Source organism: Candidatus Pyrohabitans sp., from assembly GCF_054014795.1.
In genome coordinates this window covers 1-45,766 of sequence record NZ_JBPMGE010000015.1, presented here as the reverse complement: position 1 = coordinate 45,766, position 45,766 = coordinate 1, and the positions used below count along the sequence as shown (strand labels likewise).

General features: G+C 51.6%; 65 protein-coding genes and 2 tRNA genes. 29 read left to right on the top strand and 38 right to left on the bottom strand.

Annotated features, from left to right (window positions below; translation table 11 throughout):
* The 6 genes from ACXJJW_RS01665 to ACXJJW_RS01640 form a co-directional block, all read left to right on the top strand.
* The coding region (locus tag ACXJJW_RS01665; RefSeq protein ID WP_456473978.1) for a universal stress protein at nt 1–396 on the top strand (396 nt) is incomplete at its 5' end.
* A gap of 257 nt (nt 397–653) precedes the next feature.
* Entirely contained in the window at nt 654–1,220 is a 567-nt protein-coding gene (locus ACXJJW_RS01660) for a hypothetical protein (RefSeq protein ID WP_456473977.1), read from the top strand.
* Nucleotides 1,192–1,515: a hypothetical protein gene (locus tag ACXJJW_RS01655; protein WP_456473976.1), complete on the top strand. Its 324-nt coding sequence runs from the start codon at nt 1,192–1,194 to the stop codon at nt 1,513–1,515. Before ACXJJW_RS01660 ends, ACXJJW_RS01655 begins: the two co-directional genes overlap by 29 nt.
* Entirely contained in the window at nt 1,512–1,940 is a 429-nt protein-coding gene (locus ACXJJW_RS01650; protein WP_456473975.1) for a hypothetical protein, read from the top strand. Before ACXJJW_RS01655 ends, ACXJJW_RS01650 begins: the two co-directional genes overlap by 4 nt.
* Before the next feature lie 58 nt (nt 1,941–1,998).
* Nucleotides 1,999–2,514, top strand: coding sequence for a hypothetical protein (locus ACXJJW_RS01645; RefSeq protein WP_456473974.1), 516 nt, complete (start codon nt 1,999–2,001; stop codon nt 2,512–2,514).
* Nucleotides 2,514–3,263 (top strand): hypothetical protein, encoded by a 750-nt coding sequence (locus tag ACXJJW_RS01640; protein ID WP_456473973.1) that lies wholly within the window; start codon nt 2,514–2,516, stop codon nt 3,261–3,263. Before ACXJJW_RS01645 ends, ACXJJW_RS01640 begins: the two co-directional genes overlap by 1 nt.
* Before the next feature lie 2 nt (nt 3,264–3,265).
* Here ACXJJW_RS01640 and minD read toward each other — a convergent pair whose 3' ends face one another.
* The 3 genes from minD to ACXJJW_RS01625 all read right to left on the bottom strand — a co-directional run bounded on the left by minD (nt 3,266) and on the right by ACXJJW_RS01625 (nt 5,583).
* On the bottom strand, nt 3,266–4,045 hold the full coding sequence (gene minD, locus ACXJJW_RS01635) for a cell division ATPase MinD (RefSeq protein WP_456473972.1): 780 nt from the start codon (nt 4,043–4,045) through the stop codon (nt 3,266–3,268).
* A gap of 130 nt (nt 4,046–4,175) precedes the next feature.
* Entirely contained in the window at nt 4,176–4,430 is a 255-nt protein-coding gene (locus tag ACXJJW_RS01630) for a hypothetical protein (protein ID WP_456473971.1), read from the bottom strand.
* Nucleotides 4,405–5,583 carry an AAA family ATPase gene (locus ACXJJW_RS01625; RefSeq protein ID WP_456473970.1) on the bottom strand — a complete coding sequence of 393 codons (1,179 nt, stop codon included), beginning with the start codon at nt 5,581–5,583 and terminating at the stop codon, nt 4,405–4,407. Before ACXJJW_RS01625 ends, ACXJJW_RS01630 begins: the two co-directional genes overlap by 26 nt.
* 165 nt (nt 5,584–5,748) lie before the next feature.
* Between ACXJJW_RS01625 and ACXJJW_RS01620 the strand changes: the two genes are divergently transcribed.
* Nucleotides 5,749–6,408, top strand: coding sequence for a helix-turn-helix transcriptional regulator (locus ACXJJW_RS01620; protein WP_456473969.1), 660 nt, complete (start codon nt 5,749–5,751; stop codon nt 6,406–6,408).
* 12 nt (nt 6,409–6,420) lie between these two features.
* Here ACXJJW_RS01620 and ACXJJW_RS01615 read toward each other — a convergent pair whose 3' ends face one another.
* A complete protein-coding gene (locus ACXJJW_RS01615) occupies nt 6,421–7,191 on the bottom strand; it encodes an HD domain-containing protein (protein WP_456473968.1) in 771 nt (256 codons plus the stop codon).
* Nucleotides 7,192–7,308: 117 nt separating this feature from the next.
* Here ACXJJW_RS01615 and ACXJJW_RS01610 point away from each other — a divergent pair, with 117 nt between their 5' ends.
* From ACXJJW_RS01610 to hisC, 3 genes are read left to right on the top strand one after another with little or no spacing between them, the layout of a single operon-like run.
* Nucleotides 7,309–8,178 carry a hypothetical protein gene (locus tag ACXJJW_RS01610; RefSeq protein WP_456473967.1) on the top strand — a complete coding sequence of 290 codons (870 nt, stop codon included), beginning with the start codon at nt 7,309–7,311 and terminating at the stop codon, nt 8,176–8,178.
* 40 nt (nt 8,179–8,218) lie between these two features.
* Nucleotides 8,219–9,400: an acetylornithine transaminase gene (locus ACXJJW_RS01605; protein ID WP_456473966.1), complete on the top strand. Its 1,182-nt coding sequence runs from the start codon at nt 8,219–8,221 to the stop codon at nt 9,398–9,400.
* Complete coding sequence (gene hisC, locus ACXJJW_RS01600; protein ID WP_456473965.1) at nt 9,348–10,475, top strand: histidinol-phosphate transaminase; 1,128 nt, start codon at nt 9,348–9,350, stop codon at nt 10,473–10,475. The genes ACXJJW_RS01605 and hisC overlap by 53 nt, the downstream gene beginning before the upstream one ends.
* Here the strand turns inward: hisC and ACXJJW_RS01595 are convergent, their stop codons facing one another.
* The 15 genes from ACXJJW_RS01595 to ACXJJW_RS01525 form a co-directional block, all read right to left on the bottom strand.
* On the bottom strand, nt 10,476–10,610 hold the full coding sequence (locus ACXJJW_RS01595; RefSeq protein WP_456473964.1) for a hypothetical protein: 135 nt from the start codon (nt 10,608–10,610) through the stop codon (nt 10,476–10,478).
* A gap of 76 nt (nt 10,611–10,686) precedes the next feature.
* Entirely contained in the window at nt 10,687–11,517 is an 831-nt protein-coding gene (locus tag ACXJJW_RS01590) for an MEMO1 family protein (protein WP_456473963.1), read from the bottom strand.
* A gap of 87 nt (nt 11,518–11,604) precedes the next feature.
* Complete coding sequence (rpsB, locus tag ACXJJW_RS01585) at nt 11,605–12,186, bottom strand: 30S ribosomal protein S2 (protein WP_456473962.1); 582 nt, start codon at nt 12,184–12,186, stop codon at nt 11,605–11,607.
* Nucleotides 12,187–12,199: 13 nt separating this feature from the next.
* Nucleotides 12,200–13,453, bottom strand: coding sequence for a phosphopyruvate hydratase (gene eno / locus ACXJJW_RS01580; RefSeq protein ID WP_456473980.1), 1,254 nt, complete (start codon nt 13,451–13,453; stop codon nt 12,200–12,202).
* Nucleotides 13,453–13,656 carry a DNA-directed RNA polymerase subunit K gene (locus ACXJJW_RS01575; RefSeq protein WP_456473961.1) on the bottom strand — a complete coding sequence of 68 codons (204 nt, stop codon included), beginning with the start codon at nt 13,654–13,656 and terminating at the stop codon, nt 13,453–13,455. The genes eno and ACXJJW_RS01575 overlap by 1 nt, the downstream gene beginning before the upstream one ends.
* A 31-nt stretch (nt 13,657–13,687) precedes the next feature.
* Nucleotides 13,688–13,762 (bottom strand) — tRNA-Pro (locus tag ACXJJW_RS01570).
* On the bottom strand, nt 13,753–13,956 hold the full coding sequence (locus ACXJJW_RS01565) for a DNA-directed RNA polymerase subunit N (protein WP_456473960.1): 204 nt from the start codon (nt 13,954–13,956) through the stop codon (nt 13,753–13,755). The genes ACXJJW_RS01570 and ACXJJW_RS01565 overlap by 10 nt, the downstream gene beginning before the upstream one ends.
* A 4-nt stretch (nt 13,957–13,960) precedes the next feature.
* A complete protein-coding gene (locus ACXJJW_RS01560) occupies nt 13,961–14,362 on the bottom strand; it encodes a 30S ribosomal protein S9 (RefSeq protein WP_456473959.1) in 402 nt (133 codons plus the stop codon).
* 6 nt (nt 14,363–14,368) lie between these two features.
* Nucleotides 14,369–14,800: a 50S ribosomal protein L13 gene (locus tag ACXJJW_RS01555; protein WP_456473958.1), complete on the bottom strand. Its 432-nt coding sequence runs from the start codon at nt 14,798–14,800 to the stop codon at nt 14,369–14,371.
* 4 nt (nt 14,801–14,804) lie between these two features.
* A complete protein-coding gene (locus tag ACXJJW_RS01550; RefSeq protein ID WP_456473957.1) occupies nt 14,805–15,167 on the bottom strand; it encodes a 50S ribosomal protein L18e in 363 nt (120 codons plus the stop codon).
* Nucleotides 15,168–15,211: 44 nt separating this feature from the next.
* Nucleotides 15,212–15,296 (bottom strand) — tRNA-Leu (locus ACXJJW_RS01545).
* Nucleotides 15,297–15,312: 16 nt separating this feature from the next.
* Complete coding sequence (locus ACXJJW_RS01540; protein WP_456473979.1) at nt 15,313–16,080, bottom strand: DNA-directed RNA polymerase subunit D; 768 nt, start codon at nt 16,078–16,080, stop codon at nt 15,313–15,315.
* A gap of 8 nt (nt 16,081–16,088) precedes the next feature.
* The gene (locus ACXJJW_RS01535) at nt 16,089–16,487 is read right to left on the bottom strand and encodes a 30S ribosomal protein S11 (protein WP_456473956.1); all 399 of its coding nucleotides are present in this window, start codon (nt 16,485–16,487) and stop codon (nt 16,089–16,091) included.
* Between the two features lies 1 nt (nt 16,488).
* The gene (locus tag ACXJJW_RS01530) at nt 16,489–17,019 is read right to left on the bottom strand and encodes a 30S ribosomal protein S4 (RefSeq protein ID WP_456473955.1); all 531 of its coding nucleotides are present in this window, start codon (nt 17,017–17,019) and stop codon (nt 16,489–16,491) included.
* 9 nt (nt 17,020–17,028) lie between these two features.
* Complete coding sequence (locus ACXJJW_RS01525; protein WP_456473954.1) at nt 17,029–17,505, bottom strand: 30S ribosomal protein S13; 477 nt, start codon at nt 17,503–17,505, stop codon at nt 17,029–17,031.
* A 113-nt stretch (nt 17,506–17,618) separates the two neighbouring features.
* Between ACXJJW_RS01525 and ACXJJW_RS01520 the strand changes: the two genes are divergently transcribed.
* The 4 genes from ACXJJW_RS01520 to ACXJJW_RS01505 all read left to right on the top strand — a co-directional run bounded on the left by ACXJJW_RS01520 (nt 17,619) and on the right by ACXJJW_RS01505 (nt 22,113).
* Nucleotides 17,619–18,548: a homoserine kinase gene (locus tag ACXJJW_RS01520; RefSeq protein WP_456473953.1), complete on the top strand. Its 930-nt coding sequence runs from the start codon at nt 17,619–17,621 to the stop codon at nt 18,546–18,548.
* Between the two features lie 549 nt (nt 18,549–19,097).
* Nucleotides 19,098–20,096 (top strand): DHHA1 domain-containing protein, encoded by a 999-nt coding sequence (locus tag ACXJJW_RS01515; protein ID WP_456473952.1) that lies wholly within the window; start codon nt 19,098–19,100, stop codon nt 20,094–20,096.
* Between the two features lie 84 nt (nt 20,097–20,180).
* Nucleotides 20,181–20,594, top strand: a complete 414-nt coding sequence (locus ACXJJW_RS01510; RefSeq protein ID WP_456473951.1) for a nucleoside 2-deoxyribosyltransferase — start codon at nt 20,181–20,183, stop codon at nt 20,592–20,594.
* Nucleotides 20,578–22,113: an AMP phosphorylase gene (locus ACXJJW_RS01505; protein ID WP_456473950.1), complete on the top strand. Its 1,536-nt coding sequence runs from the start codon at nt 20,578–20,580 to the stop codon at nt 22,111–22,113. Before ACXJJW_RS01510 ends, ACXJJW_RS01505 begins: the two co-directional genes overlap by 17 nt.
* A 198-nt stretch (nt 22,114–22,311) precedes the next feature.
* Here the strand turns inward: ACXJJW_RS01505 and ACXJJW_RS01500 are convergent, their stop codons facing one another.
* Both ACXJJW_RS01500 and ACXJJW_RS01495 read right to left on the bottom strand, forming a co-directional pair.
* Nucleotides 22,312–23,568, bottom strand: coding sequence for a hypothetical protein (locus tag ACXJJW_RS01500; RefSeq protein ID WP_456473949.1), 1,257 nt, complete (start codon nt 23,566–23,568; stop codon nt 22,312–22,314).
* An 84-nt stretch (nt 23,569–23,652) separates the two neighbouring features.
* Nucleotides 23,653–24,858, bottom strand: a complete 1,206-nt coding sequence (locus ACXJJW_RS01495; protein WP_456473948.1) for a phospholipase D-like domain-containing protein — start codon at nt 24,856–24,858, stop codon at nt 23,653–23,655.
* Nucleotides 24,859–24,958: 100 nt separating this feature from the next.
* On the opposite strand from ACXJJW_RS01495, the gene ACXJJW_RS01490 reads away from it, so the two are divergent.
* On the top strand, nt 24,959–26,158 hold the full coding sequence (locus ACXJJW_RS01490; protein WP_456473947.1) for a PAS domain S-box protein: 1,200 nt from the start codon (nt 24,959–24,961) through the stop codon (nt 26,156–26,158).
* Nucleotides 26,158–27,672, top strand: a complete 1,515-nt coding sequence (locus tag ACXJJW_RS01485; RefSeq protein ID WP_456473946.1) for a sensor histidine kinase — start codon at nt 26,158–26,160, stop codon at nt 27,670–27,672. The genes ACXJJW_RS01490 and ACXJJW_RS01485 overlap by 1 nt, the downstream gene beginning before the upstream one ends.
* Here ACXJJW_RS01485 and ACXJJW_RS01480 read toward each other — a convergent pair.
* The 7 genes from ACXJJW_RS01480 to ACXJJW_RS01450 all read right to left on the bottom strand — a co-directional run bounded on the left by ACXJJW_RS01480 (nt 27,626) and on the right by ACXJJW_RS01450 (nt 31,261).
* Nucleotides 27,626–27,790, bottom strand: coding sequence for a hypothetical protein (locus ACXJJW_RS01480; protein WP_456473945.1), 165 nt, complete (start codon nt 27,788–27,790; stop codon nt 27,626–27,628). The genes ACXJJW_RS01485 and ACXJJW_RS01480 overlap by 47 nt on opposite strands.
* Nucleotides 27,787–28,203: a cytochrome b family protein gene (locus tag ACXJJW_RS01475; RefSeq protein ID WP_456473944.1), complete on the bottom strand. Its 417-nt coding sequence runs from the start codon at nt 28,201–28,203 to the stop codon at nt 27,787–27,789. The genes ACXJJW_RS01480 and ACXJJW_RS01475 overlap by 4 nt, the downstream gene beginning before the upstream one ends.
* 9 nt (nt 28,204–28,212) lie before the next feature.
* Nucleotides 28,213–28,872 carry a cytochrome b gene (locus tag ACXJJW_RS01470; RefSeq protein WP_456473943.1) on the bottom strand — a complete coding sequence of 220 codons (660 nt, stop codon included), beginning with the start codon at nt 28,870–28,872 and terminating at the stop codon, nt 28,213–28,215.
* Nucleotides 28,869–29,186, bottom strand: coding sequence for a hypothetical protein (locus ACXJJW_RS01465; RefSeq protein ID WP_456473942.1), 318 nt, complete (start codon nt 29,184–29,186; stop codon nt 28,869–28,871). Before ACXJJW_RS01465 ends, ACXJJW_RS01470 begins: the two co-directional genes overlap by 4 nt.
* A gap of 1 nt (nt 29,187) precedes the next feature.
* Nucleotides 29,188–29,358 (bottom strand): hypothetical protein, encoded by a 171-nt coding sequence (locus tag ACXJJW_RS01460; protein ID WP_456473941.1) that lies wholly within the window; start codon nt 29,356–29,358, stop codon nt 29,188–29,190.
* 36 nt (nt 29,359–29,394) lie between these two features.
* The gene (gene cimA, locus ACXJJW_RS01455) at nt 29,395–30,957 is read right to left on the bottom strand and encodes a citramalate synthase (protein WP_456473940.1); all 1,563 of its coding nucleotides are present in this window, start codon (nt 30,955–30,957) and stop codon (nt 29,395–29,397) included.
* Between the two features lie 91 nt (nt 30,958–31,048).
* A complete protein-coding gene (locus tag ACXJJW_RS01450; protein WP_456473939.1) occupies nt 31,049–31,261 on the bottom strand; it encodes a hypothetical protein in 213 nt (70 codons plus the stop codon).
* A gap of 51 nt (nt 31,262–31,312) precedes the next feature.
* Between ACXJJW_RS01450 and ACXJJW_RS01445 the strand changes: the two genes are divergently transcribed.
* The 4 genes from ACXJJW_RS01445 to ACXJJW_RS01430 are packed head-to-tail and all read left to right on the top strand — an operon-like array spanning nt 31,313 to nt 34,104.
* Nucleotides 31,313–31,597, top strand: a complete 285-nt coding sequence (locus ACXJJW_RS01445) for a UPF0175 family protein (RefSeq protein ID WP_456473938.1) — start codon at nt 31,313–31,315, stop codon at nt 31,595–31,597.
* A gap of 17 nt (nt 31,598–31,614) precedes the next feature.
* Nucleotides 31,615–32,061 (top strand): PIN domain-containing protein, encoded by a 447-nt coding sequence (locus tag ACXJJW_RS01440; RefSeq protein ID WP_456473937.1) that lies wholly within the window; start codon nt 31,615–31,617, stop codon nt 32,059–32,061.
* A gap of 31 nt (nt 32,062–32,092) precedes the next feature.
* Entirely contained in the window at nt 32,093–33,103 is a 1,011-nt protein-coding gene (locus ACXJJW_RS01435; RefSeq protein ID WP_456473936.1) for a flippase-like domain-containing protein, read from the top strand.
* A gap of 29 nt (nt 33,104–33,132) precedes the next feature.
* Complete coding sequence (locus tag ACXJJW_RS01430; RefSeq protein ID WP_456473935.1) at nt 33,133–34,104, top strand: nucleotidyltransferase domain-containing protein; 972 nt, start codon at nt 33,133–33,135, stop codon at nt 34,102–34,104.
* 14 nt (nt 34,105–34,118) lie between these two features.
* On the opposite strand, the gene ACXJJW_RS01425 is transcribed toward ACXJJW_RS01430, so the two are convergent.
* Together ACXJJW_RS01425 and ACXJJW_RS01420 are read right to left on the bottom strand one after the other, a co-directional pair.
* Complete coding sequence (locus ACXJJW_RS01425) at nt 34,119–34,427, bottom strand: PadR family transcriptional regulator (protein WP_456473934.1); 309 nt, start codon at nt 34,425–34,427, stop codon at nt 34,119–34,121.
* 20 nt (nt 34,428–34,447) lie between these two features.
* Nucleotides 34,448–35,902: a sensor histidine kinase gene (locus ACXJJW_RS01420; RefSeq protein ID WP_456473933.1), complete on the bottom strand. Its 1,455-nt coding sequence runs from the start codon at nt 35,900–35,902 to the stop codon at nt 34,448–34,450.
* A 94-nt stretch (nt 35,903–35,996) separates the two neighbouring features.
* Here ACXJJW_RS01420 and ACXJJW_RS01415 point away from each other — a divergent pair, with 94 nt between their 5' ends.
* Nucleotides 35,997–37,067, top strand: coding sequence for an inositol-3-phosphate synthase (locus tag ACXJJW_RS01415; RefSeq protein WP_456473932.1), 1,071 nt, complete (start codon nt 35,997–35,999; stop codon nt 37,065–37,067).
* On the opposite strand, the gene ACXJJW_RS01410 is transcribed toward ACXJJW_RS01415, so the two are convergent.
* From ACXJJW_RS01410 to ACXJJW_RS01400, 3 genes are read right to left on the bottom strand one after another with little or no spacing between them, the layout of a single operon-like run.
* Nucleotides 37,068–37,400, bottom strand: coding sequence for an AN1-type zinc finger domain-containing protein (locus tag ACXJJW_RS01410; protein WP_456473931.1), 333 nt, complete (start codon nt 37,398–37,400; stop codon nt 37,068–37,070).
* A complete protein-coding gene (locus ACXJJW_RS01405; protein ID WP_456473930.1) occupies nt 37,400–37,684 on the bottom strand; it encodes a phosphoribosyl-ATP diphosphatase in 285 nt (94 codons plus the stop codon). The genes ACXJJW_RS01410 and ACXJJW_RS01405 overlap by 1 nt, the downstream gene beginning before the upstream one ends.
* The gene (locus ACXJJW_RS01400) at nt 37,681–38,466 is read right to left on the bottom strand and encodes a CBS domain-containing ParB/RepB/Spo0J family partition protein (protein ID WP_456473929.1); all 786 of its coding nucleotides are present in this window, start codon (nt 38,464–38,466) and stop codon (nt 37,681–37,683) included. The genes ACXJJW_RS01405 and ACXJJW_RS01400 overlap by 4 nt, the downstream gene beginning before the upstream one ends.
* Nucleotides 38,467–38,504: 38 nt before the next feature.
* Here ACXJJW_RS01400 and ACXJJW_RS01395 point away from each other — a divergent pair, with 38 nt between their 5' ends.
* The 8 genes from ACXJJW_RS01395 to ACXJJW_RS01360 all read left to right on the top strand — a co-directional run bounded on the left by ACXJJW_RS01395 (nt 38,505) and on the right by ACXJJW_RS01360 (nt 42,500).
* Nucleotides 38,505–38,747 (top strand): DUF504 domain-containing protein, encoded by a 243-nt coding sequence (locus tag ACXJJW_RS01395; protein WP_456473928.1) that lies wholly within the window; start codon nt 38,505–38,507, stop codon nt 38,745–38,747.
* Between the two features lie 370 nt (nt 38,748–39,117).
* Nucleotides 39,118–39,330 carry a hypothetical protein gene (locus ACXJJW_RS01390; RefSeq protein WP_456473927.1) on the top strand — a complete coding sequence of 71 codons (213 nt, stop codon included), beginning with the start codon at nt 39,118–39,120 and terminating at the stop codon, nt 39,328–39,330.
* Nucleotides 39,318–39,803, top strand: a complete 486-nt coding sequence (locus tag ACXJJW_RS01385; RefSeq protein WP_456473926.1) for a type II toxin-antitoxin system VapC family toxin — start codon at nt 39,318–39,320, stop codon at nt 39,801–39,803. Before ACXJJW_RS01390 ends, ACXJJW_RS01385 begins: the two co-directional genes overlap by 13 nt.
* 139 nt (nt 39,804–39,942) lie before the next feature.
* Nucleotides 39,943–40,740, top strand: coding sequence for a class I SAM-dependent methyltransferase (locus tag ACXJJW_RS01380; RefSeq protein WP_456473925.1), 798 nt, complete (start codon nt 39,943–39,945; stop codon nt 40,738–40,740).
* Nucleotides 40,741–40,846: 106 nt separating this feature from the next.
* Nucleotides 40,847–41,119: a DUF3303 family protein gene (locus tag ACXJJW_RS01375; RefSeq protein ID WP_456473924.1), complete on the top strand. Its 273-nt coding sequence runs from the start codon at nt 40,847–40,849 to the stop codon at nt 41,117–41,119.
* A 14-nt stretch (nt 41,120–41,133) separates the two neighbouring features.
* Nucleotides 41,134–41,733: a DJ-1/PfpI family protein gene (locus tag ACXJJW_RS01370; RefSeq protein ID WP_456473923.1), complete on the top strand. Its 600-nt coding sequence runs from the start codon at nt 41,134–41,136 to the stop codon at nt 41,731–41,733.
* A gap of 84 nt (nt 41,734–41,817) precedes the next feature.
* Nucleotides 41,818–42,270, top strand: a complete 453-nt coding sequence (locus tag ACXJJW_RS01365) for a hypothetical protein (RefSeq protein WP_456473922.1) — start codon at nt 41,818–41,820, stop codon at nt 42,268–42,270.
* Complete coding sequence (locus tag ACXJJW_RS01360) at nt 42,267–42,500, top strand: hypothetical protein (protein ID WP_456473921.1); 234 nt, start codon at nt 42,267–42,269, stop codon at nt 42,498–42,500. The genes ACXJJW_RS01365 and ACXJJW_RS01360 overlap by 4 nt, the downstream gene beginning before the upstream one ends.
* Nucleotides 42,501–42,567: 67 nt before the next feature.
* Here the strand turns inward: ACXJJW_RS01360 and ACXJJW_RS01355 are convergent, their stop codons facing one another.
* The 5 genes from ACXJJW_RS01355 to radC all read right to left on the bottom strand — a co-directional run bounded on the left by ACXJJW_RS01355 (nt 42,568) and on the right by radC (nt 45,725).
* On the bottom strand, nt 42,568–43,590 hold the full coding sequence (locus tag ACXJJW_RS01355; protein ID WP_456473920.1) for a polyprenyl synthetase family protein: 1,023 nt from the start codon (nt 43,588–43,590) through the stop codon (nt 42,568–42,570).
* Nucleotides 43,591–43,595: 5 nt separating this feature from the next.
* Entirely contained in the window at nt 43,596–43,937 is a 342-nt protein-coding gene (locus ACXJJW_RS01350; RefSeq protein WP_456473919.1) for a Holliday junction resolvase-like protein, read from the bottom strand.
* A gap of 46 nt (nt 43,938–43,983) precedes the next feature.
* Entirely contained in the window at nt 43,984–44,511 is a 528-nt protein-coding gene (locus ACXJJW_RS01345) for a hypothetical protein (RefSeq protein WP_456473918.1), read from the bottom strand.
* Nucleotides 44,512–44,631: 120 nt separating this feature from the next.
* A complete protein-coding gene (locus tag ACXJJW_RS01340; RefSeq protein WP_456473917.1) occupies nt 44,632–44,955 on the bottom strand; it encodes a HesB/IscA family protein in 324 nt (107 codons plus the stop codon).
* Between the two features lie 83 nt (nt 44,956–45,038).
* The gene (radC, locus tag ACXJJW_RS01335) at nt 45,039–45,725 is read right to left on the bottom strand and encodes a RadC family protein (RefSeq protein WP_456473916.1); all 687 of its coding nucleotides are present in this window, start codon (nt 45,723–45,725) and stop codon (nt 45,039–45,041) included.
* Nucleotides 45,726–45,766 lie beyond the last annotated feature (41 nt).

Sequence of the window (45,766 nt, the reverse complement as noted above, 5' to 3'; positions counted from 1 at the left end):
GGGGCAGAACTTCAGTTTGTATATGTTGCCCCCATGAGTGATGTGTATCACTATAACCTGCTGGGAGATGCACAGTTTAAAGAGACTCTGGAGTCCCTCAAGGAGGAGGGTAAGGACTTCAGAGATTTAATAAACGATAGGGGTAAAAGAGCCCTGGAGATGGCAAATACCTGCCTCAGGGATAGTGGTGTGAAGGCAAAGGAGATTATTAAGATAGGACAAACAGCGGAGGAGGTGGTCAATACTGCCAGAGAGGAAGGCGCAGATATGATTGTGGTTGGAGTGAACTTGCCTAATCCTTCGCTCGCCGGCAGCGTTGCACAGGAGATTGTTGAGAATTCACCGTGCAGTGTTCTCGCTGTGGCTCCAAGTTGGGCAACACTTGTGGCAAAATAGCTTCCGATGTGCTCTCTGAAACACGGAATTAAAGCAGGTTGAACAACATCCTGTTACGTCAGGGAAATTTTGGAAAAAATTTTATTTAATAAATTTAACTTAGTCATTGTGGAGGATTCCAGACATAATTTGTATAAACCAAAAAGTTAACTTTATATATAATAATGTTTCTAACTATATCTGTATTTCACTATCAATTGTAGAAGATTGGTGAACACAATCGCAAAACGTGGGTTTGGGACACCCGGGATGGGAATATGAAGCCCATAAAGGTATATAAGGATACCGTTGATATGGAAGACCTGCTCAGGCTTTCCAAGAACTACCTGATAAAGGCCACCGACGGCAAATCAATGGTGGTAATACAATCTGGAAAAATTATTCTGGCAAAGGGAGACCCTCCAAAGGATAAAAGGGAGGTGGTTATTGCACTGTATGAGGCCCAGAAGAAGATGAGTTTGAAGAATGCCGAATATTTCGTGTGCAAAATAGACACCATGATAAGTAGAAATGTAAAAGCTGACCTCGAAAGAATCATAAGGGATTATGAGCACATAGTGGTGGAAACGTTCTCAAAGAAGGCAAAAAGGGTCACCCTGGTGTACAAAAACAGAAACCTGGTGTGTTTTGAGGGTGACTACAATAAGCTTCTGACAGAAAACAAGGCAATTTTTGATATTTACGAGGTACTGAGAGAGGAATTGAGGGTTTCAAGGAGAGACGTGCTTGAGAGGTTCAAGCTGAGGGACCCCTCTGAAGAGGAAATACAGCGGATAATACAACACGCCTTTGGTGATGGAATTGGAGGATATTATCGCCCATAAGCTTGCAAGCGATATTGCATCGCTTGAGAATGTTATATCGTGCTATGTTATAAAGGACGGGGAGATTATCGGGGGAGAGGAGAAGAGGGACCTGAAGGAGATGGCTATTATACCTGCTGCTCTGATAGGTGAACTGTGCGAGGAGTACACATCAGCTAAGGTGAAATTCTCTGACTTCAATACGATAATCCTCAGACAGGAAGATGTTGACCTGGTGGTGTTTTTCGACAAGAATATTCCCGAGGCTACGGTGTTGTCTGATGTCACCGACATAATCTCGGGGGTATCCATATGAGAGAAGATATTGAGAAGCTGAAAAAGAGCTTCAAATATATTAAGAGCTGCATGTTTTTAGATAGGAATGGAGAGGTTGTAACTATCGACGTAGATAATCAGGAAGAAATGGCATTTAAGCTTTCCATCCTATTTGATTTGAATGGACTTGAAGAGATACTCATTGAAAAGAGCAGTGGGGCAAGTTATGTAAAGGTCTATGATGATAAGCTGATATGCCTTGATTTTACAAAGAAGCCAAATATTCCACTGCTCAACATGTATCTGCGGAAGATATTTCCTGAGAAACCTGTGGCAAGGCCAGAAAAGATAAAGGTGGAACCGAAAGAAGATGAAAGGATAGAGGAGGTAAAGCCAGAGGCTACGCCGGAAGAGGAGTCTGAGGAAAACTGGGACGATGTCGAAAAGATTTTCAGTATGAGGTGATGCACCGGATTAATTAACGGTGTTTGGGAAATATCTTTTATTAAAAGTTGCAGGTAATATGAAGCCTATAAAAATATATCGGGATACCGCAGGTTTAAGTGAACTGATAAAGATTTCGAAGAAGTACCTGGTAAAGGCCACCGACGGCAAGTCAATGGTGGTGGTGCAGGCAGGGAAGGTACTTATTGAGAAGGGAAAGCCTTTAAAAGGGAAGAGAGAGCTGGTAATTGCATTGTACATGCCTCACAGGAAAATAAAGGCTAAAAATGACGAATACCTGGTCTACAAAGTGGATACGAGAATTAGCAGAAATATAATAGAGGATATCAGAGAAATCAGAAAGGCCCGTGGAAATGTCATCATAGAGGCTTTTTCCAAGGTGGCAAAAAAGGTTATACTGGTGTATAGAGGCGGGAATCTTACATATATAAATGGAAATTATAAAAGGCTTCTAAATGAAAGCAAAGCAATTCTCGATGTTTATGAAATTATTGACGAAGATATCTCTGAAATGGAGATTGAACTCCCGGGAGAATCCAAGAAGGTCGTACAAAATACCGTAGGTGGTGAGTGATGGGAGATGATATTAATTTGAAGGAGAACATCGAGAAGCTGAAAAAGAGCTTCAGGTACATAAAGGGCTGTGTTCTCATAAACAGGGATGGAGAGGTGACCGCATATGATGTTGATGACTACGAAGAACTCACGTTTAAACTATCAATACTCTTCGATTTAGACGGATTGGAAGAGATACTTATTGAAAGAGGCGATGGAGCGCACTATATAAAGGTTTTTGGAGATACTATGATATATCTGGATTTTACCAGGAAGCCCAATGTCCCTCTGCTCAACATGTATCTGAAAAAGATAATAGGAGGCGTCGTATCAGAAAAAAGGCCAGAAAAGAAAAGTCTGGTCAAGCAGTCTGTACAGGTGCCAGGGGAAGAGACCCATAAAAAGACCTACGATGATGTCCTGAGCCTTGTAATCTCTGATTACTTCTTTCATGGGCAGAGCGCTGTGGATATTGCAAGGGAATTCAGAAAAATTATGGAGAAACAGATGGCCCAAAACTCAAAAATTAAAAGAGGGCGGGTTATGGTTACCTCCAGCAGAAATGGAGAGGCACTGGAGTTATTTGTGAATATTCTTGCGCAGTACTCCGGAGGACTGATTGGAACGAGAGATAGAGCCCTGGAGGATAAGATCAGAAAGGAGCTGGAGGAAATTTCCGGGATGGCCGCAGAAGAAGTGGGGCAGAAATTTGGCATAACTACAAGGGCGAAGTGCTTCGTGGACTTTAAGGTCAAAGGGGTTGTATGACCTCAAATTCTCCCGAAGAGGCCGTCTATAAGACGTCTTACAAAGCTCTTCTCTTTTTGTGATGGAAGTACGTACTCCTCCCCAATTAAATCTGCCGCAAGGCTCTTTATCGCGAGGGATGCAGGTGAGTCCGGTTTTCGAAGAATCACCGGTTCACCGTAGGTGGTACTCCTCCTCACCTCAGGGTCCTCGGGAATAATCCCCAACACACGGGTCTCGAGTATTAACTCCACATCCTGAATGGCCATGTTGTCCCCAATAAAGCCCATGCGGTTGAGTACAGCACCGAGGACATTGGAACCCAGTCTGGCGGCAACTACCCTGGTCTTAAGGGCATCGCTTATGGAGGAAATCTCGGGATTCATCACGAGCAGGAGGTTCTCTCCTGCGGCGAGGGCTGTGACCACCGACCTGCCGAGTCCCGCGGGAGCATCTATAATGAGAATTTCTGTTTCCCTCAGAAGTTTATCAAGCACAGCCTCAAGACTCTCCGGCCTTGCCTCCCGCAGTCCATCCAGACTTATACCAGCGGGCACAACCTTAACACCCCCCGGCCCTGGGTAGATTGCATGGGATATCTCTGCCTTTCCTGCAAGCACGTCGTGCAGTGTGACCCCCATCCCCTCCATTCCGAGGTGAAGCTCAAGATTGGCCATGTCTATATCGGCGTCCAGTATTGTCACATTTCTGCCAAACTGGGCGAGGGCAATACCAAGGTTGCTGGTGAGCATTGTTTTGCCAACGCCACCCTTCCCAGAGGCGATTGTGATTGAGACTCCCATAATGCCAGGCCCCTCTTCAATACTATCATTTTTTGTATATATTTAAAACTTTTCATAGTAGCCCAGGCAGGGCGGCTTTTGTACAAACCAACGTGCTGAGAAAAAAGAAAAAAGGGATGGGCCAGGCCCATCACAGACTCAATTCCAGAGAATCTCCCTGCTCCATCTCATCTAGGAACTCTTCCAGTTCCTGCACCTCCTGGAAGAGGGTGTCAATTTCTGCATCCTCTACTTCGCTTGTCAGGGGTTCGTAGACCTCTTCCTCCACCGGAGGCGGGTTAACACCCACCCTCTCCTCAGGCTTTGATGTGCATCCCGGAAGGAGAATACCGAGCAGGAGGATGCCCAGAACAGCCAGTCTAATCCTCACTCTGCCCGCCTCCATAGGTCACCTCTCCGCTCCAGTTAGCCTGCTTCTTAGCTGCTTTATATGTGCCCTCTCCTGAGAGGGTTGCTGTACCTTTGCCTCTCGCCCTGATCTTGAGGTTTTCGCCGGTTACGCTTACATAGATGTCCTGACCTGCAACCAGAGCCTTGCCAAAGCCATAATAGGTCACGCTCCCGTCGCTGTTCTCCTGTTTCTCTCCCTCTCCTGCAACGCGAACTGTGCCATTGACCACCCTGACGGTAAGCTCCCCATCACCTTTAACAAAGACGCTGCCGGTGCCCTGTATAACGACGGTACCATTCCCATTGGCCGCCAGGAAACCGATACCTCCAACCCTGACCTCTTTCTTCTTTATCTCCCTTATAATCTGCCTCAGGTCCTTGAACATCTTCCTTATGTGCCTGTTTGCCTCTTTAACAAACCCCTTGCCTTCCCTGAAGAGGGTACGCGCATCCTCGACTGAAGATATCTGTTCAAACTTCTCCTTGGCTCTGTCTCTGTTCTCCCTGGCGAGATTCATGTGCTCTCTGTAGTCCGCCAGAAGGGATTCGAGCTCCCCGGTCTCGTAGCCCTCCTCCTTCATTGCCTCGATTTTTGCTTCAAGCCTGTCTCCTATCTCCTCTCCTTTCTCAAGCACCGAATCTATCCTCGAGATGATGATTTCACCGGCTATCTTCTTCATCTCCACCCGTACTTCGGCCCACTTCTTTCTTACTTCCTTCGCTATCTCCACAAGTTCTTTCCGGTTCTCTGCCCCCTCTACCTTCTGCTTCCTCTCCTCCAGCCAGTTTATGTAGCTGTCCAGATCCTCTGTAATCGCAGCCTTCCTCTCCTCGTCCAGCCCGGGGGTAATATCCACCCGTGCTTTTACCATTTCGAGGCGGGCGACCATCGCCTCTATACTGCGCAGGAGGAAGTTCTTTGCCTTCTCAAGGGTTACCCCATTGAAGCCTTTCCCTCTCACCTCTTTCATCCGGAGGTAGTCCTGTCTGGCATTCTTGTATGCTTCCATTGCATTTATGTAGTCCGCCTTTGCCACCTTGTAGCGCTCAGGTACCTTTCCCCCTGGAGGCTGTGCATAGCTCAGTGGCATCAGGCTGAGCACAAGCATCGCCGCCAGGGCAATTGATAGAATCTTTTTCGCCTTCATTTCTATCACCTCTATCACCACTCCCACCTCTGTTAATATAAGGATACTTTCGGTGGGATGGGATTTAAAGCTTTATAATACTTTATTTTGATTTATTGACAATTTCTACCCTTTATTTCACTTCATAGAAAAATATTTAATAGGCAGAGCGATTATTACTCTCATATGAGAGCATTGCTATTCTTACTCCTCTGCCTGCCCACCGTCCATTCAGCTCAGATCTATGGAAATATCTACCACTGGGAAACCTTTGAGCCACTCAGTGGCGTAGTTGTTGAGGTGAACACCACCCCCGAGCAGGTCATGGTTTCAAAGGAGGGGGACTACTCATTTTCTGTGCCAGAAGGAATTTATGCCCTCAGGGCGAGGTACTATGAGAACAACCTCCTCAAGCTTGAGGCCGAGGAGGTGCTTCAGGTGCCCCAGAATGGGAGCTACAGAGTAGACCTGATACTCTTCCCAACCCTTGAAGAGGAGTTTTTCTTTGATGACATAGATGTGAGCATCCTCGAAGAGGGAAAGCAGAGCAACAGAAGCGCCTGGATGGCTATAGCTGTTTTAATAATTTCAGCAATTTTTCTTGGGTATTATATAAAGAGAAGAAGAAGGGAGGAAGAGCCCGAACCTCTACCCGAGGACCTCGCCCGGGTGCTTGAGATTATCAGAGGTGAGGGTGGAAGGATGAAGCAGAGCGAGCTGAGGAAAAGGCTCGCATGCTCTGAGGCAAAACTCAGCCTGATGCTCACCGACCTGGAACACAGGGGTAGAATCAAGAAGATAAAGAAGGGCAGGGGCAACATTATCATTCTAAAACAGTCTGGCTGATAACCGCATATGCTACAGCTCAATCTTCTCCAGAATCCTCTTCTCCTCACCGGTTATTTCCGCCTCGATGTGTAGGTATTCACCTAGCCCTGACTCCTGCACCCTGGGCTTTAAAAGCTCATCTATCTGGAAGATGCCCGCGGAGTTGCTCATCTTTATCTTGATTTTCAGGGGGACATCTTCACCCTCCTTCACCTCAATGCCCTCAATTGCCATCGCAGATACGCTGTGTATGTCTATCTTCCCCTTTGAGAAGGGTATCCTTGCTCTCCCGCCCGCCATGTCCAGGGCGTCAGCGATGGTGACAATGCCCGACTCAATGGTTAGAGGTTTAACACCCACCTCGTGGCTGGCTATTGCATGGAGAACCTCGCTCACCACTATAGCTCTTGCGCGCTCATCGTAGATATCCTCGAGAAGCTCATTGAGAAGCCCGAAGGCTATAGCGGTGCCGTACTCCACGTGCTTTATCCTGTGCACCGCCATGCCTATGTCGTGCAGAACAGAGGCGAGCACAACAACAACCTCTGCATCCTCCACATCAAGATTATGGTCCTTGACGACACTCGGCCTTATGCCATGCTTAACCAGAACGCGGAGCATCTTCAGCGCTATGTTGGCCACAATCTTCGAATGCACATAGCCGTGGTCGTTGTAGCCCAACCTCGCTATCGCTGTGATGTTCGCTGCCTCGATGTAGGCTCTGACCTTCTCGCTCGTGTCTATCCTCTCAACCACCAGGCGGAGCTTCTCATTTTTGTTCAGGGGAATATTGAAAACCATATCCCTCGCCTCTAACAATACTTCAGTTTTTGCTTTATTTATACCTTAACAACATTCCCATCGCAGAGGGTGGTAGAAAAATTAAAGTAACGCTGATGAAAAAGATGAAATGCAGAAATGAAGGTGGAGCTTTTAGCGAGCGACTCAATGGGTACCAGGAGCATGGCCACCTGCGTGGAGACCTCTGAGGTCAGGGTGCTCATAGACCCGGGAGTGGCTCTGGGACCGAGAAGATATGGACTTCCTCCCCACCCCCTGGAGTACCAGAAGCTTGAGGAGGACTGGGAGCGAATCAAGAGCTCTGCAAAGCGCAGCGATGTGCTTGTGGTCACCCACTACCACTACGACCACCACTCGCCCGAGGAGCCGGAGATATATGAGAACAAGCTTGTGCTCCTCAAGCACCCGACGCAGAAAATCAACCTGAGTCAGAAGCGCAGGGCGAGCTACTTCCTTGAAAAGCTTGGAGAGCTTCCTGAGAGCATTGAGTACTGCGACGGCAGAAGCTACACCTTCGGCGAGACTGAGCTTGTTTTCTCAAAGCCAGTCTACCACGGCACCAATCCCAGGCTGGGGTACGTCACAGAGGTTGGGGTGCGCGACGGCGGAGAGTGCTTCCTCTTCAGCAGCGATGTAGAGGGGCCGAGCATAGAGGAGCAGGCGGAATTTATACTGCGGCAGAACCCCTCCACTGTCTACATCGACGGGCCCATGAGCTACATGCTGGGCTACCGCTACGCTCAGAAGAGTTTGGACGCCTCCATAGCCAACCTGGTGAGAATCCTCGAGGAAACGCGGGTGGAGACGCTTGTGCTTGACCACCACCTGCTTCGCGACCTTGAGTGGAGGCAGAAGCTCAGCAGGGTTTTTGAGGTAGCGGAAAGGCTGAAAAAGCGTGTTGTGAGTGCTGCGCAGTTCGCCGGCAAGGAGGAGCTCATGCTCGAGGCGAGGCGAAAGGTGCTCTACGAGAAGTTCCCGGTGAGGTAGCTGAGGCAAAGTTTTTATTCCCCCGCCGCTACTTCTGTGCATGAACTTCGACAGAATCGTCGAGCTGGACAGGCGCTGCGTCGCTCAAACTTATACACGCCAGCCGGTTGCAATAGCCGAGGGCAGGGGTGCTGTGGTTAAAGACATCCAGGGCAGAGAGTACATAGACTGCATCGCCGGTATAGCTGTACTCAGCGTCGGTCATTCGCATCCAAAGGTGCTCAGTGCACTTAATAAGCAGGCTTCAAAGCTCATGCATGTCTCCAACCTCTACTACACCCAGCCCCAGGTGGAGCTCGCCCGCAAGCTGTGCGAACTCACCTCCGGGTATAAGAGCTTCTTCTGCAACTCGGGCACAGAGGCGGTGGAGGCCGCGATAAAGCTGGTAAGGAAGCACACCGGCAAGAGGGAGATTATCGCAGCAAGGAACTCCTTCCACGGGCGAACGCTCGGAAGCCTCTCGGCAACAGGGCAGGAGAAGTACCGCAGAGCCTTTGAGCCTCTGGTGCCGGGTTTTGCGCATGTGGAATACGGCAGCATCGAGGCGCTGCGCAGTGCAATCACCAGAGACACCGGTGCGGTGCTCCTGGAGCCCATACAGGGCGAGGCAGGCGTGGTTGTGCCGCCTGAGGATTACTTCAAGGAGGTTCGGGAGCTCTGCGATGAGCGTGGTGTGCTTCTCGTGCTGGACGAGGTTCAAACAGGAATAGCACGCACGGGTACGCTGTTCGCCTGGCAGGGCCTGGGGATAGAGCCGGAGATCTTCACCCTCGCCAAGGCCCTTGGCGCAGGCTTCCCCATAGGTGCGATGCTTGCAAAGCCAGAGATTATGCATGCTTTCTCCCCGGGCGACCATGCCTCCACCTTTGGAGGCAACCCCCTCGCGTGCGCCGTGGCAAAGGCTGTGCTTGAAATTGTTGAGGAGGAGCAATTAGCCAGGCGCGCCCGCGAGCTTGGGGACTACTTCATGGCAGAGCTGAAGAAGCTCCAGGAGAAGCATGAGGTAATAAAGGAGATACGCGGCAGAGGTCTGCTCATAGGTATGGAGCTGAGCATACCCTGCGGTGAAATTGTGGCAGAGGGGCTTAAAGAGGGGCTGCTCCTCAACTGCATCCACGATACTGTACTCCGCTTCGCCCCGCCTCTGGTCATAACCAGAGGGCAGATAGATGAGGTGTGCTCTCGCTTGGACAGGATACTCCAGGAGGCAGGAGATGATTGAGAGGCTGGTGAAGGAAGAGATAAAGCGCGTGTCTCCCTACATCCCCGGCAGAAGTGTTGCCGAGATAGCCCGCGTCTTCTCTCTGCCGGAGGAGAGGATTATCAAGCTCGCCTCCAATGAAAACCCCCTCGGAGTGCCCCCCGGGGCGGTGGAGGCGATAAGGGAGAATGCCGCCAAGGTGAACATATACTCAGATGCAATGGCAGGAGAGCTTCGCCATGCCCTCTCCAGCTACCTTGGCCTGCCGCCGGAGAATATTCTCGTGGGCAACGGCAGCGACGATGTGATGGAGCAGTGCGCAAAAATCTTCCTCTCCCGCGGCGACTCTGCTGTGATTACGCCGCCAACCTTCTCCTACTACAGGATTCTCATAACCATGTACGGCTCGCGGTGCATCGAGGTCCCGCTCAGGGAGGGCGAATCTGACTACAGCTTTGATGCCGGGGGCCTGTGCAGCGCCGCACAGAAGGCCAAACTCATCTTCCTGTGCTCCCCCAACAACCCCACGGGAAACCTGATTCCCGAGAAGCTGCTCAGGGATATCCTGGAGAGCGGTGCAGTGGTGGTGCTGGACGAAGCCTATGCGGAGTTCTCTGAGAAAAGCTTCGTCCACCTCGTGCAGGAGTATGAGAACCTCATAGTACTGAGAACCTTCTCCAAGGCCTTTGGGCTGGCGGGCCTCCGCGTGGGGTACTGCCTCGCGAACGAGAGGGTTATAGGCTACCTTGCGCGTGTGAGGCAGCCCTTCAGCGTCAACCTCCTGGCGCAGGTTGCGGCGATTGCGGCGCTTGAAGATAGAGAATTTCTCAGGAAAAGCATTGAGATTGTGAGAGAAGGGAGAAGATACCTGATAGAAGAGCTGAATAAAATCCAGGGCATCAAGCCCTTTGCCTCGCATGCAAATTTTGTTCTCTTCCGCACTGAGAGGCAGGACATAGCTGAGGAGCTGATGAAAAGAGGTATTATCACCCGCGGATGCGAATCCTTCCCGGGCCTGGATGCCCACTACGTTAGAGTGAGCGTGGGTACGCCTGAGGAAAACAGGAGATTCATAGCCGCACTTGGAGAGCTATAATCAGGAGATGCGCCATCTTCCCCTCTCCAGACTCTCCTCAATATCATCAAGCCTCTCAATGAGCTCCCTGTCTACCCCCTCTGTCTCCCCCAATTTTACCCTGAGGACATCTATCAACCTGAATTTAAGCTTCATTTAAACCCCTGAAGACTCTGCAAGCATGTGCATATATATGTCTTTCGCTTTTTACATGGATTTTATCAACAAGCCATCACTTTCTGAACACAATCCCCGCATATGCAACCACGCTTCCATAGTCTCCTGTGACATCGCCGCTGTTTCCGTATTTCAGAAGCTCCGCCCTGCTTGCGCCTCGCCGCTTGGCCGCGGCCATCGCCGCTGCAATTGCGCCGTAGCCGCAGGCTGATACATCGTGCTCATAGACGCGCTTGATAAACAGCGCTTCATCCAGCGCAAGAATCGCCTCTATCGCAAACATGTCCTTCTCCCTTGCCCGGGAGGCACTCTCGTAGTGGGTGAAATCACTGGAGGCCAGGATTAAAATGTCCTTCTCAACCTCAGCAAGGCATGCGGCAATTTCCCTCGCAACCTCCAGGTCCTGAAGTGCCAGAGAGATGGCCACAAATTTGAAGTCGCGGTAGATGTACTGCAAAAAGGGCAGCTGAACCTCGATGCAGTGCTCATAGGCGTGAGCAACCTCATCTCTGTTCACAATGTCGCAATTCTTCCACAGTTCTTCTGCAAGCCCGCGGTCGCACTCAACAGCGCCCAGAGGAGTCTGCCAGTCCTGCGCCGAAACAGCCACCAGACTTCCCATGCCGGTGTGATTGGGGCCCAGGATGACGATGCTCTCCGGCTTCTCCTGCTTCGAAAGTGCATAGTAAACCTGTGCAGCCTCATAACCTGAGTAGAAATAGCCAGCGTGGGGTACCACAGCCGCAACTATATCGCGAGCTTCAACCTCTTCGCCAGCCGGGAGCTTTCCAGGGCCAAGAGGATGCAAAAAGCAGCGCTCAATCTGCTCAATCAAGGCCTCCCGCGAGGCAGGGTAAAATTGCCCGGCAACTGCTGGGCTGCGCATGGATAATAGTTTTGACCTCCTCCCCTAAATAATTTGTTGTATCTCGCTCTCAAAAGGATATCTGAGAAAAATTAACCTGAGCCCAGCTCACATATCACCCTCGAACTCCTCCAGAGAAAAATCTGCCTCCATTCCCCTCGCCCTGAGAATTTCTCTCGCAAGAAGCCAGTACACCAGCGCCAGCGCCTTTCTGCCCTTGTTGTTGGTGGGTATCACCACATCCACGCCAGCGGCGCTGTTGTCGGTATCGCACAGAGCCACGACAGGTATTCCTATATCCGCAGCCTCGCGCAGCGCCTGCTCATCGCCCCTGGGATCGGTGACCAGGAGCACATCGGGCTCAATAAAGTACCTCAATTTGGGGTTGGTGAGTGTGCCGGGTATGAAGCGTCCTGCTATCGCCTTCGCGCCAATCATGCGCGCCAGCTGCTCCACCGGCTTCTGCCCGTACTGGCGCCTTGAAACAATAAGTATCTTGCCGGGCTCAAACTTGGCAAGGAACTTCGCCACTGTGGCGATGCGGTCGTCGGTCTTCTTAACGTCCAGCACATAAAGCCCGTCCGGGCGAACCCTGTAGATGTAGGGCATCATGTCTGCATTCTTCTGCTGTGTTCCTATATGTACTCCTGCCGCAAGATAGTTATCCAGAGAGGTAAGCTTCGTTTCCATAATTTGCCTCCTTTCAAAATTTTGGAAGTCTCGCAAGCTTCGCCCTGCTCGGCGTCAGCTCTTCTGCGATGCGTATAAGCTCATTGAGCTTTGCTATTCTCTCCCCACCAATAACACCTGTCTTAATTATTGGGATGTTAAAAGCCACAGCGAGGTGAGCTATGGTTTCGTCTGTGGTCTCGCCGGAGCGGTGAGATATAACAGGGGTAAGCTTCTCGTCCTTGGCGAGGTTAATCGTACTGAAGGTGTCTGTCAGGGTTCCGCACTGGTTTGGCTTTATGAGTATTGAATTTGTGGAACCCTTCTCTATACCCTGCCTCAGCCTCTCAACATTGGTAACATAGAGGTCGTCGCCACAGATGAGAGCTTTAGACCTAACGCGGGATGTGAGCTGCGCAAAGGTCTCGAAGTCCTCCTCCTGCACAGGGTCTTCGACATAGTAGAGGTTGTACTCCTCTATAAGGCTGGCGATGTAGTCCACCTGCTCCTCACTGGTTCGCTCCCTACCCTCACGCGGGTAGATGTAGCACTTCTTATTCTCATTCCACATCTGGCTCGCAGCAACGTCCAAACCGAGGCGGAGCTTAACCCCCGTCTCCTGCGCTACGGCGTCGCACACCTCGCTAAGCACATTGAGGGCTTCCACATCGCTTATAGAAGGTGCCCATGCACCCTCATCGCCCTTGCCCAGGGTTGCACTGCTCCTCTTAACAAGCTCGCCTTTCAACTTCTTGTGAACCTCTGCATTGGTGCATATTGCCTCGGCGATATCGCGGGCTCCGACGGGAATAACAAGAAACTCCTGAATATCTGTGGCATTGGCGGCATGTGCACCGCCGCCTATAACGTTGCCCAGAGGGTAGGGAAGCTCACATGAGAAGGTGCCCCCGAGAAATTGAAACAGGGAAATGCCGTAGGAAGCAGCAGCCGCCTTGGCGTTGGCCAGCGATACAGCAACGGCGGCATTGCCCCCTATATTGGAGAAATTCTCTGTGCCGTCTATCTCACGCAGTGTGCGGTCTATCTCCTCCTGGTTTATTGCATCCATTCCGCGAAGCTCGGGGGCGATGGTCTCCTCGACCTCTATTATCGCCTTGTCCACGCCTCCGTCCGGGAAGGCCCTCGCCTCATGTTTTCCGGTGCTCGCTCCGCTGGGTGCTGCGCACCTTCCAATGGCGTAGTCGGTTATAACGTCGACCTCAACCGTCCAGTTGCCACGGGAGTCGACAATTTTTCTTGCCCTGACATCCTCTATAATGGTCGGAATCATTCCTCTTCACCCAGCAGCTTCTTCTCAGGCATTCGCCTGCGCACACTTATGGGTATCACACCCTTCTCCAGCTCTTTAATCGATATTATTATCGGATCCTGCATATCCTCTGAAATTCTTATCAGGGGCGGAGCACCCATCGAGAGCTGCAACGCCCTGGCACCTATGATGCGGGCTTTCTCATACTTCGTGAGCTTCACGCTTTTTCCTCCTTGGCTAGCGGAAGAGGTATGGGGCCGCTGAGATTTGAACTCAGGTCACCAGCACCCCAAGCTGGGAGGATAGTCCAGGCTACCCTACGGCCCCTTTTCCTCAAGTTTGATTACCTCGTCGATGAAATCGCGGTGGCTTAGCAATATCCTGCGGCAGCAGTAGCGCGTGACCCCGAGTGAATCGAGCACCTCCTTCGGGTCCTCTTTATCCTCCACCCTGCGTTTAAATTCCTCGTACTTGTCGGCGATTACTGCGCCGCAGCTGAAACACCTCACAGGTACTAACACATAATCACCTGTATGACTTCTGGGCTCTTGCTCTTGCTCCTCGCCCGCCGTATTTCTTTGGCTCTGCTCTGCGAGCGTCGCCCTTTATAATTGTCTTGTCATAGCTCATGAAGGTCTCCTTGAGCTTCAGGTCACCGGTGTACTCCACCAGACCGCGACCTATTGCTGTCCTTACAGCCTCTGCCTGACCCATGAAGCCGCCACCTCTCACGCGCACATCTATGTCCACCGTATCTCTAACATCACCGGCGAGCTCAAGGACCTCTATTATCTTCAGCCTTGCCATCTCAGGCTCAATTATCTCAACAGGAATCCTGTTTATCCTGACCCTCCCTGCACCAGGTCTGACAGTGGCCCGCGCAATCGCGGTTTTCCGCTTGCCAACACTGTGAACTATCTTCATCAAATCACCTCAAAACTTTGCCCCAAGGTAGGTGCTCAGCTCCTCAAGGGTAACATACTTTGGAATCTTCAGCTTTCTGTAGCTGGCATCCGGGAAGGTAATCTTCTCTGCATCCGCATACTCCTCGGGCACGCCCACATAGACGCGAAGGCGCTTGTAAGCAGACCTTCCCCTGGCCTGCTTGTAGGGCAGCATTCCGCGCACTGCACGCTTTATTATCATCTCCGGCCTGCGGGGGTAGTGCGGCCCATGGCGGCGCGGATTAACAAGGCTCTTCCTCTCCCGTCTCTCGCTGTACTTGGAAAAGATGTTCGCCCTGTTGCCGCTGATTACCGCCTTCTCGGCATTAACCACAACAACTTCCTCACCCTCAAGCAGGGCTTTTGCAACATAGCTTGCCAGGCGACCCTTTATCAAACCCGAAGCATCAATCACCTTCATGATATCACTCCATAATCTTCACATTTGAACCCTCGGGTATCTCCTGCACAAGCTCACCCAGCGAAAGGCAGCGTCCTCCCGCAGAGGTTATCTTCTGCCTCGCCTTATCTGAAAAAGCAAAGGCGGCAACGGTTACTGCGTGGCCAATTCTCCCTGCGCCGAGCACCTTGCCCGGCACAGCGACAATGTCGCCCTTCCGGGTGTACCTCGCAATCCTGCTTATATTAACCTCCGCGCGGCGCGAGTTGGACCTTGCCAGCCTCGCCGCAAGGTCGCGCCACACAGGTGAACCTACCTCATGAGTCTTCTTTGCCAGGTCAACAATTAAGCTCCTGAGCACTGGATTTGTAGCTCTGTTCATCTTCATAGACATTGTGCCTCCTTGCTGCACCGTTTGCAAGAATTATTATATGCGGGGGAAGGGATTTGAACCCTCGCACCCACTTAGGGACAGGACCCTCAATCCTGCGCCTTTGTCCAACTCGGCCACCCCCGCATGGTGCCGTAATATCTTATAACAATGATACCATCTTTTCAGCTTTTTTGGAGATTATCCTGCAGGCCTCGCGGAATATCTCCACCGGGGACATGGCGCCGTTGCTCTCAATGATGAATATAAACCGGGTGGAGTCTCCTTTAACACTTATTGCTTCCTCCTCACAGGCCTGAGCGCAGGCCCTGCAGATTGTGCACGCTTCGATGTCCTTAACCACCAGCTTGCTGTCCTCTATGGCGAGAATATCGCGGGGGCAGGCCTCAACGCACTCGCCGCATGCGGTGCATTTTTCGTTGACCTCAATCACCGGATAGTACTTGTAACCGACCACAGCAGGCTGCCACTTCGCATGCTCCTTACCCCTGCCAAGCACAGCCTCTGCCTCCAGCCTCAGACGCTGGCCTTTACCCAGCTTTACTATCGGTATGCCATCCACAGGCGCCAGCTCGGGATCGGGTGATTTCAGGTCGTGGGAGTACACCATCTTTGGTCCCTCTTCCTCAAGGGTAAGCGTCAGGGTACAGCTCGGGCAGCCCTTGCCTTCGCAGACACAGGAATCACGGAAGTTGAACCGCTCTAAATCTGTGCGTATTGGCACAAGCCCAAGCCTGTGGGCAAGTATCTCGTCGTACAGCGAGGAGGTGTTCTCATGGATTATTACATCCTCTATTGCAAGAGTGGGCACCTCACTGAGAATTGCCCGCCTCAGTGCATTTGCATAGTTGTGGTGGGCATCCTCAAGCAGAATCCTCGCCCTTCTGCTGTCGCCCTCAATAACACGCACTTCCAAGGTTATACTCTCCTCCCGCGCTTACCACCTTTTCTCTTTGTGCCGTCGTGGGGGATTGGCGTCACATCTTCTATGCGGCCTATCCTGAGTCCTGCTCTCGCAAGGGCGCGTATCGCAGGCTGTGCTCCAGGGCCGGGGGTCTTGGGACCGCTTCCGCCCGGGGCTCTGACCTTGATATGAACGCCGACTATGCCCTTCTCCATCGCCTCTTCGGCGGCGCGCATCGCCGCCTGCATCGCCGCATAGGGCGAGGACTCGTCGCGGTGCGCCTTGACTATCCTTCCGCCAGACCACCTGCTTATCGTCTCTGCCCCTGTTAAATCGGTTATGTGGATTATGGTGTTGTTGAAGGAGGAGTAGATATGCGCTATAGCCCAGTGTTCTTCCTGCTTTTTTGCCATTTTACGCCGCCTCCTCCTTTGCTTCTTCCTTCCTGACCACCTGGATGTTCCTTACCGGCGAGTTCTCAACGTAGGAGATGGCATCCTCCTCCGTAGCGCGCACCAGGTAGCTCGGCGATGTGACCTTCCTTCCAGCCACTGAGATATGCCCATGCACAATGAACTGCCTCGCCTGCTTCATTGTGAATGCCAAGCCCTTCTTGTACACCAGCGTCTGAAGCCTCCTCTCAAGGATATCTTTAACTGTAAGTCCCAGCACATCGTCCAGGCTGGAGCCCTCTTTGAGGAGATTCAGCCTGTGGAGGCGCGCTATCAGAAGCTCTTCCTGGCGCTTTGCCTGCTCACCTCGCTTGCCGAGTAACTCCCTTGCCTGGCCACGAATGCCCCGGAGTATCGCCAGAGCCTTCCATATCTCGCGCTTATTCTTCAACCCATACTCGGCAAGCAGTTTCTTCTCTTCCTGAATGCGGTCAGCCTGCCATGGATGTGAAGGCGTATGGTACTTTTTCCGTATTCTACGAGGGTCTCCCATGAAATCACCCTACTTCTTTGCTTTCCTCTTGTGAACACCCACGGTTATGCCGCGTCTGAAGCCGGTGCGGGTGCGCTGTCCACGCACTGGCAGGCCCAGTTCGTGTCTTATTCCGCGGTAGCTGCGTATCTTCCTCAAGCGATTGAGGTCTTCCCTCAGCGCTATTGCAAGGTCTGAACCTATGACGTGCAGGTCTTTACCTGTCTCATAATCTTTACGGCGGTTGAACAGCCAGCTGGGCAGTTTCTGATTCTGGAACTCGGTCACCAGCCTGTCCAGCTTCTCAATCTCTTTATCCGTGAGGTAACCAATCCTCTTCTCGGGATTCACCTTCCCGAGGCGACATATCACCTCGCCTGTTCTCACGCCAATACCTTTTATGAACGCCAGCCCTACCGGCACCTTCCTCTTGCCATCTATGTCAGTACCGGCTATCCTGACCAGGTACTTGAACTCTTTTTTGGCGTCACCTTTGCCTTTAGCCACTACTATTCCTCCGTTGGTATGAGGTAATACCACCTATATATAATACTTTTGTACTTTCAAAATCAAGCTCCTCTCAATTGGAAAAGTATCATGTTAAAGATTTATGTAAAGCTGTGATAAAGGTAGTTTCTCCCGCGACGAGTGCAAACCTAGGCCCGGGCTTTGATGTCTTCGGTCTGGCGCTGAGTTCACCCTCGGACGAGATGGGTTTCAGGGAAATTGAGGAGGGTGTGAGGATTAAGGCCCGGGGATACCCCGTGCCCGAGGGCAGCGAGGAGAACATCGCCGGCTACGTCGCCTCGCGTGTGCTCTCTGCAAATGGCATCAAGAGGGGGGTGGAAATCTCTATAAACAAGAGGATCAGGCTGAAGAGCGGCCTGGGCTCAAGCGCCGCATCGGCGGCTGGCGCAGCATACGGCCTAAATGAGCTTTTTAACCTGGGAATGAGCAGAGAAGAGATTCTCAAATTTGCGCTCCAGGGCGAGAAGCACTTCTCAGGCGCAGAACATGCGGACAATATCGCCGCCTGCCTGTACGGTGGCTTTACCTGTGTGAGCTACTCGCCGCTGAGGGTGCTATCCATCACCCCACCAGAATTTCTGGAGTATGCGGTTATCCTGCCTGAGGTCGAGGTGGAAACGCGCCTGGCAAGGGAGATGCTTCCAGAGAGTCTGCCTCTAGCAACGCATGTGCGCAACCTCTCCAGTGCTGTTCTGTTCGTGGCTGGCATGCTGCGCGGCGATGGCGAAGCCATAGGCGCCGGGATGCGGGACTATTTTGCCACGCCGGTGCGAAGCAGGAATATACCTCTCTTCGGGGAGCTCCGGTCAGCTGCGTTAGGGGCGGGTGCTCTGGGGTTTGCAATAAGCGGCTCAGGTCCGGCGTGCATAGCTCTGTGCGACTCCACAGAGATAGCTGGCAGAGAGCTGGCAGGGGTGCTTAGAGAAGTTTACGATGACCATGGCATGGAGTGCACCACCTATGCCGGAAAGCCAGGAAAGGGACTAAAAATTATGAGAATCGATTCGTATAACGAAAGATAATCTTTATATTATTCAAACACGCGGTGTATATTACGGGCTTAGGGGAGAATAACCGGATTCCCAGAGTTCAGCTAGGGAATTCGGTGGCTGACATACCCCTCGGGTTTGTCCGGCTCGAGAGCAGGCAAAAATAACCCCCTCCCTCACCGGGCGGGACCGCCAACCTCTCGGTTCAAACCTGAGCCCGTACTTCTTATCTTTACTTCAATTTTGCTGATTTTCTTTCTGCAGGAATTCAATGGAAAAACACGAGTGTAGTTTCGAATTCCGAAAGATAATCTTTATATTAGGCAAACACGCGGTATATATTGCGGGCTTAGGGGAGAATAACCAGACCCCGAGCTTTCAGCTAGGGGCTCTTGGTGGCCGACGAACCCTCAGAGGTCTGTTCGGCCTGGGAATAGGCTGTGCCAAACCCTAGCCGGGTTGGACCGCCAATCTCCCGGTTCAAACCTGAGCCCGTACTTCTTATCTTTACTCCAGTTTACCACTTTTTGTTTCGAGATTTGAAATATAATCTTTATATCCGGTTTATAACAAAAATCCTCCATGGATGTAAGAGTTTTCATTCATGGAGATACCGATGGCGTGTGCTCAGGGGCCCTGACTGTCGCAAGATATCCCCGGGCAGAGATATGGTTTTCCCATCCGACGGGTTTTCTCAAGGACCTCAGAGAATTTCCAGATGAGCCGGAAGGAAAAAAGGGGCTTTTTGTGATATGTGACATCGCCATCTCTGAAAAGGACAAGTTCGAGATTTTCAAAGAGCTGGAGAGAATTGGAAAAAACTGGGAAGTGGTCTATATTGACCATCACCCCCTACCTTTAGAAACACTCTCAGGGGATATCCCCTGCCATAGGATTCTGAGCGACACCAGCAGGTCCTCCTCTGAGCTCACATACCAGCTTTTCAGGAGGGGCATATTTAGAGATGGCCTTGACAGGGATATGGAAAGGGTGGCCCTTTTTGGTGCCATATCCGACTTTAACGATGGAACAGATTTTATCAGCACAGAACTTAATTACTTCGACAAAAGAACAATATACATGGAGGCGGGGATTCTGTCTCAGAGCCTGGGGGACTCAAAGTTTGACTATGATTTCAAGAAGATGGTTGTAAGAAACCTGGCAAAAAAGAAGATGCCGAGCCAGATAGATGAGGTGGTCGCCAGGGCTATAAGGGCAACAAAGAAAGAATGGAAGCTGTACGACTTTGTGAATAAGCATGTGGAGCTAATTGAGGGCATGGCGGTTGTGAGAAAGCTGCCAAAGGGCGTCTCACCCACAAAGGCCGCAAAGTTTGCCATAGGTAAGACAGGTGCTGGGGTGGGATTGTGCATGGTAAGGAGAAACGGCCACTACGACATTACCTTCAGACGGCACGCCGACTTTCCTGTGGATTTAAATGAGACACTGAGGCTCGTATCTCTGAGGTTTGAGGGTTCTGGAGGAGGCCATCCGGCGGCTGCCGGAGCGAGGATACCCGGGGAACATCTGGAAGATTTTCTTATTACAGTGTCAAGGGAATTCAGGACAAAGATGGTTTGACACAGCTGACCCTGAAAGCAGAGGGAAGGATTAATATATCACCGTTGCAGAAATCTGCAACAGGCAGGGAAAAGGAATATGGGGATGCATCTGTACATTGCTGCGCCGCTCTTCAGCACCGCTGAGAGGGAGTTCAACCTGCGGCTTTGCTCTGAGCTTGAGCGCCGCGGGCACAGCGTCAAACTGCCGCAGCGAGATTGCTCCGGCGAAAGGGAGGAGATATTCAGGTGCTGCCTTTCAGGGCTTCGCAGTGCAGGCGTCGTAATAGCGGTGCTCGAGGGCGCTGGCTGCGACGACGGCACAGCCTTTGAGGTGGGCTACGCCTTTGCCCTTGGAAAGCCCATCCTCGGGCTGCGGACAGACTTTCGCAGAGTGGGCGAGCACGGTGGAAGGGTTAACCTGATGCTAGAAAAGGCCTGCGAGAAGCTTTTGACGAGTGAGGAGGAGCTTTTCGCTGCCATTGAACAGATGGAGGGAGAATATGGAGAGGAAGCTTAAAATTAAGGCTCTGGACATAAAAGAGAACAGGTACGAGATAACCCTGAATGTCGAGGATGCCCGTGAGCTCGGGCTGCACACCCGGGATAGGGTGAGGGTTTACCATGACGGGATGTACAAGGTGGCCAGCATCAACCTGTCCTCCAGGGCCATAGGCAGAGGAGAGGCGGGAGTCACCATCGACCTTCAGGAGGCATTCAACCTGAAGGAGGGCGACTTCGTAACTGTCGTACCCACAGCGAAGCCCAAATCTGTGGAGTTTATACGCAAAAAGATGGACAACCGCGCACTCCGCGATGAGGAGCTGGATGCCATTGTCAAGGACGTGGTAAACCGCGACCTGAGCGATATTGAGATAGCGGCTTTTATAACTTCTATCTACATAAACGGGCTGGACATGGAGGAGGCGGCAAGCTTAAGCAAGAAGATGGCTGAGAACGGAGAGATGCTGGAGCTCAGGCGCAGGCCGGTGTTCGATAAGCACAGTATTGGCGGCGTACCCGGGAATAAGATTACCCTGCTCATCGTACCCATCGTGGCCGCCGCAGGGCTTGTGATACCCAAAACCTCCTCCAGGGCGATTACCTCGGCTGCTGGCACCGCGGATATTATGGAGGTTCTCGCACCCGTAACCTTCTCAGTGCGCGAGATTGAGGAGATTGTGGACAGGGTGAATGGGATTATCGCCTGGGGAGGTGGCCTCAACCTTGCGCCGGCAGACGACATCTTCATTCAGGTGGAGTACCCCCTTGCAGTTGACCCCCACCATCTAGCCCTGTGCAGCGTCATGGCAAAGAAGTATGCGGTGGGTGCTGATTTTGTGGTCATCGACATACCCATGGGAAGCGAAGCCAAGGTCAAGACGATGGAAGAGGCAAAGCGCTTCGCCCGCGAGTTTATCGAACTGGGAGAGAGGATAGGGATAAATGTTGAGTGCGCCATAACCTACGGCGATAAACCTATTGGAAGGGCGATAGGCCCTGCTCTGGAGGCCAGGGAGGGGCTTGCAACCCTTGAGAAGGGGACAGGACCGAGCAGCTTCGTGGAGAAGTCTCTGGAGCTTGCTGGCATAGTGCTGGAAGCCGGTGGTGTGGCGAGCAGAGGAAGGGGCAAGGCGGCGGCACAGGAGATTCTGCGCTCGGGCAAGGCATTGAAGAAGATGAAGGAGATAATCGCAGCTCAGGGTGGGGATGAGAATATCAAGTCAGAGGATATTCCTGTTGGCGAGTACCGTGAGGCCATACAGAGTGAGGGCGAGGGTTATGTGATACACATATCCAACCGCTCCCTGGTTAGAATCGCCAGGGAGGCGGGTTCGCCGAAGGATAAGGGCGCGGGGATACTTCTCAACATAACCAAGGGAGAGAAGGTGAAGAAGGGCGATACGCTCATGGAGATTTACGCAGAGAGCGAGTACCGCCTGGAGCAGGCGGTCAAGCTGGCGAAGCAGCTGAAGCCTATAACCCTCGAAGGCATGGTCATAGCCAGGGTGCCGGGAATCACCTACCTGGAGCACTGAATTTATAACCTAAATGCTGTATAAATGGAATGGATAAGGCATAAAAGGAGCTTAGTTTGGATCAATTGATAACAGGCATGTTTCAATAGATCTAACGAAAAACTTATATATAGGTAATTTTCTACCATTAAGTAGAGGTGGTATAAGACGCAGGGGGCTTTATCTGTGCGCCCTGTCCGTCTCCACCAATATCTTATATTATTTTATTTTTTCAAAAAAATCGTTCATCTGTTTCCTTATTCTATCTGTTCTTTTCATAATTTTTTCTTTATAATTATTATCTAAATTCGTAATTTCTGTTTGTCCCTGAAGAATGTCTAAAAAAGTGTTAAATTTATCTTGATATTCCATTATATGCTGACTTTTTTCATCAAGACCTCTTTCTATAAATTCTTCCCAAACTTTCCTATCTTGGCGTGTTAAAATTCTACCGCTTATAATTATATCATTCCCAGTAATTTTCCCCATTTTCCGTTCAAAGGAATTTATACTACTTCCCTTCGTAGTATGGTGGATTCTGAAGGGTTCATATATGTTATAGTAATAATCCTCCCGATGCAATATCATTGGGATCGAATATTGTAATTCCTTAGGAATTTGGCCAATAAACAACACTCTATTAAAGTATTTTGGAGGGTAAAGAGATTTAACAAATTCATTATAAAATGATTCAAAATCAAAATCTTTTTTCCACATTGGAACTTGTCTTAACCCTTGTGGATAAAAATGAGATTTCCACAAAGTTGCAATATTTCCAGCCATCATAACAACTGGAAAATATTCATCCCCGTTGCTTATCCCAAATATAGGCGTTTTAGCGATGTCAAATTTTGAATCTCTTCTTGAATTTCTAAGAAAAGAATCGTACCAAAAACAAAAAGGACGTCCACCATCTATAAAAGAGATCACCTTATAATCACTGGTGATATGAGGGTTTCGCAATATTCTGGAAGTTTGAGCAAGATGTGGAAAAATCATTCTATAAGAATATGACTTGATAAACCATTCGAGGTATAAATGTGGGTTTTCATAATTTCGTAGGTGAGACATAAAATCAGGTATATTTTTGAATTCTGGAAAACCACCAACTTTTAAAGAGTTTATAAATTCTTCCTTCTCCCATAAAAAGGCGGCAATAAGGTCTTTTCTGAATTCAAATAATTTTTTCATATCCCTAAGCATTAAAGAACGAAGAATATGTACTTGATTCTCTTTTGGTAAGACATAATTATCCACATTGATAACAGGATCATTTAATATACTTCTTAGGTATTTATTTTTCTGTTTGACCGGTTTTCTCTTCAAATCGTATTTATTGATTATTAATTCGCCGAAGTGCAAAATATTATATATATAAGCTCTGAAGTAGTTTTTTCTATCAAGTCCAACTCTAATAAAGAAAATATCATTCCCGAGGCTACCTGTTTCGTCAAATCCATTATATTCAACTTGCATATTAAAAGTTTTTTATTTTATAATAAATATTTTATGGAAAAGGATATAGGACGATAATTAAGTGATAATATAATTTGAAACCAATCACCTACCTCTCCGCAGCCTGAGGGCCAGCACCAGAAGGACCACTGCAAGCAGCACCGCAACCTCACGGCGAAGCTTGCCCTCCGTCCCTCCACTCCTCTTCCAGTCCTCAAGGAAAAGCTTCTCGAAGTAGCGCGCCGGCTCGCCGTAGATTATCACATTGACCTCGCGGTTCTTCTTCGGCGAGTGCTCATTCCAGTTCATACTTCCCAGCATCACCGCCCTGCCATCCACCACAACACCCTTCAGGTGGTACTTATTGATTCCATCACCCGGACGCGCAAGGCGCGCCTCCAGATTGAGGTTCTCCCTCTGCGCAATCTCATTCACATATCGTGCGGTGCGCAGGTTGCTCCTGGGGTCCCCCTTCTTCAAATTGTACCAGGTTGAATCCAGGAGTATCCTGACCTCCACCCCGCGTCTAGCCGCATTAATCACCTCCTCCAGGAAGAGGTTTGGCGTCCTCTCAGGCGAGCCCTCCTTTGCCCTGCCCCAGTAGGTGTAGATATAGAACTGCTCCACATACAGGGAGCGATTTGCGCTTCGAAGCAGAGAAAGCGTGGCATCTATCGCATTATCCGGGGCAACAACAGCAACCACGGGAAAATTACCCCTGAAGCTCCTACCGGTGGAGCGATGCTCTGCCTCTCGTGCGGCTATGAGCATATCCCTCCTATCCTCATACCTCACACTCTGCTTCAGGTCAAAGAAGAAAATCCCAGCGAGAAATCTTGAAAGCTCATCGCTAAATATCACAGCACCCCATCCACGGTTGCCCGTACCCTCGACTGGAAAACCGCTGTTTCCGAAATTTTCGGTTGTTATGAGCACGCTTGTGTTGTCTGCGATTACATATTTCCCATGGTTGAACCTGAGGGAGCCATCGTAGAGATAGACCTCCGCCCCCTGTGCGGCAAGTGTACTCAAAAGAATCCGTTCCCTCTCCGGCATGCCTCCCACCGGCACCCTGTCCACCATGAGTACGACGTGGGTCCCCTCCTGGAGCTCCCTGAGCAGCGCCGCCGCTATCTCTTCGCTGGTGAAGGTGTAGCCATTGACATAAAGCGAGGTGTCGGCCGAGGCGATGAAATTGGTTAGCTCAGGCAGCGCTCCCATCGGAGAGGAGAAGACTGTAATCTGCTCTGCCATAAATTCCTCTGCATGGGCACAGGGGAGCAGGATGAGCAGGAAGAGTATGTATCTCATTGCATAAAGTATTACAATACTCAATAAAAAAGCTCACCCATCAAAAGAGTTAAAAATAATTTTGACACTATATAATAATAGGTTGCACTGTATGAAAGAAATGCACTTCAAACTCTGGAGAGACATTCTGGAAAATCTGGATGATGCTGTAGCTGTAATCGAAAAGGACTTCAAAATAGTGCTTGCCAACCGCAGTTTTGCAGAGCTTTCGGGCCTGGGGGATGGTATAACAGGAAAAAAGCTTTTTGAGGTGTTTCCCTCCCTTACAGAGAGTGCCGAAGGCATGGAACACGGAGGCAGGCTGTATCGCATCACAAGGCTCCCCATTGTTATGAAGGGAGAGAAGGTTCTAACAATTATCCGTGATGTAACTGAAGAGAGAGCCATGCCCGAGATTGGGCGGAACAAAGACTTCCTTGAGAGAATTGTGGAGAGCCTGGGGCATGGCGTTGCCGTTATTGATGATAAATACAGGATTTTAATGTCCAACAGGGCCTACGCTGAGATGTGCGGCATGAGCAAGGCAGAGATTATTGGCAAAAAGTGCTATGAGGTGGCGCATCTTCAGGGTTGGCCCTGTGCCGAGGAAAAAGAGTCATGCCCAGTTCTCGAGGTCTTTTCCACAGGAAATCCCTTTAGCGTGGTGCACAGGCATCACACCAGGAGTGGAAGAACGTATTACGCCGAGATAAATGCTTATCCCCTTAAAAACGACAGGGATGAGGTTAATCTTGTTTTAGAGGTGGTGAATGACATAACCGAAAGATATGAGCTTGAAAAGAAACTGAAGGAGACCGGAGAATTTCTCAACAACATAATGAAAAGTTCTGGAGATGCAATAGTGGCAACCGACCTTGAGGGCAGGATAACCTTCTGGAGCCAAGGGGCAGAGAAGCTGTTTGGCTACACTGCGGAGGAGATGCTCGGTAAGAACATATACGACCTTCATCCAGAGGAGTTCAGGCTCAAGAGGAAGAGGATGGAGGAGTTTCTCCTGGAGTACCTCGAAGATGCAATAAGAAACTACAGGATGAAAATTTACCGAAAGGACGGAAAGCTGGTGGATATCAGCCTATCCCTCTCCCTGCTCAAGGATGCAAGTGGCAGGCCCATAGGCATGGTTGGGATATCAAAGGATATAACCAGGGAGGTTAAGGCAGAGGAGGAGCTGAAGCGAAAGGTGCGTGAGCTTGAGGACTTTTACAACATGGCAATTGGAAGGGAAATGAAGATGATAGAGCTCAAAAATGAGATAGCAAAGCTTCGTGAAGAAATTCGGAGGTTGAGAGGCGAGTTGTGATGTTTAATTTTCTAAAAGAGCTCACCACCACAATAAAAACCTACAGGCTGAGTATCGCCATAGGTGCAAGCGGCTGGTTTCTGCTCATCTTCTACCTCGTCTATGAGTACAAATTCATGGCGGGGTTACGCGGGCTTATTGCCCACCTCACCAGAGATGAGCCTCTGGTTACTACCTTTCACATCATGATCTTTCTTGCCCCGGTACTTTCAACCACCTTCGCATACGTGGTCAGCAGAAAGATAGGCCTTGAAGCTGAGCTCAGGAGGCACACAGAAGAACTTGTGAAGATCGTCGAGGAGAGAACAATGCAGCTGAGGCGCTACTCAGAACATCTGAAGGATCTCGTGGATGAGCGCACTGCGGAGCTGCGTGCAATCCTACATGCCTCCAGGGATGCAGTGATAAATTTCAGTGCCAGTGGTGAGATAGTCATGTGGAGCAGGGGGGCAGAGGATGTCCTCGGATATAGCGAGGCTGAAGTTGCGGGCGAGCCATTTGAGAGCCTCTTTCCTGAAGAGGTAAGGGAAGAGCTCATAGAACTTCTTAAAAAGGCAAGGATAGAGGGCTTTGCAAGGCAGGGGGAGCTCAAGATGCGTACAAAAGATGGAGGCATTATCGACGTGGAGATGACCCTAACCTCAATTGGCAAGCTTGGATTCACAGCCATAGTGCGGGACATTACGCCAAGAAAGCGATATGAGGAGATGCTAAAGCAGAGCAAAGACGCCTACTTCAACATGCTCCAGGATCTGGAGAAGGCGCATGAGGAGCTGAAGTTTGCCTATAATGACCTCCGTGAAATAGACAGGATCAAAACAGATATAATCTCAAATGTGAGCCATGAACTTAAAACCCCGCTGACTGTGGCAAGAGGGTTTATAGAGCTTGTTATGAACGATGTGGACAATAGCACAAGAGATTACCTCAAAAAGGCAGCGGAGGCTCTCGACAAGCAGAAACACATAATAGACGACCTGGTGAAGGTGGCAGAGATACATAGAGGGGGCGTCTCCCTTAATTTTGAGATTGCCAGCCTCGAGGATCTCATAAGAGAGGCGGTGGAGAGCAAGGAAAGCATGGCGGCTCACCAGGGGATTAAGATATATCTGGAGCTTGACAGGGAGCTACCTCCTGTGAAGGTGGATGTGAATAGCATTGAGCATGTGCTCAACAACCTTCTGGACAATGCGATAAAATTCAACCGCGAAGGTGGGGAGGTGAGGGTTAAGGGATATCAAATGAAGGGTGGTGCTTCTGTGGTGGTCTGCATTGAAGACACAGGGATAGGCATAGAAGAGCGGCACCTTGAAAGGATATTCGAGCCGCTGTATCAGGTGGACTCTTCCTCCACCAGGTGCTACCCTGGCACAGGTATGGGACTTGCTCTGGCAAAACGCCTGGTGGAGCTGCACGGCGGGAGCATATGGGTGGAGAGTGAGCCCGGTAAGGGAAGCAAGTTCTGCTTCACCCTCCCCCTGAGCAACAGCGCACCCTTACAGACAGGTGTATGAGGAGTACGGCGGAGAGGGCAAGGAGCAGAGCCTGAGCCAGACTGCCGGTAAATAGCCTCTCCACGGCTAAGGTCATGAGTGCAACCGCAGTAAGCTTGGCACCAATCTCGGCTTTCATTTTAATGCTGCATAGCTGGCAACGCCTGTGGTGTAGGCGTAGTAGGCAAAGTAAAGGATGAACAGCACGAAGGCGATGCCTGCGATGCTCCAGGCACGTCTCTGCAGAGGCTTTGCCACCTCTTTCTCACCGCGGTCTATGAAGGGGAGGAGAAGTATCAATATGAGCACCGCCACAGGTAGAGCCACGACCATACTCAGATTGGCTGAACTGCCCCAGAGGGCGAGTAAACCGAAGAGGGGAGAGAGGTACCACTGGGGCTCTATTGCAGTGATTTCCCCTGGCATGGCCTCCTGGTCGAGGGGTGCAGGAAGATAGGCCGAAAGAAGAATTAAAATGCCCAGCACAAAGCTGGCGACTGCCAGCTCCCGAACCATCTGGTAGGGAAAGAAGGGTATCCTCTGTTCGCTCATCTCAACACCTCACAGGTAGCTTGCTATTCCCTGCCTCCTTACAATCAGAAAGTGGATGAGTATCAGTGCAAAGGCGGCCACGGGTATGAGAAAGACATGCAGGAAATACAGCCTTGGAAGGGTTTCTCCGGTTATTGCAGCTCCGCCTAGGAAGACCTTCACCAACCATGCACCGCCCAGAGGGAGGGAAGCAGGGGCGAGCACAACAATACTTGTGGCGCCGTAGCTCGTAACATCCCAGCGCAGGGCATAGCCGCTGAACCCAAAGGCGAGGGTAAGCAGGAGGAGTGCCACACCAACAAGCCAGTTAAGCTCCCTGGGTTTGCGGTAGGCACCCATGAAGTAAACCCTGAGCATGTGCAGGAGCACTGCCGCAATCATAACATTGCCTGCCCAGTAGTGGAGGCTTCTAACCAGGGAGCCTAAGGGCACTTCATAGGTTATCATGCGCACACTTTCATAGGCGAGAGCTGCATCTGGCTGGTAGTATCTCGCAAGGGCTATGCCTGTGACCACCTCTATCAGAAAGGCGAAGAAGGCTATGCCGCCGAGGCAGTACACAGGATTCGAGGCATGTTTTGGCACAGTCCTGCGGAGGGCACGTTTTATGTCCCTGCGAATCCCGAGCCTCTCATCCAGCCAGTCTATCAGCTTTGCCGAGAGGCTCATTGTCCACCCCCCGAGAGGTACTTCAGGATAAGTGCAAAGCTGCTGATGGTTATTGCAACTATAGCAATCCCCAGGGTGCCCTTGATGAATCCCTTCTCGCTGGAGATTATTCCCACCCTGCTTCGCCTCTCCAGGAAGTCGGCCAGAAGCTCATCCAGAAGCTCATACCTCACAACATAGAGCGAAGCTCCAAGTGATAGGAAGGCGGCACCCAGGTATGTGCCCACAAGCCTGGGTTCTCCCATAATGAGTGCCTCCCTCATTGCAGCAAGGGAGAGCAGAACAGTCGCAAGGGAGAGGCACATAAGTTTCATTTCAACCACCGAGGCTTTCGAATATGTGGTCAAGCATGAGCACCAGAAAAATCACTGCAAAACTCAGCACAAAGCTCACTGGTTCGCCAGGCGCATAGTCGCGCAAGGACACTGCAGAAACCATGAGTACCAAGGGAGCGGCAGCCACCAGAGCATGGATTTTTTCCACCATTCCGGATTAAAGATTCCCCCGGTGGTATATAAAGTTTCAGTTTTCCTGTTCTTTCATCAGCTTGTACTCAATGCTGTCGGCGAGGGCGAGGAAGCTGGCTTCGATTATGTTCTCAGAGACTCCAACGGTGCCCCAGCTCTGCCTGCCGTTACTGCTCTCTATAAGCACGCGCACCTTGGCTCCTGTACCCTCGTGGGTGTCGAGAACGCGCACCTTGTAATCGGTGAGGTACACCTGACTCAGCACCGGATAGAACTTCTCCAGCGCCTTGCGCAGCGCATTGTCCAGGGCATTCACAGGGCCGTTGCCCTCCGCAGCGGTGTGCTCATACTTATCGCGAACCCTCACCTTCACCGTCGCCTCGGAGCGCAGTCCCTCGCGTTCTGTGCTCACAATTACGCGGAAGCCTTCAAGCTCAAAGAAGGGTTTTGTCAGGCCAAGGGCACGCTTCATTAGCAGCTCAAAGCTCGCCTCTGCACCTTCGAACTGATACCCCTGCTTCTCCATCTCCTTGAGCTTCTGGAGTATGAGCTTTAATTCAGGGGAATCCTTCTCCAGGGCGATACCGTACTCTCTGGCTTTTACGTATATGTTTGTCCTGCCAGAGAGCTCAGAGACCAGGAAGCGGCGCTCGTTGCCAACACTCTCAGGGTCCACATGCTCATAGGTGCGCGGCGCCTTGTAAACTGCATCAACATGAATCCCTCCCTTGTGGGCGAAGGCTGAGCTTCCCACATAGGGCAGGTTGTGCTGATGCGGCAGGTTGGCTATCTCGCTGATGAAGCGCGAGACCTCTGTGAGCCTTCGCAGCTGCTCGTCGCCGATGCAGTCAATGCCCAGCTTGAGCTTGAGGTTGGGTATTATGGAGCAGAGGTTTGCATTACCGCACCGCTCGCCGTAACCGTTTATGGTGCCCTGAACCTGCACAGCGCCAATTCTCACACCAATAATCGAGTTCGCTACCGCAGTGTCGGCGTCGTTATGCGCATGTATGCCCAGAGGCGCTCCAACTCTGCGCTTCACCTCCTTCATAATCTCCATCGTCTCAAAGGGAAGTGTTCCCCCGTTGGTGTCGCACAGCACCAGGCAGTCCACCCCTGCATCTTCGGCAGCGCGCAGCGTGGCGAGAGCATAGTCGGGGTTGCCCTTGTAGGCGTCGAAGAAGTGCTCTGCATCAAAGAACACCTCCAGCCCGTGCTCCTTGAGAAACTCCACACTCTCTGCAATCATCGCCAGGTTCTCCTCAAGGTCAACCTTGAGCGCAGCTCTGACATGCAGGTCCCAGCTCTTGCCGAAGATGGTCACCGTGCCAACGCCGCTGTCCACGAGGGCACGGAGGTTCGCGTCCTTCGCTGCCTTAACCTTTGCCCTGCGGGTGCTGCCGAAGGCTACAAGACGGGCGGTGTTCAGCTCAAGCTTCTTTGCACTTTTGAAAAACTCCACGTCCTTGGGATTCGAGCCCGGCCATCCGCCCTCTATATAGTGTATCCCGAGCTCATCCAGCTTTGCGGCAATGCGAAGTTTATCCTCTACCGAGAAGGAGATATGCTCAGACTGCGCCCCGTCGCGCAGCGTTGTATCGTATAACTTCACCTGCATTGCCTGCAACCTCTTTCCCGACATGCCATAATCCTGAAATAACAATTACAAACATGTTGACAAGGTACATCGCACGAATGCCAACGGACGGTTATTTTGTGATGTCGGAAATTTTTATTGCAAGTACAAAAAAGGCGAGTCCCAGGAAAAACAGCACTGCAAACTGGGAAATGTCATTATTTAAGAGAAAGTAAACCGAGAACATGATGGACGTGAATCCAAATATCCCATTGATAAGTGCAGATTTAAGGGAACCTACCCTGTAGAGATGCACCGGCCGCAGAATCCTCCCTCCAGTTTGCAATTTGGATTTTCGCCTGCAGTATATTTAAATCTTTTCATGTGTGATTAGGTGTTGTATGAGGATAGGATAATACTTCAAAGAATATCGTTAATGTTAACCCTCTGGGTGATAACTATGACAGAAGTTTCTTTAAAGTTACCCATAGACATAAATGAGAAAGAGATAAGGGTAATCTTAGCCAGTGAACTATATGCAGAAGGTAAGTTAACTTTAAAACAGGCAGCTGAGTTAGCAGGGCTGAATGTCTGGGACTTCCTTTATGAGCTTGGAAAGAGAAAGAAGAGCTTTACCAATATTACACCTGAAGAACTTGAAGAAGAACTTAAGTCACTATGATCGCCGATACCGGACCATTGATAATCCTCTACAAAACCCACCTGTTGTCCCTTCTTAAGGCGCTTTATGGGCAGGTGCTCATACCAGAGGCGGTGAAAAAAGAACTGCTTACAAAGAGGGAAGGGGTTCATCTGCTTCAAGCGAATCCATGGATAAGCGTAAGAGTTGTTGAAGGCGAGCTTACAAAGGTGCTTAGGGTGTTCCTTGATGAAGGGGAGGCTGAAGCCATATCACTTGCTAAAACTCTCGATGATATCCTTCTCATCGATGAACGGAAGGGCAGGAAAATTGCAGGTGAACTTGGGGTGGAAATCAGAGGAACACTTGGCCTACTTGTAGAGGCCAAGAGGAGAGGTTTTATAAATAGAGTAGGGGATAGATTGCAGGAAATCATGTCTAAAGGGTATTATATTGATGAGAAGCTTCTGGAGCTCGTATTGAAAGAGGTAGGTGAAGAGAACTAATCCATGAGAACGTGATGTGGTCAGGTGTTGTATGAAGGCGGTGAAGCTCAATCTGCTGGTTCTCATCCTGGTAACCCTCCTCCTCATAGGCGCAGCCGGAAAGATAAGCTGGCGTGAGGCACTGGCCCTCGCCTCAGGGGCGAGATACGAATTCATCGCCCTCGCGATAGGCATAACCATCGCAAGATTTCTGCTCTGGAGCTTTAAGTGGCTGCTGTTAATCAAATCCATCGCAGGGGATGTGCGCTTCTCGCGAATTTTTGTGATTCTGCTCGCAGGCTTATTTGTGAGCACCTCCACACCGGGAGCAAATGTGGGCGGCGAGCCCCTGCGCGCCTACTACCTCGCCAGGGAGGCTGGAATCAAGAAGAGCGCCGCAATGGCAACAGTTATGATGGACAAGGCAGGAAACTACACCGCCTTCTTCACCTTTTCTCTGGCCTCAATATTTATGCTCTGGCTGTTCCTGGAGATACCTCCTGTACTCAAGTTTTTAGGGGAGGTTCTCCTGCTTGTGCTTGTCCTTGCCGCAATTTCCTCCACCTACCTCAGGCGAAGCGACGCCGCCCAGGCGAGGGTGCTCCGCTTTGTGTACCATCTCCCTCCGCTTGAGATGCTCAGAAGGAGGTTCAGCAGCTACGCTGCATTTGAGAGCTTCGTCTCCGCAAGGTTTGAGCTGTTTCTGTGCACCTTCAGGGAGCTTACAACGCAGCGCCGTGCCCTCGTGGCAAACCTGCTGCTCTCCTTTGCCATCTGGCTAACCTCCTACCTGAAGACATACCTAGTTTTCCTGGCGCTGGGGGTTAACGTATCCCTGCTGCTCATTACCGCTGTGAAGACTGTGGCAATCCTGGTGGGCATGGCGAGTTTGTTGCCCGGCGGCGTGGGTGCAACAGAGGCGACGATGGTGGCGCTTTTCGCAGGCGCAGGCGTCTCCGGAAGCGCTGCCCTCGCCGGCATACTGCTCTCGCGCGCTATTTACTACTTCTTTGCCATCGGCCTGGGGTACGCATCCCTGCTCTGGCTGAGACTTCGCTCTTAGTTGCACGCGTTAAGTTTTGTGCTTAGCGCATGGCCGGAGTAAGGCTGAGGGACTTCATAGTGACCCATGAGGGCATGATATTTGCGGTTGTGAGTTATGTCCACCCTCCGCAGCGCTACCTCGCATTCCTGCGCTACTATCCCTCTAACCATGGCGAGAGGAGGGGGTACTGCAAGGTGGCCTCGACGGAACAGTCCTTCCATTACCTGCAGGAGCACTTCCCTGAGTACATTTTAAGCCACGCTGGAGCGCGCCTCCAGGCGGTACCTTCCTCCAGGGTGGAGAAGGTGCTGAGCCCACGGGAAAGGCTGGCGGAGATTTTGGAGAAGCCGGGAGATTCCCTGGAGGCAAAGACCGCTGAACTCGCAGAGGTCTTTTCTGGTGTGGTGCCTGCGAGCAGGCTGGGTGTAACCGGCTCACTGCTCGCTAGGCTGCACCTGCCAGCGTCGGACATAGACCTTGTGATTTACGGCAGGGAGAACCACCGCAGGGCGAGAGCCCTGCTTGCGGAGTTGATTGAGGAGGGCGATGCGCACATACAGGAGCTTACCCTGGCCGAGTGGCGGCGCGCCTATGAGAAGCGCTTCCCCGGCGAAAAAACACTGAGCTTTCCGGATTTCCTGTGGCACGAGCGGCGGAAGTTTCACAAGGCGAGCTTCAAAGGCACAACCTTCGACCTCCTACTGGTCAGGGAGAGGTGCGATGAGAGCTGGGGGAAGGAGAGCTACACCCACCTCGGCATGGCTGAGGTTAACTGCGCGGTGGAGGATGCCTCCCTCGCCTTTGACTATCCGGCGCGCTATGCGGTGAGCTGCAGCGATGAAGGTGTTGAGGAAATTGTGGCCTACAGCCACACCTACGCCGGGCAGGCTTTCGAAGGCGAGCGGATACTTGCGAGGGGCCGCCTTGAGGAGGTGGTCTCGCGCAGGAGAAGTTACCTCCGCCTCGTTGTGGGCACAACGCGGGAAGCAGAGGGAGAGTACATCAGAGTGGTTGGGTAAACAATTGCAGAAAGCTAGCGCTGGTTCTCAAGCTTCTCAATTACTGAGCGCAGGTAGGCGATGCCCTCCTCGAGAAGCCTCTCCCCCTTCTTGGTTATTCTGTAGTACTTCTTGTTATTGCTGCGCCTCGCCTCCACATAACCCTCCCCCTCCAGGCGGTATAACACCACGTAGGGTGTTACCAGCGCTGGTGAGATTCCAAACCTCTCCTTGAGAAGAGGCTTGATCTCGTAGGCATAAAGCTCCCGCTCCTTCAGGAGCCTGAGTATGTATAACCAGAGCACCTCCTTTGTTGTCTTATTTCTCAGACGCTGCAGAGGCATGAGTAACTATTGGCGTGGGCTTATAAATTTGTATCCACACCCTTGGGCAGTCTTACGTAGAATATGCTCCCTCCCTCGGGGTTGTCCTCCACCCAGACTTTGCCGGAGTGGAGCTCAACAATCCGCTTCACTATGGCCAGGCCCAGACCTGTGCCCATAACACCGCGCTTCTCCTTTCTTGTAAATCTCTCAAAAATCGTCTCCTTGAACTCATCAGCTATCCCAGGTCCAAAATCCTTAACAGCCACCAGGTAGCTGTCACCCTCTTCCTTTACCTCTATCACCACCCTCCCGCCATTGCTGGCATACTTGGCTGCATTCGTGAGGAGGTTGAGGAACACATGCTCTATTATCTTCGAGGCCCTTATGGGCAGCTCCTCTTTAAAATTAAGCTCCACCTTCATGCCCCCCTCCTCAAGCAGGGGCTTGGCTTCATCCACGGCGCGCTTTATAACTTCGGCAAGGTTGAGCGTCGTCAGCTCCATGCCCCTGCTTGCATCCAGTTTTGCCAGCAGAGAGGCGTCTTCAACTATCTGAATAAGCTTGTCAATACTCCGCTTTACCGCCTCGATATTTTCCCTCTCTTCTTCGGTATGCGCATCCATTTCCAGAAGCTCCACAAAGTTCCTTGCAACCCCCGCGGGATTGAGTATGTCGTGGCGCAGTATGTCGAGGAAGAGGTCCTTTATTCTGTTGCTCTGCTCCAGCTGTGCCGCATATCTGCGCAGCTTTTCCTCTGCAAGCACCCTCTCCGTGACGTCGCGATACAGCTCAATTATCTGCTCCACCTCACCTCCGCTGTTGAACACCGGATACGCAAACACCTCAAAGTATCTAGTTCTTCCCTCTGCATCCTCCACCTTCCCCAGGAAGCTCACAGGCGCACGGGTGGCTATCACCTCCTCCATGAGACAGGAACCATGGGCAGCGCAGATATTTATACTGCCCTTTGGAATCTGGCTGCAGGATTTTCCGATAAGCTCTCCACGGCTCAGCCCTGTGAGCTCCTCAAAAGTCTTGTTCATCTCCCTTACCCTGAACTCCATGTCTATCGCCACAAGCGCCTCCTGAATGCTGTCCATCAGAAGACGCAGATAATTCTTTGTCTTTTCAATCTCCCTGGTTCTTTCCTCCACCCTCTTCTCGAGATTATCTGCATACTCCTTCAGCCTCTCATTGAGCTTCATCTGCTCTCTGAATGTGTACTCGCTGATATGCATGACAATAAGCACAAACACCGCCACAAGGAGGAAAATAAGGGCTATTATATAGGTTTCTTCCACCAGTCTTAATCCCAGGAAAAGCTCATAGAAGTAGGCCACATAGCCAATAAGGAATAGAGCTATAAGTAATCCTGCAGCCTTCCACAATCTGCTGTAAATTATCTGGCCCGGAATTCGGGCATATTTAACCGCCGCCGCTGCCATGAACAGCGTGCCCAGCATGACAAGCAGCATCTGAAGATGTTCTCCCATTATATGTAGCTTTAGTGCAGAGATATTTAAACACTATTTTATGACCATAAAATACTTATACTATTTTATGAACATAAAACACCGGTGAGCACTCATGGGAAAGGTGAGAGTGGCTATAATTGGTGTGGGCAACTGTGCCTCCTCGCTGGTGCAGGGGGTGGAGTACTACAGGAAGGCCGGGGAAGACGAAAGCATTCCCGGGCTGATGCATGTAAAGCTTGGAGACTACCACATAAGTGACATAGAGTTCAGCGCTGCCTTTGACATAGACGCGAGAAAGGTGGGAATGGATTTGAGCGAGGCGATCTTCACAGAGCCGAACAACACTGTGAAGTTCGCCAATGTTCCAGAGCTTGGAGTTGAGGTTATGCGGGGCATGACCCACGACGGGCTGGGCAGGTATCTGAGCGAGAAGATAGAGAAGCACCCCTCGCCCACGGTGGACGTGGCGGGAGTACTTGAAGAGACTGCAACAGACGTGGTTGTGAATTATCTCCCTGTCGGAAGTGAGTTCGCCACCAAGTGGTATGTGGAGCAGGCGCTAAAGGCGGGCTGTGCCTTTGTTAACTGTATCCCTGTGTTTATAGCGCGGGAGCAGCGCTGGCAGGAGGTTTTCAAGAAGGCTGGTGTGCCCATCATCGGCGATGATATTAAGTCTCAGGTGGGCGCCACAATTGTGCACCGCACCCTTGCGAACCTCTTTAATGCGCGCGGGGTAAAGCTGGAGCGTACAATGCAGCTAAATGTGGGTGGCAACACCGACTTCTACAACATGCTGGAGCGTTCTCGTCTGGAAAGCAAGAAGATATCCAAAACCAGCGCAGTTACGTCCATGCTGGACTACGACATTGGCGAGGACAATGTGCACATAGGGCCGAGCGACTATGTTGCCTGGCTTACCGACAGGAAATGGGCATACATCCGCCTGGAGGGCAGAAGCTTCGGCGATGTCCCCCTTAATATCGAACTCAAGCTGGAGGTGTGGGACTCACCAAACAGCGCAGGCGTGGTCATAGACGCCATAAGGTGCGCCAAGCTCGCCCTTGACCGCGGAATTGCGGGGGCGCTGGAGGCACCCTCAGCGTACTTCATGAAGTCCCCGCCGGTACAGCATCCGGACGAGGTAGCGAGAGAGATGGTCGAGGCCTGGATACGCGGGGCGTAGCTATAATACCCCCAGGGAGCGCAGCAATACGCTGAGCACAATAAGCACCACTAGGATGTACAGCACCTTGCGTGCGTCGAGGGTAGAGAAGAACTCCCGCACTCTATCCGCAATGCCCCTCTCAGGCTCCCTCCCCGCGAGGTGCTTGTACTCTGCCTTAAAGGGTTCATATATCCACTTCTCGGGCTCCTTTCCACGGGATTCCTTGTACACCACCAGCCCTGGGCACTCGTGGCTCTCGGGCAGGCGGTGCTCTGCGCAGAACCTGCTACCGCAGAACTTGCAGGTGAAGGGCATGCTTTCACTTGCCCCGCAGTAGCTGCACTTGGCCACTACCTTCGCCTCCTCTCAAGTTCACGATAGACCTGAGACATATCAGCACCCTTGGATGCGAGGAGCACCATGAGGTGGAATATCAGGTCGGCACTCTCATAAATCAGCTCCTCTTTGTCAGCGCTTTTGGATGCGAGGATTACCTCTATTGCCTCCTCACCCACCTTTTCCAGAATCTTGTCCTCACCATTGGCTATGAGCGAGGCAACGTAGCTTTCCGGCGTAGGGTTGGCTTTCCTCTGCTTGATGACCTCAAAAACCTCATCCAGAATGTTGCAGCTCATTTTCGCTTTCCTCCGACTATATCGGCGACTATGCCGTGCTCCGTCTCTTCAACAATTTTAATGTCATCGATGCTTTTCAACCCCTGTGCACGGGCGGTGCGCTCAAGGCCGAGTTCAATATCCCGGCTGAGCACTATTATGTAGGCGTCTATCTCCTCTATTCCCAGCTTCTTCGCTGCAAGGGCACGGTGGTGGCCGTCGACGAGTACAAGGCGATTGCCGGTTTTTATTACCACCACGGGCTCTGCCAGGCCGCGGGTCAGCTCATATTCTCTGCCACGGAACTCATCAGGATGAACTGTCGCCTGCGTTGGGAGGAGCTCAGAGATTTTAACCCTGCCCAGGCGCACAATGCTCTTAACGCCATAGAGCTTCTCAAGCGAGTCCTGAAGCTTCTTAACCTTTCCAGGGGTTGCGCGCTCTATGTGGGAGCGGATTACGTCGGTTATGGTGACGATGCCTACCAGCTTCATGTCCCGGTCTACCACAGGTAAGCGGGAGAAGCCCCGCCTGAACATAACCCTCGCTGCATCTATCAGACGAGTGTCTGGAAAGGTCACAGTAACGTCGCGGGTCATTACATCGCGCACATACTTGCCTCCCTCGCGGAGCACCATGTCGCGGGTGGTGATTATTCCTATTATGTTCCCATTCTCCACCACGGGGAAGCCGTCATGATTGGTCTCCCGCATCAGCTTTTTAACCTCTTTAAGCGTCTTATCGGGGGAGATGGTGATAACGTTGGTGGACATGTAGTCTTTTACCTTCTGGTTCGCGCTCATCGGTACTTAAATTAACCTTAACGCAAATAAGTGTTTCCATGGCAAAGCGCATCCTCGATGAGCTAAAGTGGCATCCTGCGAAGAGTTTGAAGGGGGTGAAGATTACCTATGTGCACCGCGGTGTGCCTGGCGATGAGATTACCATCTCAGGCGAGGATATTCTTGCGCTTGAGAGGAGTTTCTTCGTGATTCAGCGAGGCGGACGGGAGACGAGGATACCCTACCACAGGATTAAGGAAATAAGGCTTCAGGGAAAGGTGATTTACAGGAAGAGAAGCTGACCTCGGTTATGGATCCCTTTTCATTATATACAGTGGCCCAAGCTAACCTTTTATAAAACCGCAAGGGGGGCTGTTAAAAGCAGGATAGTTAAAGAGGGCGAGGATGAGGCGGTAATCCATGTCACAGGTGCCTGTGGAAGGATATGGAGGGATGGCATCCCGGGGTGTGCGCCTCCATCGGAGCCTACGACTCCGAGCTGATCGAGGATTTAAACAAAAATATAGAGCACTCCATAGCATACAAGAGGAGTATTGGGGGCCAGGGTATGCGAGCTGGATATTGAGGCAGCTGAGAAAGCAGAGGTCATTACTTTCTTTTGAAGATTCTTTTTAAATGAGAATTGTGGTCTCAATTAAAGAGGTGGAAAAATTGGGCACCCCACTGAGAAATTCAACGCTAAGGGAAATAAGAAAAATGAAGGTGGAGGAGCAGATAAAACTGATGGAAGAGCTTATACTCATGCTGAAGAAGGGAGTCAAAAGGAGGAGTGTTCGGGAGCTGAAGGGGCTTGGAAGGGAAGTGTGGAGGGGTGTTAACGTGGAGGAGTACATCGAGGGTGAGAGGTCTTCATGGAACTACTGAAGAAACTAACAGGCAAAGTAATAGGGATAGATACATCTCCGCTGATATATTTTATTGAGAGTGAAAGATTTTCTAATGTCGTGGATCCCATTTTTGAGTTAATAGATAAAGGTGAATGTGAGGGTGTTACATCCACAATAACTCTACTGGAGGTTCTTGTTCAGCCTTATCGGCTTACCCGTGAAGATTTGGTTAAGAAGTACTCTGAAATACTGCTAAACTCAAGGAATCTACAGGTATATCCAGTTTACAGTGAAATAGCAATAGAAGCCGCAAAACTGAGGGCGAAGTATGGAATTAGAACACCAGATGCTATCCAGATAGCCACTGCCATATATGCTGGAGCATATGTTTTCATTACAAACGATAAAAGACTTAAAAAAGTAAAGGAAGTAGAGGTGACTCTGCTGAGCGAATTAGAAAAAATTAGCCCCAGTGGTGGCGAATCTCCGGGGAGTACTGGAGGTGAGTGAGACTATAGAGATAGTTTCTGTAGTGTCGCTGTACATGTTCCTGAATACCTTCAACAATGCGCTTGGGCTTAGGTATTGAGGTTGCCTGCGGAAGAAATTTAAGGGGGAACTTGATTGAAGATGACGCGAGGGGTGAAAGTTGAACTTCTCGGACATAGCGGAGGAGTATGAGAGGCATGCGACGGTGCAGAGCTCCGCCGGAGAAAGGCTGCTCTCCCTGCTCAGAATCTCCGGCGATGAGGATGTGCTCGACCTCGGCTGCGGAACCGGTGCTCTTACGAGGAGAATAAGGAACCTGACGGCGGGAAGGGTCGTGGGCGTTGACCCCTCGGCGGCGATGATAGATAGGGCTGTGGAGAGAAGCAGAGGACTAAGCATCATCTACGAAATCAAAGGCGCGGAGGAGCTTGATTACGAGGAGTGCTTCGACGTGATATTCTGCAACTCCGCCTTTCAGTGGTTCAGGGACCCTGAGAGAGCGGTGGGGAACTGCTTCACCGCCCTGCGCAGTGGCGGCAGACTTGGTGTGCAGGCACCCGCGAAGAGGGTGTACTCCCCCAATTTCATAGAGGCGGTGGAGCGGGTGAAGCAGGACGAGAGAACCGCGGGCATCTTCGACCACTTCAGGAATCCCTGGTTTTTCCTCGAGACGGCAGAGGAGTATGCACGCCTCTTCCGGAGGGCGGGGTTTGAGGTGCTGCTTTCAAAGATTGAGACCACCACAACGGAGCACACACCTGAAGAAGCCTTCAGGATTTTCTCCTCCGGGGCGGCAGCGGGATATTTGAACCCGGCGTACTACGGCATTGAGCTTTCAGAGGCGTACATCTCAGCCTTTAAGGAAGTGGTGAGGAGGAGCTTTGAGGAGCAGGCAGATAAGCGCGGGGTGGTAAGGCTGAAGTTCTACAGAATATTTCTGGTGGGGGTTAAAGCATAGCCTTCCGGGAAATTTTGGAGTAGCACGCGGCTGAAAGTTGAACACGAAACCTTTTTAAGAAACGCGGGGTAACCTCTCAACACAGCTGAGTCGGGGGGTTAGAAAGATGCTCTTCCTGGTGGTCAGCTCTCCGGAGACCGCAAAGCCAGAGGAGGTTAAGGCGGCGAGGCTGAAGTTCAGGGAGTGGATAGCCAGCCTTGAGGAGGAGAAGCTGCTGTGCTTCTACCCCAGGGTGGGCAGGGGCTCTGTTGTAATCTTTGACGTGGCCTCCAACGACGAGCTACACAGGCTGCTGACGGAGTGGTCGGCGATTGTGCCCGCGAGCTTTGAAGTTTACCCCCTTGCAACGCCGGAGAAGGCGGAGGAGATGCTGAGGTAGAGCAGGTGATTGAGATGAAGAAGGTCCTCCTCTTCCTCGCCCAGGGCTTTGAGGAGCTGGAGGCAGCCGCCTTCATAGACGTCTTCGGCTGGACGCGCGTTACCCCCGGCGTTGAGGCTGTGGAGCTTATCACCACGGGTCTGCGCAGCGAGGTTAGGGCGGCTCATAGCCTGCTGGTGAAGCCGCAGCACCTGCTGGGAGAGCTTGACCTGGAGGAGTTCGACGCCTTTGCCCTGCCGGGAGGCTTCCACGACAGGGGCTTTACCGAGGCCTACTCGCGGGAGGTGCTTGAGGCAATGAGAACCATATACGATAACGGCGGAGCAATCGCAAGCGTGTGCGTCGGCGCAAAGCCAATAGCAAAGGCGGAGCTTTTGAGGGGAAGGAAAGCCACCACCTACCCCTTTGACGGTGGGGTGCACACCCGCTATCTTGCGGAGCAGGGTGCCAGCGTGGTTGACGCAGCCCTCGCCGTAAGCGGACGCATCATAACCAGCTCCGGGCCAGCCACCGCCGTTGAGGTTGCCTTCAAGCTCCTGGAAATTCTCTCTGGAAGGGAAGACGTGGAGAGGGTGAAGGAGGCGATGGGGTTTGGAGCTGCGAAGAGCGAGTGAGGAGGACCCCCCGCTGGTGCTTGATCTGCTGAAGGGCGAGGAGCTTTTTGTTGGCAGGTATGTGGCGCTGAGTGGGGCAGAAAGATGAAGGACGTTATTGCCGTTCGCACCTCTGCTCCTCCTGAGGCGGTGCATGAGGTGTTCACATCTCTGGAGAAGATTAGAATATGGGAGCCCTCCCACGGGTTGCCTTTTGTGAGGCACGAGTGGTCTCCAGATAGGGGAAGGGTTGGGGTGGGCAGCACATTAAGAGTCAAAGCTGTGCCATGGACCTTTACAGCGAGGTGCGTTGAGGTTGGCGAAGACAGGGTGGTGTGGGAGTTCACTGGGGGACCATTAAAGGGCACAGAAACCTGGATAGCCAGAGCTGAAACTGATGGGAGCAGCATAATAAAGCTGCTCGTCTACGAGGTGCCCAGACTCAGGAACAGACTGTTGTGGGTGCTGCTGGGGAGGAGAGTGCACAGCTGGGCAAGCAGGAGGCAGCTAATGTGCGCTAAAAGGCTTGCAGAGGAGAAGAGCGAGGGCTGGCGATGAATTTCGGGGCGCTTGTTATGAAGGCGGTGGGGCTGTTCCTTATGCTGGACGCAGCCCTCGCGCTGGTGCTGGGAAGACGGTACATTTCGCTCGGGCTCAGCTATGCGCCGGGGTGGTACCGCAGGCTTATCCTGCGCATTTTGGAGCTTCCGCCACCAGCGCTGCTGGCGCTGGAGCTGGCGGAATTTTCTTTAGGCTTGTTTTTGTTTCTGCTCGCTGGAAGGCTGTGAAAGAATTTCAGTGAAACGGAAATCTTAGATTAGCCCCGGTAGCCGCTATCAGAAAATCAGATGAAGTCTAGGCATACCACTCCAGACTCTCGGCAACGTAGTCTATGAAGCCGGCGAAGACCTGCTTAACCTCTTCACTCAGCGAGGTTTTCCCTATCTCCGTCTTCGCCCCCGCAGCGTGCTGCCCTGCGATGCGCTTTGCCTCATCGAGAGCGCCGCAGCTCCGCACGATTTCTTTAACCCTCTCAATCTCCGCCCTGCCAGCGCTCCTCGAGGCGAGTATCCTGCGGAGCTCCTCCCGCTCTTTCTCGGGAGCAAGCTCCAGCGCAAGGGCGATGTGCAGGGGCTTCTTGCCGCGCAGCACATCTCCGCCGGGCTCTCGCCCGTATTGCTCCCTTGTGGCGAAGGTGCCTATGATGTCGTCCTGGATGTCGAAGGCATAGCCTATCTCTGTGCCCGCCCTCTCCAGGTGCTCGCGGTCTTCTCTCCCGGCTTCGGCAAGCACAGCGCCCGCGAGCAGTGTAAGCCTGAAAAGTGAGGGTGCGCGCCTGCTCGCCATCGCATACCACTCCTCCACGCTGGGCTCGACATGCTCAAAGTAGGCATCAAGCACCTGACTCTCATTAACCTCGCGGTAGGCACGTGCAAACAGGCGGCGGAGCTCCTCCGATTTTGGCACATCTTCAAGTACTTCAAACGCCATGGCGTAGAGCATATTGCCTGTGAATACCGCCGCAGCCTCACCGAAGCCCTCACCCAACCCGAAAAGGCGGTGGAAAGCCTTACCCCCGCGCCGCTCTTCATCACCATCAACGAGGTCGTCGTGGAGGAGTATCGCATGGCGGTAAAGCTCAAGCGCCAGCGCAAGGGTTCTCGCATTTGCATCCACCCCGCCCCTTATGCCAGAGTAAACGAGCAGCGCACTCGTCGTCGCGAGACGCCTGCCCCTCCTGAGCACATATTCGGCGAGGTTTTCATACAGCCTGCCCAAGAAGGGATGGTAGCTTGCCTCCTCTTTTGCGCGGGAGAAGTACAGCCTCACCTCGTTTTCGATTACAGCGTCGTACTCGTCCAGTATCTCCTCACCCATCTCCACTACCTCAGCCGAATCTCCTTAAAGTATACCCTTTTTGAATTTATTATCTCTTTAATCCTGCTCTGCCCTTTCGAAAGCCTTGAATTTGCTGACTTGAACTCTATGAAAATTATCCTGTCGTCCTCAAACTGCACCCCATCCACAGGTGAGCCGAGGAAGCGGAAGTTTTCTGCGCTGTAGGGGTACTCCTTTAGAAAGGGCAGAAACTGCTCGTATATCCTGCCGTGCCTCGAAGCGATGCTCTGACGCATTGAAAGCTCTCGCCTTGCTGCACGACGGTAGTGCAGCAGAAGCAGGAACTCAACCGCCGCTATGCCTGCGAGCAGCGCTACAGTGTTCATACGAAAATCTTAGGAGGCAGCGCTGTAATATACTTTCCGGGATGGGTCACAAAAGTTTTACTCCGAGTATCACAAGAATAACACCTGAGATTATTCTGAGGATTTCTGGATTTGTTCGTCTGTAGAGGAAAATTCCACCGAGAAGGGTGGAAAGGAAGCCGGTCCCGACTGAAAGGAGTACAAATCTGATTGTGTGACTTTCCAACTTCATGCTCAACCCATCCGGGATATGGAGCATTGAGTAAATTAAAGCCACAGCGATGCCGACCTTTGCCACCTCCTTGGCTCTTATACCCACGTTTATTCCAAGGAACTCCAGTCCGAGAGTTATCAGCAACAGCGCAGAGAAAAGGTAGAACTGAGGAAATATGGCACTTCTTATAGCATCTGCGAACACCGCCACTATAAGCGAGAGCGCACCCACGGCAAGATAGACCAGAGCCACAGCATAAAACTTCTTTCGCAGGGTGGCAGCTACACTTATACATCCCACACCTGAGAATACACTCATCCCAAAAACTAAGGCCAGCTTTAAGTCACTTACCACACCTGCGGAGAGCGCTGCCAGTAGCACACCGTCGAATACTGGCGAAGAAGCTATGAGGAAAAGTCTGTAAAGTCCCGCTGATCACCCCTCAGCGAGGATATTGAAAGTCCAGGTGACCACCCACCTTGATGCACCCCATACATTATCCTAGTGGCAGGATGAGCATCCGCTGCCGCAGGCGCTCTCAGCATTGGGGTTGTGAACCGCAAATCCCGCGCCGTAGGGGGTTTCGATGTAGTCTATTTCAGCATCCTCAAGGTGAGCCTCTACAGCCTCGCTTAAGAATAACCTGATCCCGTTGCTCTCAATCTCCTTCTCGCCCTCCTCCGCCTCCTTGGCAAGGCCCATACCGTAGCTCGGGCCGCTGCAGCCTGCACCGGCGATGTACAGCTTAATGCCATAATCTTCCTTACCCTCTTCTTTAAGAATCTTCTTCAATTCTTCAACAGCTCTTTCAGTTATTTTTACCATTTTACCACCCTTCCCTTCCACCTGTGCTGTGCCATCTTAAAGGAATTATAAAAAGGTTGGGCAATTTCGTGCACTTCCGCCTCTCAAACATAACCTCTGTCGCGAAGGCTCACGTAGCGCCCATCTCCTATGACCAGGTGGTCCAGCAGCTCAATGCCGATAAGCTCCCCTGCATTTTTGAGCGCCCGGGTTATCCTTATGTCCTCCTCACTTGGCTCCGGGTCCCCGCTGGGATGGTTGTGGGCCACTATCACGCGGGTGGCAGCCTCTTCCAGGGCAATCCTGAACACCTCGCGGGGCTGAACAACACTCGCCTCCATTCCACCCTGGGATATGTATGCAAAGCGCAGCACCCTGTTTTTAGAATTCATGTAGAGACCTGCAAAGGCCTCCACCTTCCGCTGAGAAAGTCTCTGCTGAAGCACCCTAAAGGCCTCTGCAGAGCTTTTAATCACGGGCCTCTCATCGGCGCTGCTCACTGCCACCCTGCGGGCGAGCTCAAAACACGCTGCTATCTGACACGCCTTTGCATCGCTTATCCCGTGAATCTTCTTGAGCTCTCCAACACTGGCACGGGCTAGGTCTTTCAGGCTGTATTCACTCAGAATCCTTGAGGCGAGGTTGAGGACACTCTCATCCTTTGTGCCAGTTCTGAGCAGAATAGCAAGGAGCTCGGCGCTGGAGAGTGCCTCGGAACCGTGGTTAATAAGCCTCTCCCTGGGCCTCTCCCCTGGCGGCATGTCCTTTATTTTAATCTTATACCCGCCCATCCGTAAAGAGTTTTCTTAAGGGGGTATAAAAAATTTGCCAA

Coding starts and splice junctions, on each gene's coding strand:
- ACXJJW_RS01660 (WP_456473977.1), top strand. CDS start 654: ATGAAGCCCATAAAGGTATATAAGGATACCGTTGATATGGAAGACCTG.
- ACXJJW_RS01655 (WP_456473976.1), top strand. CDS start 1,192: ATGGAATTGGAGGATATTATCGCCCATAAGCTTGCAAGCGATATTGCA.
- ACXJJW_RS01650 (WP_456473975.1), top strand. CDS start 1,512: ATGAGAGAAGATATTGAGAAGCTGAAAAAGAGCTTCAAATATATTAAG.
- ACXJJW_RS01645 (WP_456473974.1), top strand. CDS start 1,999: ATGAAGCCTATAAAAATATATCGGGATACCGCAGGTTTAAGTGAACTG.
- ACXJJW_RS01640 (WP_456473973.1), top strand. CDS start 2,514: ATGGGAGATGATATTAATTTGAAGGAGAACATCGAGAAGCTGAAAAAG.
- minD (WP_456473972.1), bottom strand. CDS start 4,045: ATGGGAGTCTCAATCACAATCGCCTCTGGGAAGGGTGGCGTTGGCAAA.
- ACXJJW_RS01630 (WP_456473971.1), bottom strand. CDS start 4,430: ATGGAGGCGGGCAGAGTGAGGATTAGACTGGCTGTTCTGGGCATCCTC.
- ACXJJW_RS01625 (WP_456473970.1), bottom strand. CDS start 5,583: ATGAAGGCGAAAAAGATTCTATCAATTGCCCTGGCGGCGATGCTTGTG.
- ACXJJW_RS01620 (WP_456473969.1), top strand. CDS start 5,749: ATGAGAGCATTGCTATTCTTACTCCTCTGCCTGCCCACCGTCCATTCA.
- ACXJJW_RS01615 (WP_456473968.1), bottom strand. CDS start 7,191: ATGGTTTTCAATATTCCCCTGAACAAAAATGAGAAGCTCCGCCTGGTG.
- ACXJJW_RS01610 (WP_456473967.1), top strand. CDS start 7,309: ATGAAGGTGGAGCTTTTAGCGAGCGACTCAATGGGTACCAGGAGCATG.
- ACXJJW_RS01605 (WP_456473966.1), top strand. CDS start 8,219: ATGAACTTCGACAGAATCGTCGAGCTGGACAGGCGCTGCGTCGCTCAA.
- hisC (WP_456473965.1), top strand. CDS start 9,348: ATGAGGTGTGCTCTCGCTTGGACAGGATACTCCAGGAGGCAGGAGATG.
- ACXJJW_RS01595 (WP_456473964.1), bottom strand. CDS start 10,610: ATGAAGCTTAAATTCAGGTTGATAGATGTCCTCAGGGTAAAATTGGGG.
- ACXJJW_RS01590 (WP_456473963.1), bottom strand. CDS start 11,517: ATGCGCAGCCCAGCAGTTGCCGGGCAATTTTACCCTGCCTCGCGGGAG.
- rpsB (WP_456473962.1), bottom strand. CDS start 12,186: ATGGAAACGAAGCTTACCTCTCTGGATAACTATCTTGCGGCAGGAGTA.
- ACXJJW_RS01555 (WP_456473958.1), bottom strand. CDS start 14,800: ATGAAGGTGATTGATGCTTCGGGTTTGATAAAGGGTCGCCTGGCAAGC.
- ACXJJW_RS01550 (WP_456473957.1), bottom strand. CDS start 15,167: ATGAAGATGAACAGAGCTACAAATCCAGTGCTCAGGAGCTTAATTGTT.
- ACXJJW_RS01535 (WP_456473956.1), bottom strand. CDS start 16,487: ATGGCAAAAAAGCAGGAAGAACACTGGGCTATAGCGCATATCTACTCC.
- ACXJJW_RS01530 (WP_456473955.1), bottom strand. CDS start 17,019: ATGGGAGACCCTCGTAGAATACGGAAAAAGTACCATACGCCTTCACAT.
- ACXJJW_RS01515 (WP_456473952.1), top strand. CDS start 19,098: ATGGATGTAAGAGTTTTCATTCATGGAGATACCGATGGCGTGTGCTCA.
- ACXJJW_RS01510 (WP_456473951.1), top strand. CDS start 20,181: ATGCATCTGTACATTGCTGCGCCGCTCTTCAGCACCGCTGAGAGGGAG.
- ACXJJW_RS01505 (WP_456473950.1), top strand. CDS start 20,578: ATGGAGAGGAAGCTTAAAATTAAGGCTCTGGACATAAAAGAGAACAGG.
- ACXJJW_RS01500 (WP_456473949.1), bottom strand. CDS start 23,568: ATGCAAGTTGAATATAATGGATTTGACGAAACAGGTAGCCTCGGGAAT.
- ACXJJW_RS01495 (WP_456473948.1), bottom strand. CDS start 24,858: ATGAGATACATACTCTTCCTGCTCATCCTGCTCCCCTGTGCCCATGCA.
- ACXJJW_RS01490 (WP_456473947.1), top strand. CDS start 24,959: ATGCACTTCAAACTCTGGAGAGACATTCTGGAAAATCTGGATGATGCT.
- ACXJJW_RS01485 (WP_456473946.1), top strand. CDS start 26,158: ATGTTTAATTTTCTAAAAGAGCTCACCACCACAATAAAAACCTACAGG.
- ACXJJW_RS01480 (WP_456473945.1), bottom strand. CDS start 27,790: ATGAAAGCCGAGATTGGTGCCAAGCTTACTGCGGTTGCACTCATGACC.
- ACXJJW_RS01475 (WP_456473944.1), bottom strand. CDS start 28,203: ATGAGCGAACAGAGGATACCCTTCTTTCCCTACCAGATGGTTCGGGAG.
- ACXJJW_RS01470 (WP_456473943.1), bottom strand. CDS start 28,872: ATGAGCCTCTCGGCAAAGCTGATAGACTGGCTGGATGAGAGGCTCGGG.
- ACXJJW_RS01465 (WP_456473942.1), bottom strand. CDS start 29,186: ATGAAACTTATGTGCCTCTCCCTTGCGACTGTTCTGCTCTCCCTTGCT.
- ACXJJW_RS01460 (WP_456473941.1), bottom strand. CDS start 29,358: ATGGTGGAAAAAATCCATGCTCTGGTGGCTGCCGCTCCCTTGGTACTC.
- cimA (WP_456473940.1), bottom strand. CDS start 30,957: ATGCAGGTGAAGTTATACGATACAACGCTGCGCGACGGGGCGCAGTCT.
- ACXJJW_RS01435 (WP_456473936.1), top strand. CDS start 32,093: ATGAAGGCGGTGAAGCTCAATCTGCTGGTTCTCATCCTGGTAACCCTC.
- ACXJJW_RS01430 (WP_456473935.1), top strand. CDS start 33,133: ATGGCCGGAGTAAGGCTGAGGGACTTCATAGTGACCCATGAGGGCATG.
- ACXJJW_RS01425 (WP_456473934.1), bottom strand. CDS start 34,427: ATGCCTCTGCAGCGTCTGAGAAATAAGACAACAAAGGAGGTGCTCTGG.
- ACXJJW_RS01420 (WP_456473933.1), bottom strand. CDS start 35,902: ATGGGAGAACATCTTCAGATGCTGCTTGTCATGCTGGGCACGCTGTTC.
- ACXJJW_RS01415 (WP_456473932.1), top strand. CDS start 35,997: ATGGGAAAGGTGAGAGTGGCTATAATTGGTGTGGGCAACTGTGCCTCC.
- ACXJJW_RS01405 (WP_456473930.1), bottom strand. CDS start 37,684: ATGAGCTGCAACATTCTGGATGAGGTTTTTGAGGTCATCAAGCAGAGG.
- ACXJJW_RS01400 (WP_456473929.1), bottom strand. CDS start 38,466: ATGAGCGCGAACCAGAAGGTAAAAGACTACATGTCCACCAACGTTATC.
- ACXJJW_RS01395 (WP_456473928.1), top strand. CDS start 38,505: ATGGCAAAGCGCATCCTCGATGAGCTAAAGTGGCATCCTGCGAAGAGT.
- ACXJJW_RS01385 (WP_456473926.1), top strand. CDS start 39,318: ATGGAACTACTGAAGAAACTAACAGGCAAAGTAATAGGGATAGATACA.
- ACXJJW_RS01375 (WP_456473924.1), top strand. CDS start 40,847: ATGCTCTTCCTGGTGGTCAGCTCTCCGGAGACCGCAAAGCCAGAGGAG.
- ACXJJW_RS01370 (WP_456473923.1), top strand. CDS start 41,134: ATGAAGAAGGTCCTCCTCTTCCTCGCCCAGGGCTTTGAGGAGCTGGAG.
- ACXJJW_RS01365 (WP_456473922.1), top strand. CDS start 41,818: ATGAAGGACGTTATTGCCGTTCGCACCTCTGCTCCTCCTGAGGCGGTG.
- ACXJJW_RS01360 (WP_456473921.1), top strand. CDS start 42,267: ATGAATTTCGGGGCGCTTGTTATGAAGGCGGTGGGGCTGTTCCTTATG.
- ACXJJW_RS01355 (WP_456473920.1), bottom strand. CDS start 43,590: ATGGGTGAGGAGATACTGGACGAGTACGACGCTGTAATCGAAAACGAG.
- ACXJJW_RS01350 (WP_456473919.1), bottom strand. CDS start 43,937: ATGAACACTGTAGCGCTGCTCGCAGGCATAGCGGCGGTTGAGTTCCTG.
- ACXJJW_RS01340 (WP_456473917.1), bottom strand. CDS start 44,955: ATGGTAAAAATAACTGAAAGAGCTGTTGAAGAATTGAAGAAGATTCTT.
- radC (WP_456473916.1), bottom strand. CDS start 45,725: ATGGGCGGGTATAAGATTAAAATAAAGGACATGCCGCCAGGGGAGAGG.